The 57671-nt window shown below is 42.0% G+C and carries 58 protein-coding genes and 1 pseudogene (1 of these 59 running past the window's edge); 17 read left to right on the forward strand and 42 right to left on the reverse strand.

From position 1 onward, the window contains the following. Positions 1 to 116: 116 nt before the first annotated feature. Together AC04MM_RS12970 and AC04MM_RS12975 are read right to left on the reverse strand one after the other, a co-directional pair. Positions 117 to 1058 carry a hypothetical protein gene (locus tag AC04MM_RS12970; protein ID WP_475380797.1) on the reverse strand — a complete coding sequence of 314 codons (942 nt, stop codon included), beginning with the start codon at positions 1056 to 1058 and terminating at the stop codon, positions 117 to 119. Next, complete coding sequence (locus AC04MM_RS12975) at positions 1039 to 1803, reverse strand: glycosyltransferase family 2 protein (RefSeq protein ID WP_475380798.1); 765 nt, start codon at positions 1801 to 1803, stop codon at positions 1039 to 1041. Before AC04MM_RS12975 ends, AC04MM_RS12970 begins: the two co-directional genes overlap by 20 nt. Before the next feature lie 82 nt (positions 1804 to 1885). On the opposite strand from AC04MM_RS12975, the gene AC04MM_RS12980 reads away from it, so the two are divergent. The 5 genes and pseudogenes from AC04MM_RS12980 to tsaA all read left to right on the forward strand — a co-directional run bounded on the left by AC04MM_RS12980 (position 1886) and on the right by tsaA (position 7305). After that, positions 1886 to 2524, forward strand: a complete 639-nt coding sequence (locus AC04MM_RS12980) for a hypothetical protein (protein WP_475380799.1) — start codon at positions 1886 to 1888, stop codon at positions 2522 to 2524. Between the two features lie 28 nt (positions 2525 to 2552). Beyond that, a complete protein-coding gene (gene mreB / locus AC04MM_RS12985; RefSeq protein WP_475380800.1) occupies positions 2553 to 3593 on the forward strand; it encodes a rod shape-determining protein MreB in 1041 nt (346 codons plus the stop codon). A gap of 28 nt (positions 3594 to 3621) precedes the next feature. Then, a pseudogene (gene metG, locus AC04MM_RS12990) lies at positions 3622 to 5676 on the forward strand (methionine--tRNA ligase); the annotation flags it as partial. A 48-nt stretch (positions 5677 to 5724) separates the two neighbouring features. Beyond that, positions 5725 to 6522: a TrmH family RNA methyltransferase gene (locus AC04MM_RS12995; RefSeq protein ID WP_475380801.1), complete on the forward strand. Its 798-nt coding sequence runs from the start codon at positions 5725 to 5727 to the stop codon at positions 6520 to 6522. Further along, positions 6523 to 7305 (forward strand): tRNA (N6-threonylcarbamoyladenosine(37)-N6)-methyltransferase TrmO, encoded by a 783-nt coding sequence (tsaA, locus tag AC04MM_RS13000; RefSeq protein WP_475380802.1) that lies wholly within the window; start codon positions 6523 to 6525, stop codon positions 7303 to 7305. On the opposite strand, the gene AC04MM_RS13005 is transcribed toward tsaA, so the two are convergent. Both AC04MM_RS13005 and AC04MM_RS13010 read right to left on the reverse strand, forming a co-directional pair. Further along, the gene (locus AC04MM_RS13005; protein ID WP_475380803.1) at positions 7302 to 7823 is read right to left on the reverse strand and encodes a lipocalin family protein; all 522 of its coding nucleotides are present in this window, start codon (positions 7821 to 7823) and stop codon (positions 7302 to 7304) included. The genes tsaA and AC04MM_RS13005 overlap by 4 nt on opposite strands. Then, positions 7816 to 9063: a protoporphyrinogen/coproporphyrinogen oxidase gene (locus AC04MM_RS13010; protein WP_475380804.1), complete on the reverse strand. Its 1248-nt coding sequence runs from the start codon at positions 9061 to 9063 to the stop codon at positions 7816 to 7818. Before AC04MM_RS13010 ends, AC04MM_RS13005 begins: the two co-directional genes overlap by 8 nt. Before the next feature lie 28 nt (positions 9064 to 9091). Between AC04MM_RS13010 and AC04MM_RS13015 the strand changes: the two genes are divergently transcribed. Then, positions 9092 to 9631, forward strand: a complete 540-nt coding sequence (locus AC04MM_RS13015) for a glutathione peroxidase (protein WP_475380805.1) — start codon at positions 9092 to 9094, stop codon at positions 9629 to 9631. Between the two features lie 3 nt (positions 9632 to 9634). Here the strand turns inward: AC04MM_RS13015 and AC04MM_RS13020 are convergent, their stop codons facing one another. The 4 genes from AC04MM_RS13020 to AC04MM_RS13035 form a co-directional block, all read right to left on the reverse strand. Beyond that, entirely contained in the window at positions 9635 to 10246 is a 612-nt protein-coding gene (locus AC04MM_RS13020) for a pyridoxamine 5'-phosphate oxidase family protein (protein WP_475380806.1), read from the reverse strand. An 85-nt stretch (positions 10247 to 10331) separates the two neighbouring features. Next, positions 10332 to 11816, reverse strand: a complete 1485-nt coding sequence (locus AC04MM_RS13025; protein ID WP_475380807.1) for a cryptochrome/deoxyribodipyrimidine photo-lyase family protein — start codon at positions 11814 to 11816, stop codon at positions 10332 to 10334. Between the two features lie 103 nt (positions 11817 to 11919). Further along, positions 11920 to 13116, reverse strand: coding sequence for an MFS transporter (locus tag AC04MM_RS13030; RefSeq protein WP_475380808.1), 1197 nt, complete (start codon positions 13114 to 13116; stop codon positions 11920 to 11922). A gap of 77 nt (positions 13117 to 13193) precedes the next feature. Further along, positions 13194 to 13673, reverse strand: a complete 480-nt coding sequence (locus tag AC04MM_RS13035) for a Dps family protein (protein WP_475380809.1) — start codon at positions 13671 to 13673, stop codon at positions 13194 to 13196. A gap of 59 nt (positions 13674 to 13732) precedes the next feature. Here AC04MM_RS13035 and AC04MM_RS13040 point away from each other — a divergent pair, with 59 nt between their 5' ends. After that, the gene (locus AC04MM_RS13040) at positions 13733 to 14026 is read left to right on the forward strand and encodes a peptidylprolyl isomerase (protein WP_475380810.1); all 294 of its coding nucleotides are present in this window, start codon (positions 13733 to 13735) and stop codon (positions 14024 to 14026) included. 56 nt (positions 14027 to 14082) lie between these two features. Here the strand turns inward: AC04MM_RS13040 and AC04MM_RS13045 are convergent, their stop codons facing one another. The 4 genes from AC04MM_RS13045 to AC04MM_RS13060 are packed head-to-tail and all read right to left on the reverse strand — an operon-like array spanning position 14083 to position 17587. Continuing rightward, entirely contained in the window at positions 14083 to 16146 is a 2064-nt protein-coding gene (locus AC04MM_RS13045; protein WP_475380811.1) for a sodium-translocating pyrophosphatase, read from the reverse strand. A gap of 53 nt (positions 16147 to 16199) precedes the next feature. Beyond that, positions 16200 to 16586 carry a hypothetical protein gene (locus tag AC04MM_RS13050; protein WP_475380812.1) on the reverse strand — a complete coding sequence of 129 codons (387 nt, stop codon included), beginning with the start codon at positions 16584 to 16586 and terminating at the stop codon, positions 16200 to 16202. Positions 16587 to 16605: 19 nt separating this feature from the next. Further along, on the reverse strand, positions 16606 to 16893 hold the full coding sequence (locus AC04MM_RS13055; RefSeq protein ID WP_475380813.1) for a heavy-metal-associated domain-containing protein: 288 nt from the start codon (positions 16891 to 16893) through the stop codon (positions 16606 to 16608). Positions 16894 to 16945: 52 nt separating this feature from the next. Continuing rightward, positions 16946 to 17587 (reverse strand): hypothetical protein, encoded by a 642-nt coding sequence (locus tag AC04MM_RS13060; RefSeq protein ID WP_475380814.1) that lies wholly within the window; start codon positions 17585 to 17587, stop codon positions 16946 to 16948. 49 nt (positions 17588 to 17636) lie between these two features. Between AC04MM_RS13060 and AC04MM_RS13065 the strand changes: the two genes are divergently transcribed. Both AC04MM_RS13065 and AC04MM_RS13070 read left to right on the forward strand, forming a co-directional pair. After that, complete coding sequence (locus tag AC04MM_RS13065; protein ID WP_475380815.1) at positions 17637 to 18155, forward strand: sigma-70 family RNA polymerase sigma factor; 519 nt, start codon at positions 17637 to 17639, stop codon at positions 18153 to 18155. Position 18156: 1 nt separating this feature from the next. Next, the gene (locus tag AC04MM_RS13070; protein ID WP_475380816.1) at positions 18157 to 18633 is read left to right on the forward strand and encodes a hypothetical protein; all 477 of its coding nucleotides are present in this window, start codon (positions 18157 to 18159) and stop codon (positions 18631 to 18633) included. Here the strand turns inward: AC04MM_RS13070 and AC04MM_RS13075 are convergent. Next, a complete protein-coding gene (locus AC04MM_RS13075) occupies positions 18593 to 19873 on the reverse strand; it encodes a hypothetical protein (protein WP_475380817.1) in 1281 nt (426 codons plus the stop codon). The genes AC04MM_RS13070 and AC04MM_RS13075 overlap by 41 nt on opposite strands. 21 nt (positions 19874 to 19894) lie before the next feature. Here AC04MM_RS13075 and AC04MM_RS13080 point away from each other — a divergent pair, with 21 nt between their 5' ends. Continuing rightward, the gene (locus tag AC04MM_RS13080; protein WP_475380818.1) at positions 19895 to 20575 is read left to right on the forward strand and encodes a S1-like domain-containing RNA-binding protein; all 681 of its coding nucleotides are present in this window, start codon (positions 19895 to 19897) and stop codon (positions 20573 to 20575) included. Here AC04MM_RS13080 and AC04MM_RS13085 read toward each other — a convergent pair. The 17 genes from AC04MM_RS13085 to AC04MM_RS13165 form a co-directional block, all read right to left on the reverse strand. Beyond that, positions 20532 to 21875, reverse strand: coding sequence for an O-antigen polymerase (locus AC04MM_RS13085; RefSeq protein WP_475380819.1), 1344 nt, complete (start codon positions 21873 to 21875; stop codon positions 20532 to 20534). The genes AC04MM_RS13080 and AC04MM_RS13085 overlap by 44 nt on opposite strands. Positions 21876 to 21950: 75 nt before the next feature. Further along, positions 21951 to 23198 carry a hypothetical protein gene (locus AC04MM_RS13090; RefSeq protein WP_475380820.1) on the reverse strand — a complete coding sequence of 416 codons (1248 nt, stop codon included), beginning with the start codon at positions 23196 to 23198 and terminating at the stop codon, positions 21951 to 21953. A 137-nt stretch (positions 23199 to 23335) separates the two neighbouring features. Then, positions 23336 to 25456: an O-antigen ligase family protein gene (locus AC04MM_RS13095; protein ID WP_475380821.1), complete on the reverse strand. Its 2121-nt coding sequence runs from the start codon at positions 25454 to 25456 to the stop codon at positions 23336 to 23338. Positions 25457 to 25519: 63 nt separating this feature from the next. Further along, on the reverse strand, positions 25520 to 26566 hold the full coding sequence (locus tag AC04MM_RS13100) for a glycosyltransferase family 4 protein (protein WP_475380822.1): 1047 nt from the start codon (positions 26564 to 26566) through the stop codon (positions 25520 to 25522). A gap of 101 nt (positions 26567 to 26667) precedes the next feature. Next, on the reverse strand, positions 26668 to 27897 hold the full coding sequence (locus tag AC04MM_RS13105) for a glycosyltransferase family 4 protein (protein WP_475380823.1): 1230 nt from the start codon (positions 27895 to 27897) through the stop codon (positions 26668 to 26670). Between the two features lie 12 nt (positions 27898 to 27909). Continuing rightward, complete coding sequence (gene wecB / locus AC04MM_RS13110) at positions 27910 to 29040, reverse strand: non-hydrolyzing UDP-N-acetylglucosamine 2-epimerase (RefSeq protein WP_475380824.1); 1131 nt, start codon at positions 29038 to 29040, stop codon at positions 27910 to 27912. After that, positions 29040 to 30143 (reverse strand): UDP-2-acetamido-2,6-beta-L-arabino-hexul-4-ose reductase, encoded by a 1104-nt coding sequence (gene wbjC / locus AC04MM_RS13115; protein WP_475380825.1) that lies wholly within the window; start codon positions 30141 to 30143, stop codon positions 29040 to 29042. The genes wecB (AC04MM_RS13110) and wbjC overlap by 1 nt, the downstream gene beginning before the upstream one ends. A gap of 6 nt (positions 30144 to 30149) precedes the next feature. Continuing rightward, positions 30150 to 31187 carry a polysaccharide biosynthesis protein gene (locus AC04MM_RS13120; protein ID WP_475380826.1) on the reverse strand — a complete coding sequence of 346 codons (1038 nt, stop codon included), beginning with the start codon at positions 31185 to 31187 and terminating at the stop codon, positions 30150 to 30152. Positions 31188 to 31205: 18 nt separating this feature from the next. Next, complete coding sequence (locus AC04MM_RS13125; protein ID WP_475380827.1) at positions 31206 to 31988, reverse strand: AglZ/HisF2 family acetamidino modification protein; 783 nt, start codon at positions 31986 to 31988, stop codon at positions 31206 to 31208. Continuing rightward, on the reverse strand, positions 31989 to 32603 hold the full coding sequence (gene hisH / locus AC04MM_RS13130; RefSeq protein ID WP_475380828.1) for an imidazole glycerol phosphate synthase subunit HisH: 615 nt from the start codon (positions 32601 to 32603) through the stop codon (positions 31989 to 31991). Then, the gene (locus AC04MM_RS13135; RefSeq protein WP_475380829.1) at positions 32600 to 33742 is read right to left on the reverse strand and encodes an N-acetyl sugar amidotransferase; all 1143 of its coding nucleotides are present in this window, start codon (positions 33740 to 33742) and stop codon (positions 32600 to 32602) included. The genes hisH and AC04MM_RS13135 overlap by 4 nt, the downstream gene beginning before the upstream one ends. 49 nt (positions 33743 to 33791) lie before the next feature. Continuing rightward, entirely contained in the window at positions 33792 to 35276 is a 1485-nt protein-coding gene (locus AC04MM_RS13140; RefSeq protein WP_475380830.1) for a hypothetical protein, read from the reverse strand. A 5-nt stretch (positions 35277 to 35281) separates the two neighbouring features. Further along, positions 35282 to 35983, reverse strand: a complete 702-nt coding sequence (locus tag AC04MM_RS13145) for a nucleotidyltransferase family protein (protein WP_475380832.1) — start codon at positions 35981 to 35983, stop codon at positions 35282 to 35284. Then, a complete protein-coding gene (locus AC04MM_RS13150) occupies positions 35980 to 36861 on the reverse strand; it encodes an NAD-dependent epimerase/dehydratase family protein (protein ID WP_475380833.1) in 882 nt (293 codons plus the stop codon). Before AC04MM_RS13150 ends, AC04MM_RS13145 begins: the two co-directional genes overlap by 4 nt. Before the next feature lie 10 nt (positions 36862 to 36871). Further along, positions 36872 to 37975, reverse strand: a complete 1104-nt coding sequence (locus AC04MM_RS13155) for an FAD-dependent oxidoreductase (RefSeq protein ID WP_475380834.1) — start codon at positions 37973 to 37975, stop codon at positions 36872 to 36874. Between the two features lie 6 nt (positions 37976 to 37981). Further along, on the reverse strand, positions 37982 to 38971 hold the full coding sequence (locus tag AC04MM_RS13160) for a GHMP family kinase ATP-binding protein (RefSeq protein ID WP_475380835.1): 990 nt from the start codon (positions 38969 to 38971) through the stop codon (positions 37982 to 37984). Next, the gene (locus AC04MM_RS13165; RefSeq protein WP_475380836.1) at positions 38971 to 39810 is read right to left on the reverse strand and encodes a glycosyltransferase family 2 protein; all 840 of its coding nucleotides are present in this window, start codon (positions 39808 to 39810) and stop codon (positions 38971 to 38973) included. Before AC04MM_RS13165 ends, AC04MM_RS13160 begins: the two co-directional genes overlap by 1 nt. 53 nt (positions 39811 to 39863) lie before the next feature. Here AC04MM_RS13165 and AC04MM_RS13170 point away from each other — a divergent pair, with 53 nt between their 5' ends. From AC04MM_RS13170 to AC04MM_RS13180, 3 genes are read left to right on the forward strand one after another with little or no spacing between them, the layout of a single operon-like run. Then, positions 39864 to 40433 (forward strand): D-glycero-alpha-D-manno-heptose-1,7-bisphosphate 7-phosphatase, encoded by a 570-nt coding sequence (locus AC04MM_RS13170; protein WP_475380837.1) that lies wholly within the window; start codon positions 39864 to 39866, stop codon positions 40431 to 40433. Between the two features lie 8 nt (positions 40434 to 40441). After that, positions 40442 to 41161, forward strand: a complete 720-nt coding sequence (locus AC04MM_RS13175) for a transaldolase (RefSeq protein ID WP_475380951.1) — start codon at positions 40442 to 40444, stop codon at positions 41159 to 41161. Beyond that, positions 41158 to 41742, forward strand: coding sequence for a phosphoheptose isomerase family protein (locus AC04MM_RS13180; RefSeq protein ID WP_475380838.1), 585 nt, complete (start codon positions 41158 to 41160; stop codon positions 41740 to 41742). Before AC04MM_RS13175 ends, AC04MM_RS13180 begins: the two co-directional genes overlap by 4 nt. Before the next feature lie 43 nt (positions 41743 to 41785). On the opposite strand, the gene AC04MM_RS13185 is transcribed toward AC04MM_RS13180, so the two are convergent. Beyond that, the gene (locus AC04MM_RS13185; RefSeq protein WP_475380839.1) at positions 41786 to 43030 is read right to left on the reverse strand and encodes a hypothetical protein; all 1245 of its coding nucleotides are present in this window, start codon (positions 43028 to 43030) and stop codon (positions 41786 to 41788) included. A 99-nt stretch (positions 43031 to 43129) separates the two neighbouring features. Here AC04MM_RS13185 and AC04MM_RS13190 point away from each other — a divergent pair, with 99 nt between their 5' ends. Next, complete coding sequence (locus tag AC04MM_RS13190) at positions 43130 to 44353, forward strand: oligosaccharide flippase family protein (RefSeq protein WP_475380840.1); 1224 nt, start codon at positions 43130 to 43132, stop codon at positions 44351 to 44353. Here the strand turns inward: AC04MM_RS13190 and AC04MM_RS13195 are convergent. From AC04MM_RS13195 to AC04MM_RS13235, 9 genes are read right to left on the reverse strand one after another with little or no spacing between them, the layout of a single operon-like run. Then, entirely contained in the window at positions 44339 to 45148 is an 810-nt protein-coding gene (locus AC04MM_RS13195) for an SDR family oxidoreductase (RefSeq protein ID WP_475380841.1), read from the reverse strand. The genes AC04MM_RS13190 and AC04MM_RS13195 overlap by 15 nt on opposite strands. Beyond that, positions 45135 to 45845, reverse strand: a complete 711-nt coding sequence (locus tag AC04MM_RS13200; RefSeq protein ID WP_475380842.1) for an acylneuraminate cytidylyltransferase family protein — start codon at positions 45843 to 45845, stop codon at positions 45135 to 45137. The genes AC04MM_RS13195 and AC04MM_RS13200 overlap by 14 nt, the downstream gene beginning before the upstream one ends. Next, positions 45842 to 46762 (reverse strand): Gfo/Idh/MocA family protein, encoded by a 921-nt coding sequence (locus tag AC04MM_RS13205; RefSeq protein WP_475380843.1) that lies wholly within the window; start codon positions 46760 to 46762, stop codon positions 45842 to 45844. The genes AC04MM_RS13200 and AC04MM_RS13205 overlap by 4 nt, the downstream gene beginning before the upstream one ends. After that, complete coding sequence (locus AC04MM_RS13210) at positions 46762 to 47814, reverse strand: nucleotidyltransferase family protein (protein WP_475380844.1); 1053 nt, start codon at positions 47812 to 47814, stop codon at positions 46762 to 46764. Before AC04MM_RS13210 ends, AC04MM_RS13205 begins: the two co-directional genes overlap by 1 nt. Further along, positions 47798 to 48964, reverse strand: coding sequence for a UDP-N-acetylglucosamine 2-epimerase (neuC, locus tag AC04MM_RS13215; RefSeq protein WP_475380845.1), 1167 nt, complete (start codon positions 48962 to 48964; stop codon positions 47798 to 47800). Before neuC ends, AC04MM_RS13210 begins: the two co-directional genes overlap by 17 nt. Then, complete coding sequence (gene neuB, locus AC04MM_RS13220) at positions 48961 to 49962, reverse strand: N-acetylneuraminate synthase (protein ID WP_475380846.1); 1002 nt, start codon at positions 49960 to 49962, stop codon at positions 48961 to 48963. Before neuB ends, neuC begins: the two co-directional genes overlap by 4 nt. Next, positions 49955 to 50536 carry a NeuD/PglB/VioB family sugar acetyltransferase gene (locus AC04MM_RS13225; RefSeq protein WP_475380847.1) on the reverse strand — a complete coding sequence of 194 codons (582 nt, stop codon included), beginning with the start codon at positions 50534 to 50536 and terminating at the stop codon, positions 49955 to 49957. Before AC04MM_RS13225 ends, neuB begins: the two co-directional genes overlap by 8 nt. Continuing rightward, a complete protein-coding gene (locus AC04MM_RS13230) occupies positions 50533 to 51684 on the reverse strand; it encodes a LegC family aminotransferase (protein ID WP_475380848.1) in 1152 nt (383 codons plus the stop codon). The genes AC04MM_RS13225 and AC04MM_RS13230 overlap by 4 nt, the downstream gene beginning before the upstream one ends. Next, positions 51677 to 52666, reverse strand: coding sequence for an NAD-dependent 4,6-dehydratase LegB (locus AC04MM_RS13235; protein ID WP_475380849.1), 990 nt, complete (start codon positions 52664 to 52666; stop codon positions 51677 to 51679). The genes AC04MM_RS13230 and AC04MM_RS13235 overlap by 8 nt, the downstream gene beginning before the upstream one ends. A 107-nt stretch (positions 52667 to 52773) precedes the next feature. Between AC04MM_RS13235 and AC04MM_RS13240 the strand changes: the two genes are divergently transcribed. Next, positions 52774 to 53988, forward strand: coding sequence for a glucose-6-phosphate isomerase (locus AC04MM_RS13240; RefSeq protein ID WP_475380850.1), 1215 nt, complete (start codon positions 52774 to 52776; stop codon positions 53986 to 53988). Between the two features lie 2 nt (positions 53989 to 53990). Here the strand turns inward: AC04MM_RS13240 and AC04MM_RS13245 are convergent, their stop codons facing one another. Beyond that, positions 53991 to 54602 (reverse strand): D-sedoheptulose-7-phosphate isomerase, encoded by a 612-nt coding sequence (locus tag AC04MM_RS13245; RefSeq protein ID WP_475380851.1) that lies wholly within the window; start codon positions 54600 to 54602, stop codon positions 53991 to 53993. Between the two features lie 2 nt (positions 54603 to 54604). Beyond that, positions 54605 to 55501, reverse strand: coding sequence for a UTP--glucose-1-phosphate uridylyltransferase (locus tag AC04MM_RS13250; protein WP_475380852.1), 897 nt, complete (start codon positions 55499 to 55501; stop codon positions 54605 to 54607). A 50-nt stretch (positions 55502 to 55551) separates the two neighbouring features. Here AC04MM_RS13250 and AC04MM_RS13255 point away from each other — a divergent pair, with 50 nt between their 5' ends. Together AC04MM_RS13255 and wecB (AC04MM_RS13260) are read left to right on the forward strand one after the other, a co-directional pair. Further along, complete coding sequence (locus AC04MM_RS13255) at positions 55552 to 56787, forward strand: O-antigen ligase family protein (RefSeq protein WP_475380853.1); 1236 nt, start codon at positions 55552 to 55554, stop codon at positions 56785 to 56787. A gap of 71 nt (positions 56788 to 56858) precedes the next feature. After that, positions 56859 to 57671 carry the 5' portion of a non-hydrolyzing UDP-N-acetylglucosamine 2-epimerase gene (wecB, locus tag AC04MM_RS13260; protein WP_475380854.1) on the forward strand. Its footprint extends 312 nt past the window's final position, so only the first 813 of its 1125 coding nucleotides appear in the window; its start codon is at positions 56859 to 56861; its stop codon lies off the right edge, out of view.

Here is a 57671-nt window from a genome sequence, read left to right on the forward strand (position 1 = left end):
AAATTTAAAAATTATTTTTTTTAAGTAAAAAATAAATCGTGGTGTTTTCGGGCAAACGGGTAAAAGGGGGTGCAGCGCCCCCCGCCACAAACCCCCCCCCGCCCACCTATCCAACTCTAGTAGTCACATTTGCCTACTTTTGCCTTTGTCTCACATTGATAATACTGGTTTTTCGGCAACTGCCGGCGGTCTTGCCAGTGCCCCTGACCATCACAACGGTAGCGGATGCAGGCTTTATCTTCCCACTTCCACAAACATTCGTTGAATTGACCGTTTGGCTCATGGCAGAGCGATTTATCGTACTCGATTTGGCGTCTTTTCTCTTCGGCTTTGCGGAGTTGTTCAGATTTTTTTAGGCGCGCAATTTCGGCCGCTTCAAGGTCATTCATTTCCTTAAGAATTTGTTTGAAATCGCAGGTAAACGCTTCTTTCCATTCCCCTTTAGGTACTTTTCGCCCCTCTAACAACAGATCAAATTCAAGCTCGCCGTTTTTCAAAACGCCCTGAAACGAAGCGCCTTCCTGATATTTAAGTTTTTTTACGGTCTCATGGTCAAAAAGAGCAGCTGCAATCCCCTGGCTCCCGGCGCAAAAGCGCGCCTGAGCGATTGCCGGGTTTAATTCGACAAAAAACTCACGCTGATTGTTTTTTTCTGAGTTCTTCCAGATAAAAAAATCCGACTGGTAAATCACCGTCAGGTCTTCTTCAAGATTTGACCCGTTTTTGAAATAAAAACGGCCATAGTCAAGACTTACCGATTTAACTTTAAAGTCTTTTTTGGTGATGTAAAAACCTTCGACTTTGGCACTTGATTCAGGAAACACGATAAAATAGAAATCTTTTCCTAACTGGATTTTTATCTGCTCTTTGGCTGCGGTTTTGACCGAAAAACTCTGCTCGATGATTTTTCCCTTGGCAGGTTTCACTTCAACATTGCCATCGGTCAGCTTAATCAGCGGACGGCCAACAAAACTATTAAGGGTCGGGATACCGGCCATCAAACTCGGCGCACAGAAAAAAACTAAGGCGATTAAGAAGTTATTTTTTTTGCAAATCATAAATCTCCTTAAGTTTTAACCATTTTAACAGCGCAGAGTAAGCCGCATTTCTTGCAATGGCATACCCTGCCCAACCATCTAAAAAACCAAGTTTTACTAAGTAACACTCGATAAACTTTACGTAAGGTTTGGTAAAGAAGTGAAAGTAACTAAAACGTTTTCCGTTTTTATACATTGCTTGTGCCTGTAGCGTAGAATATCTGTTGTTTGTCTGCACTTGGTGCTCGATATTTTTAAAAACGTAATGATGTAAATCATTTTCAAGCTCAGCGATATGCTCAAGATTTCCTTTTACCGGCACGACCCGCTCATGAATCTCAGCGTTGTTCCATTGATGTGTACTGCGGTTAAATAAACGAATTTGGTAATCCGGGTACCAGCCGCCATGTTTAATCCATCGTCCGAGATAAAAAGAAACCCGCGGGATTTTGTAGATGTAATCAGCATCTAAAGTTGCAAATTTTGCCTGAATTTCCTGGCGTAAATGATCCGATACTTCTTCGTCGGCATCCAGAGATAGAATCCAGTCATGCGATGCGCGTTTGGTGGCTTCGTTTTTGGTCGGCCCGAATCCCAGCCACGGGCCTTGATGAACTTTAGCGCCCAATTTCTGCGCAATGTTAATGGTGTTGTCGGTCGATCCAGAGTCATAGACAACAATTTCATCAACCCAATTGAGCGACTTTAAGCAGCGCTCAATATTTTCTTGTTCATTTTTGCAGATGATCACAGCTGAAATAGGCACGAGTTCATGTCAGCGTTTTTTTACCACAAAGTCAAAGTGTAACGCTTGCCAACCTAAAGTCTGGGTGGTTACCATACTATCTATGACAAAAAACAAATTTTTCAAGTGGATCCAGATCATTTCTATTTTTGCTTCGGCTTTCATGCTTTCGCGTTACAGCCATGCGTTTTTAACCTTAAACGAAACCGCCGAAATTCTACCGGAGAACTACTACCGCTTAGGCGTGGCTCCGCAGTTAATTGTTGATGACGGCGGCGGTTTTAACCTGGGCGTTTTTGCCGATGCCCATATCGACGATGATTTAGACGGTCGTATCACTATGGGCGGCGGTGAAACTGATTTCTGGGCACAAGCTTCTGTTAAATGGGTTCCGTTTCCAGATGTTGAAAAACAACCGGCCATGGGTGGACGTGCGGCGATTATCTTCGCCCGTGACGAAGACCATAACTACACCGGTTTACAGATCACCCCTATTTTTTCTAAAAAAGCTGACACCCGTTACGGCAACATGATTCCGTATGTAGGCCTTCCGATCACGATGTTCACCGGTAAACACAGAAACTACACAGCTTCGCAGTTTACGGTGGGTGCCGAATGGTTTCCTGTTGAAGATAAACACGTCGGTGCCGAATTTAATTTAAACTTAGACAACTCACTTTCAAGCGTATCTGTTTACTTCAGCTTCCCGTTTGAAGGATCAACTGGCTACAAAAAGTATTAAACCTTAAGGTTTTTAGGTATTAAAATATATGTTTGAATGGTTATTTGGTTCCACCACAGCAGGCGCAGACATCTATGTAGATTTAGGAACAGCAAATACGCTGATCTCTATCCAGAACAAGGGCATGGTTTTAAATGAACCAAGCCAGGTTATGGTTTCAAGCATTGATCCAAAGAAAAGAAAAATTTTAGGTATCGGCCTTGAGGGATTAGAAATTCTAAAGAAAAATCCAGGCCACATCGTGGTGATTAAACCGGTTAAAGACGGCGTGATCGCGGATTTCGATGCGGCCCGTGTGATGTTACGTCACTTTTTAATGAAAGCAATCAAAGCTTCAAATAAACAACGCCCGAAAGTCGTCGTATCACTTCCTTACGGCGTTACCGAGGTAGAAAAAAAGGCCATCGTAGAAGCCTGCCGTTCAGCGGGTGCTTCAAAAACTTTATTAATTGACGAACCAATGGCCGCAGCGATCGGCGCCGGCATTAACGTGCGCGAAGCCAAAGGCCACATGGTGATCGATATCGGTGGTGGCTCTACAGAAATTGCGGTTATTGCTCTTGCCGATATCGTCTACTGCGAACCCCTACGCCTTGGCGGTCACAAATTCGATGAAGATATCATCCGTTATTTAAAAGATACCAAAAAACTGGTTGTTTCAGACCAACAGGCCGAACACTTAAAAGTAAATCTTGGCACAGCGTTACCGAAAAAAAATATTCAGAAACTTGAAATTCAAGGTCACGATTTAGACTCGGGCTTTTTACGAACCGAAACAATCACTTCAGAAGATATCGGTAACGCACTGTCTGATTCGATTCAACTTATCATTCACGGCATTTTAAATGCCCTAGAGAAAACCCCGCCGGAGTTAGTCTCTGATGTGATTGAGACCGGCATTATGTTAGCCGGCGGCGGCGCTTTAATTAAAGAATTAGCCAATAAGATCGAAGCCGAAGTGCGCATTCCGGTGCGCGTGGCGGAAAATCCCCTAACCGCTATTGCGGTTGGCGGCGAGATGGTTCTTTCTGATCCAGATTTATTAGAAAAAATTCAATTACAAGTTTAGTTATCTTGTTGAAAACAAGTTTTTTACAAAAGGTTTTATGTTACACACCGAAAATACAAAACGAAAAATCATCATGACCTGCGCTCTACCCTATGCCAACGGTCCGATCCACTTAGGCCATATGTTAGAGCACATTGAGGCTGATATTTATGCCCGCTTTCAGAAGATGAGCGGTCACGAATGTATTTTCTTATGTGCCGATGATACCCATGGCACGCCGATCATGATCAAAGCGCGTGAACTGGGAATCAAACCTGAAGACTATGTAGCGCAAAGCTTTAAAGACCACACCAAAGACTTTGCCGATTTTGCCATTGGTTTTGATCACTATGGCTCAACTCACTCAGAAGAAAATAAAAAACTGTCCGAGGTTTTCTTTGAACGCTTAAAGGCCAAAGGCCACATCCATAAAAAGCCGATTGAGCAGCTTTATTGCAACCACGATAAAATGTTCTTACCGGATCGCTTTGTTAAAGGCACGTGTCCTAAGTGTAAGGCCCCTGGCCAATACGGTGATTCGTGCGATGTTTGTGCCTCTACTTACAGCCCGAGTGAGTTAATCAATCCGGGTTGTTCGATCTGCGGTACACCGCCGGTAAAAAAAGAATCAGATCATATTTTCTTCAAACTTAATAATTTCAAAGAAGAACTTAAAAAATGGCTTCCACACCATACAGCCCCTGAAGTTTCTAAAAAAATGATGGAGTGGTTTAACGAAGATTTGCGCGACTGGGATATTTCACGCGACGAACCATACTTCGGGTTTCAGATTCCGGGTGAGCCCGGAAAATACTTCTACGTCTGGGTTGATGCTCCGATGGGATATGTTTCAGCGGCTCAGCAGTATTTAAGCAAACAAGGCCGCAGCCTTGATGAATTCTGGGGTAAAGACTCACAGGCTGAATGTTACCATTTTATCGGTAAAGATATCGTCTACTTTCACACTTTGTTCTGGCCTGCGCTTTTACAGGGCGCTGATTTCAGAACACCGACTGCGGTCAACGTGCACGGTCACGTCATGGTCAACGGTGAAAAAATGTCTAAATCTAAAGGTACATTCATCAACGCCAGAACTTATTTAAAACACCTAGATCCGCAGTTTTTACGCTATTATTACGCAACCAAAATCAACGGTTCAGTCGATGATATGGATTTAAATTTAGAAGACTTCCAGTCACGCGTAAACTCTGATTTGGTCGGAAAAATAGTAAATCTTGGGTCTCGTGGTGCGCAGATGCTGAATAAAAAATTCGGCTCGGCACTCTACGACCTTGATCCATCAACAGATATCATTAAAGAACTACAATCTAAACAGGCGCAGATCGCAAAACACTACGACGAGCGAGATTTCGCCAAAGCCACTACGCTGATCCGCGAACTGGCTGATTCAGTAAATAAATACTTCGACGAAAAAGCACCTTGGAAATCTACCGATGAAGCTGAAGTAAAACGTGTGCTAACCACAACATTAAACGCGTTCAGAATTTTGGCGATCTATTTAAAGCCGGTATTACCGATGCTTGCCACTAAAGTATGCGAACTTTTAAAAGAGCCTGAATACCAGTGGTCAGATATTACTAAAATTTTAACTGACAGACCGATCAATCAGTATGTGCATCTCGTACAGCGCGTAGATGCGGATAAAGTTAAAGCCATGATCGCAGAAGAAAAGGCAAACTTTGAAGCTATCCAAGCGGCCAAACCCAAAAAAGCCGCAGTAGCTGGAGCGGCTTTACCCCCTGCTGCACCGACCGGTGTGATCAGCATTGAAGACTTTAACAAGGTCGATTTGCGCGTGGCCACGGTTTTAGAAGCTGAAGCTATTGCTGAAGCCGATAAACTATTACGTCTCAAAGTTGAAGTAGAACCGGGTAATACCCGTCAGATTATTTCAGGTATTAGGCTTGCGTACGATCCGGCAAAATTAGTCGGCCGCCAGGTTTTAATCGTGGCAAACCTTGCTCCAAGAAAAATGAAATTCGGTATGTCTGAGGGCATGGTTCTTTGTGCCGGTGAAGGCGGAGCCGATTTATTTGTATTATCTCCGGATGCCGGCGCAAAAACAGGACAACCCGTAAAATAGGTGCCAGGCCTTTTTCGCTACAGTTAAAATAGTTATAAGGAACTTTTTGTGAGTGATGATGTAAAAAATAACGACAAGAAAAAAGTCGAAGAAATTCATAGATTATTTGTCGGCATCGAACAGGATTCTACAGATGGCAAGTATGACCAGATGTTTTTACAGGAACTGATCACGCAGATCGGTGCTCTTGCAAACTCAACAGACCCTATTTTACAAAAACTTTCTAAATATAAAGATTCGCTAACACCGACCATGACGATCCGCCATTTGACAACAATAGCGGTGCCGTTTGAACGTTACCTTAAAAAGGGAATGGCCGATGACGAATTTTTGGTAACCAATACCGATCGTGATCATCTGGTCACACCCCGGGTGCCGCTACATTTTATTGTTGATAACATGCGCTCGGCATTTAATGTCGGTTCAATCTTCAGAACTGCAGATACTTTAGGTGCGCAAAAAATCTGGCTTACCGGCTACACACCTACCCCGCACCAGCCACAAGTCGAACGTGCCGCTCTGGGCGCCGCGTTTGTGGTGGCGTGGGAGCAAAAAAACTTTACCGAATGTGTAAACCAGCTGATCAAAGAAAATTATCAGATCATCGCCCTTGAAACTTCTCCTCAGGCGCTGGATATCTCGGTTGATTTTAACTTCGAAAAGCCGACAGCATTTTTGATCGGTAACGAACGTTTTGGTTTAGATAAAGACCAGTTAGAAATCGCAACCGAAATTCGTAAAATCCCGACATTCGGTATTAAAAATTCGCTCAATGCCGGTGTGGCAGCGGCGATTGCCGGCTACGAATGGCGTAAACAGTTTAACGAACAACAGATCAAGGTGTAAATGTCGGCATTGGCTCCGCTAACTTTTAATCCAATTGGAGTCGTAAAATCAGATCAGGTCGAACCTTATCAGGCTTCACGCCAGCCGGACGGATTATCAGCAGACGCCGTCATTAAACTAAACCCGGGACAGAATTTCGAACAGGCCCTGACCGATTTAGCAGGTTGTTCGCATCTATGGATCATCTACGCCTTTCATAAAAACGAAAACTGGAAACCCCTCGTACAAACGCCACGCTCGAACCGAAAAATCGGCGTGTTCGCCACCCGCGCCCCGTATCGCCCAAACCCGATTGGTATGTCGCTCGTAAAACTTGAAAAAATTGAAGGCTTAAGTATCCATATCGGACCGAACGATATTTTAGACGGCACCCCGGTGTTAGACATTAAACCTTACCATCCCGAGTCAGATATCGCCTCAGATGCGCATATCGAATGGCTTGAATCAAGCTTAGCTGATAAAAAAAACATCACCTTTTCTCCGCTTGCCGAAGAACAACTGGATTTTTTAGAAAACCAGAATTCAGACTTAGCGCAGCTTAAATCCTTTATCTACCGTCAGCTTGAATACGATCCGACCAACGATAAAAAAAAGCGCGTTGAATTTAACCAGTCCTACTGGACCTTAGCTTACCGCACTTGGAGAATTGATTTTGTCGTACAAGACGACACCGTCGCGATCTTAGGAATTCGCACTGGTTATAGTGATGAAGACCTAAAAGAAAGCGATGATCAATACCACGACAAAGCGGTTCACCGTTTATTTATTAAAGCTTTTAGTTAGTGCTTGTGCTTTACAAAAACTAAATTATCCATGTTGTAATTTTTGTTTTTCATTTCTTGAATAATCTTTGCTAGCTGTGCTTCGGTAATATTGTAATCTCGGGCCATGATCCAGACATAATTTTGATCCGGGACTCCAATAACCGTCCAGCTATAGTCATCAGCTAAACCCACGATCAGATAGTTGAATTTCAATGGCCATAACGGCGAAACTTTCCAATGAGCATTGGTGGTTTGGTTGTACACCCACCCAGTCTGCGGCAGATTTTTCTCGGGGCCATTGAATCCGCCCTTATTATACTTAAAACCGATTTTAATTTTATCGTTTTCTTTATCGTACTCGTAAGTTTCTATGGCGTTATATACATCTTTTTCTAATGGGGTAAATCGACCCGCCATAACGTACCAAGGCCCCATAAACTTTTGTAAATTCACGTTGGTAATTTTGGTTTCATATTTCGGAACACTGCTGCAAGAAGTAAAAAGCATAAGCCCCCACATAAAAATAATTTTAAACATTTTTAATTCCTTTTAAAATATACTCAGCTGCTAAACGCCCTGATTTAATAGCCCCATTAATCGACGGCGATGCAAAACGATCACCACAGTAAACCACATCATTTTCGACCTCGTATCCCACAGCACTTTCTTTAATTTTCGGCAGAGCTCGTCGTACTTTAATACGTTCAACTAAAGATAAATCTAGATGTCGCTGCGCTATTTTTTCTACCTCTTTTAAAACAACCGCAGCGTCCACATCTAAATCCCCCACTACACTAACACTCAATAATTTTTTACCAAGAGCATAAGATGGGTTCACATTACTTAAGATACACATGTGATCAATAAGGTAACCTAAGTGCTTTGGAATAAGAACCAGCCATTTATCCCAGTCCAATTCTTTAAGTGCCACACCCGTAAAGTAGTAGGTCGTGACCGAGTAATAGTCGCAACTATCAGCGGCTTTTTGAGAATGATCGTAAGCCACAATCACATGCTTAGCCTTTAAAATTTCGCCAGATTTCAATGTCACTGAAGTTTGATCATAAGAGGTCACAGCAACTTCTGTTTGGATGCACTCAGCGGGAAGTCTTTTTGCCATTTGCAGAGGAAGATCTTGCATCCCCTCCTGCGGAAGAGAAACTCGACCTGTGCTGAAGTAAGAAACTAAAAACTTCAAAAAAGAAGAGTCAGCTTTCAGTTCAGGATCTAAAAAAACACCCGTCAAAAAAGGTAACCAAAACATTTGAATGAACTCTTGACTAAACCCAAAATCACGCAAAAACTGATGGGTCGATACGCCTGATCTCAGCATGTCATCACTTTCACATCGCGCACTGAAAATCAGTTTAAGAGTTAACATTTTATCTTTTAGAGAAATCAAGTCTTCAAACAGACCGTTGGCCGCATAGTTGGGATGAACCAGGGGGTTTGCAAGACATCGTAGCTTTTGACCATCATAGATCAAGGCCCCCGAGTTAAACTTGTGTAACTTAAGCTTTTGTAAATCAACAACACCTGGCAATTCTGGGTAGGAATCCAGCAAGACCTGAAAACCTTCATCGAGAATGAAGCCGTCTTTGTGTGTTCGTGTTTTGATACGCCCGCCAACCGACTTTCCGGCCTCGAGCAGTAAAAAACTTGCGTTATTTTTTTGAAGTGTCAAAGCACAAGATAGTCCCGCTGCACCGCCACCTAGAATAATACAGTCTAAATCCCTCATGCTTTTTAGTTTAACACCCTTTAAACTACTTTTCAAAGCAAAGAATATGATTTAGGGTGTTTATATGAAAACACTGCTGAAAACTCTAAGCTATACCTGCTTGTTGGCCTTTTTTTGCTTAAACCAGGCCCAAGCGTCATCGTTTTACGATTTGAGCGCGCTTGATACGAGTGGAAATAAGATTTCACTTTCGGCATACAAAAATAAAGTTTTGATGGTCGTCAACGTCGCCAGCCGTTGCGGATATACATCTCAATATGCTGATCTTCAAAAGCTCTTTGAAAAGTACAAAAATAAAGGCTTTGTCATTCTGGGTTTTCCCTCAAATGAGTTTGGGCAGCAAGAGCCAGGGACAAACCAAGAAATCCAGAAATTTTGTAAACTTAATTATGGAGTGACGTTTCCAGTTATGGCCAAAATAAAAGTTAACGGCCCGGAAGCCTCTGAGATCTTCAAGTGGCTAACCAACCAAAAATCTTTCAACGGGCCTGTGACCTGGAATTTCAACAAGTTTTTAATTGATAAAAAAGGTCTTTTGGTAAAAAGATTCGAATCCTCAGTCACACCGAAAGAAACGGAAAAAGATATTGTAAGTCTATTATAAGACTTACGGCGCTACCCACTGCGACTGGATAAGACAGCCTTCATTGATTGTAAACTTGCAACGAATATGACCTTGGGCGCGAAGGCGAAGATATTCTATTTGTTTGGCTTTAACACTAATGACTTCAAAATTTTCTAACTCTTCGGGCACATCCTCAATTGATGGTGCTTTAAGTAACCACTGATCCTGAATGTTACTGTGGTATTCTGAAATATCAGCTGATGGAGGATAAGGGCCCATGTAACAGCGTAAACCTGATAGCGATAAATTCTTTTTGTGATTTAAATACAGCTCTGAATTTCTCTTTGAGATCTCTGCTATTCCTTTAACACGCACCTGATGCTTCTGCGTCGAATCATAAAAATGTAAACAGACATTCTGATTTTCTTTGATCTGTACAAACTTTGGCGATCGCGCGTCTGTGTGAAAAACAAAACTAAAACTTTCTGGTCTAAATTCTTTAAACACCACACTTCGTACTTCAGGCTCATAGCTTAGCGCTGTTTTTTTAACAGTTGCTAGCTGTGTGATATGAAAAGGATGTTTACTCTGAACAACCCCTTGATGAAGTTGATTGATTAATTCTTTGAAAACATCATCTAAATGTAAGTCCAAAATCTGCACCTTAAGTAGTTTAAGGCTAGTTAAACTACTTTTCAACAGCTTTTTCCACAGATATTCTGAAATTTTTCACTAAGAATTACCTTTTTTGCGAAGGAAAATGTCGTTGTTTACGGCTACCGTGTTTTTGTAAAACAGCTTCAGATTGTTGTTTAACTTCAGATTTGTTTTTCCATTCGAAAATTTTTTTCTTTGCTTCTTGATAACTGATTACAGGGTCCACAATAGGGCTTGGGTAGCTTTTATCTAATATAAATCCGTTTGCGATTTGTAAGAATGGCGGCATTTTATGAGGCTCAAACAGATCACTCAAGTCAACCTGTGAAAGCTCAGGAACATACTTACGAATAAATTCACCACGAGGATCTTGGTCTTGCGCTTGCTTTACAGGGGAATAAATGCGAATTGAATTTATTCCAGTGACACCAGATTGCATCTGAGCCTGGCTGTAGTGAATGCCTGGCTCAAAATCAATAAATTGCCGGGCGAGATACTCTGCCGTTGGCTTCCAATGTATCCAGAGCTGATAAGAGGCAAAACTCATAAGCATGGCCCGCATTCGAAAATTTATCCATCCATGTTGTAATAAAGCCCGCATACAAGCATCAATCATAGGAAAGCCTGTTTCTCCTTTACACCAGGCCTCAAACTTTGCTTTGTCAAAGGCCTTTTCACGCAGCCCATCAAATTGAGTGTTAAAATTTTTAAATTCAATTTCCGGCTCTGATTCAAGTTTTTGAATAAAGTGACAGTGCCACCAAAGTCTGCTTTCGAATTGCTGAAGTGAGACTTGCCAGCGCCGAGAGCTCTTTTCTCGACTCAGACTTTTCTGCCTTAGTTTGAGTTGCTGATTGATCTCACTCAACGATAAAGTTCCCCATGTTATGTGTGGACTTAAACGGCTACACCCATCATAAGCTTTTACTGGTGAAGAAAGTGAATACGCGTAATCTTGAGCTCGCTCGGATAAAAAAGTATTTAACAAAGAAACAGCATAAGTCCTACCACCTTTTTGAGCTAACGGCTTACCGGTGTACCCTTGCAATAAATCTAAAGGAAGTTCACCTAAATTCCATGGGCAAGAAATGGCTGACTGCCCCCGTACTTGAATCAATGGTCGCTCGATGATTTCAATTCTTCTTTTATTCCAACTATCTCTGTTTTTAAGCTTACGGATGACTGCAAACTGCTTAACTTGAATCCATGGTATATTGTTAGCCCGTGCCCAATGTTCCACGGCAATATCACGTTTAAAAGACCACTCAAGTCCGGTTTCCTGATGCGAAAACACTCCCGAAATTTTGCAAGTCTTGTTTAATTCATTTAAAACATTGATGACACTTCCGTGACGAATCAATAATGGAATTCCTTTTTTTGCAAGAGACTGCCTAAGCTCAGCTAAGCACTCAAAAGCAAACCTTAGATGACAAAGATCAAATTCAGCCGAGCTCAACCATTCTGTTTCCACAACAAAAAGCCCGACGGTACGACCTTTTGTTAAGGCTTCTGCTAAAGCGCCATGGTCTTCTGAACGCAGATCCTTTTTGAACCAAACAATATTCATATACTGTATTTTAGCCGATAAAAAACCCAGTTGAAAGTAGTTTAACACCGATTAAACTACTATTCAGACACCTTTGCACATTAATTTACCAAAAGTTACAGATTTAAGACACTAAACGCGGCTTTCTTAGACCTAACACGGCGATAAAGCGCACAATGCCGGCCACCACAAAAAGGATATCAAAATTACGCCCCAATAAATGGCTAAAGACCAAAGCCCCAAGCACGGTGCCAATCACCTGGGTGGTCACGCCAATATAGTTATAAAGACTGATCAGCTCAATTTTCTTCTCGCCCTGAATGCGTGAGAAAAAATACAGCGACAGCCCCATCTCCCAACTGGCCCAGCCCATCCCCGAAATCAGCTGTAGCAACATCATTGCCTGCACCGACTCACACACCGGCCACAGCATCGGCAGAGGGCCTGCCACCAACCCGCCAAACACGAGCATTTGATGTGGATCAAATTGTTTTTTTGCATGTTTTAAGTAATAAGTACTGACAACTTTTCCGAGAAAAAGTGATCCGGTAATCCACATAAAATTTAAGTAACCAACATTGCGGATAGATAATAAGTACGCCGTTACAAACGGTGCTGAAATAAAAATAGAGGCGTTAAATGCCGCGTATCTTTTAAAGAACTTGGTGTTTTGTGAAAATAGACTTTTAAAATGGTGAATATCCAAAAATAGCGGACGGTTAAGCGGCGGATGTTTTCTGAAAAGCTGAACAATTAAAATTTTCAAGGCAAAACAGCAGACAAATAACCAAAAGAAAAGATAATTTTCTGAGACATCAAGAACGTTCATATGCAAAAGCGATCCGCCACCGAAAAGCCCTGCGATAATACCGATTTGCGAAAGTCTGGTGCGCAATGAAAAATACATCTGCCCCTGATCTTGCGGGATAATATCTGAAATCCAGCGATTCCAGGCCGGCTGTATGCTGAAATGGCCGAGCCAATAAATCGAAAAGAAAAACATTAAATAATAAAATGAAAAATCCGTTTTAATCAGCGACAAACAAGCAAGACCCAATAAGGCCAGCGACTGCATGATAAGTGCACGCGTCACAAAATACGAAAGGCCTACGCTTTTAAGTTTTGTCTGCAGTGCAAACTGCAACAAGGCCGCAAAGATCAGCGGAAGACTGACGAGCAATCCCGATTGCAGCGGCGAATTCCCCTGCTGCAATGAAAAGGCGGCAAAATACGTTTCGGCAAACCCTACAACAAGACTGGTTAATAGGGCTTCTACATAACTAAACCAGAGCTTTCCGGTGATCTGTTTGACGTCATCCACGTGTAAGCATCCTGCTTGGCGGGAGAAATAACTTTCTTTGTAAAATTCCCTTTTTACAAAGAAAAGCTAAGGAGTGATTACTTAGCTAATAATGATCTTAACATCCAAGAAGTCTTTTCGTGAATCTCTAAACGATCGGTCAGGACCCCGGCAGTTACGTCATCATGCGCCTCACTGCAAACCGGCAAAAGCTTACGGGCAGTCTGGATCACGACCTCGTGACCCTTGATCAACTCGGCGATCATTTTATCAGCTTTTGGCACTTTTTCTGATTCTTCAATTGATGTTAAAGCAGCAAATTGTTTATACGAGCCGGGTGCGTACTCGCCCAGAGCTCTAATTCGCTCAGCGATGGTGTCTAGCGCATTCCAAAGCTCAGTGTACTGGTCCATAAACATGGTGTGTAAGGTGTTAAACATCGGTCCTTCGACATTCCAGTGAAAGTTGTGAGTTTTGATATACAACATATAGCTATCGGCTAATAAGGCCGAAAGACCATCTGTGATCTGCTTGCGCTCTTTATTAGAGATTCCGATATCGATTTGTTTTTTAGCCATTCAAGCCTCCTAAAATAAAAAAACTTTTAGATGCCCCTATTATGCAGTATCATAAACAAATGTCAGCTTTAGATCGAAAACCTCAATCGCTTAATGCACGCCATATATTACTGCCCGACCGCATCAAGGCCATGGATGTTTTAAGGCATTTAAAAGACGGTAAAGACTTTCAGGATCTGGCCCGTAAATACAGCCAGTGCCCGTCGGCACCACAGGGCGGAGATCTGGGTAATTTAATGGGCAAAAAAAATGTTGATTCCGATTTTATGGAAGCCTTAGAGCTGCTTAAACCCGGCCAAGTCTCAGGCGTTGTGCGCACCCGCTTTGGCTATCACCTGATTCAGCGCTACTAATAAAAAAGGGAAGTATCACTACTTCCCTTTTTATCATTTGATATTGAAACCGCTGATTACTTAAGCGCAATCAACTGTGCGATTAATAACGACACAACCGACATAACTTTAATTAAAATGGCGATACCAGGACCAGATGTATCTTTGAACGGATCACCGACAGTGTCACCGATAACCGCCGCTTTGTGAGCGTCAGAACCTTTTTTGTGACCTGGAAGGCCGCCTTTTTCGATGAACTTCTTAGCGTTATCCCAAGCGCCACCGGCGTTGGCCATGAATAATGACATCGAAGCACCTACGGCTAAACCACCGGCAAGTAAACCAGCTAAAGCCTGAGGGCCTAAGATAAAACCAACCAATACCGGAGCAACTACTGCGATCATACCAGGTAAGATCATTTCAAATAGCGCTGCACTTGTTGCGATATCAACGATTTTTGCCGGTTGTGGTTCAGCTTTACCTTCGCGAAGACCTGGAATTTCTTTGAACTGACGAGCGATCTCAACAACGATTTTACCTGCTGCGCGACCTACTGCTGTCATAGTTGTAGAACCAACTAAGAAAGGTAAGATTGAGCCTAATAAGATACCGATTAATACGCCAGATGACGTTAAGTCTAATTGCATTTTAGCAAGACCAGCGCCTTCACGAACGTGATTTACTTCCATATTGAAAGCCGAGAAAAGCGCCACAACTGTTAAGATTGCAGAACCGATAGCGAAACCTTTACCGATAGCTGCTGTTGTGTTTCCTACTGCGTCTAATTCGTCAGTGATTTCACGCACGTTTGATGGAAGACCAGACATTTCAGAGATACCACCAGCGTTATCAGCGATCGGACCGTAAGCATCAACCGTCATTACAACTGCAGTACCTGCGAGCATACCAACCGCAGAAAGTGCGATACCGTATAAACCTAAACATTGATCAGCAACATAGGCCGCGATCACAACGACTAATGTAGGGATGGCAACTGATTCCATACCCACAGCTAAACCACGGATAACACCAGTGCCCGCACCGGTTTGCGCCGCTTCAGCAACTAAACGAATTGGTTTCATCGCTGTGTAGTACTCAGTAACTAAACCGATAAGTGCACCACCGAACGCACCTGCAGCCAATGCCCAAGTTACGTTTTGTGTTACGCCGATCATCGGCATAACGATAAATGAAACAACTGTTAAGATAACCGGAGGTAACATTAACGAAGCACGAAGTACGGTAGCTGGCTTAGAGTTTTTCAGAGCACGCGCTAAGAAAATGACTAAGATAGAGATAACCATACCGATAGCTGATAATACTAACGGAAGACCTACAGCCATAGCACGAGCTGTTTCAGGCGTTGCTGCTGTATCAACCATGATTTTAGGTAAATCTACTGCTGCAATTGTTAACGCGATCGCCATTGCTGAAACGATAGCCGCAACCATCGATTCATAGATGTCTGCACCCATACCGGCAACGTCACCAACGTTATCACCAACGTTATCTGCGATAACACCAGGGTTACGTGGATCGTCTTCAGGAATATTTTCAACAACTTTACCAGCGATATCTGCACCTACGTCAGCCGCTTTAGTATAGATACCACCACCGATACGCGCAAATAAGGCGATTGATGAAGCACCTACGGCGAATGAGTGAAGGATTGTTCCAAGGTGAGCGTCGTTTTGGTATTGTTGATACACAAGACCTAAACCGATTAAACCCAACGCTGCAACTGATAAACCCATTACCGCGCCACCGTCTAAGGCGACAAGTAGTGCGTTACCTTTAGTTGATGAGGCCGCTGCTTGCGTTGTACGAACGTTGGCGTAAGTTGCGGCTTTCATACCGACGAAACCCGCAAGTAGTGATAATACCGCACCGATGATAAACCATACAGCTGCGATTGTGCCTAAAGCGTACCATAAAAGTCCGCCGACAACTACGCAGTACACAGCCAAAACTTTGTACTCGCGCACTAAGAATGCCATTGCACCTTCGCGAACGTAACCCGCGATTCTGTTCATTGTTTCATTTCCTGATGGTTGCGCCTTTACACGAAAGTAAAGAATTGCCGCAATCACTAGACCGACAACGCCGGCAATAACTGGCGACATCAAGTAAGTTGAATTCATGTGGTTTATCTCCTTGTTTTTATAACAGAGATAAAATTAGTAATTTCAGTAATTTAAGTCAATAATTGTGCGATAAATGCAAAGAAAAAGCCCACAGATAAAGCTACCCAGCTTAAAATAAGAACATTTCTGCTGTATTTACGACCACGTATGCACGCATCTCTCAATTTCGGGTCGATCGGACAAGGGGCATTGCGGTTTTTATAGGTTAAAACACTGCTGATAGTTAATAAAATAAAAGCAAAACTAAAAACGTAGATTTTATTTTCTCCAACCCAGACGATTTGGGGAATGGCGTTGGTCAGAGTAATCATCGAAGCACCCATTCCTAAGCTCACTAACAGAGCCGGAAGCGCACAACAAAGTAAAGTGCTTACCGAAGTAAATAATCCTAAATAGCCGGTAATACTTTCTTTAAGACTACGCTGATAGTTTTGCATAAATTAATCCTCATTAAAACTAGTGATGGCTCTCAGAAATCGTGCCTTCGTAACCGGCCTCTTTAATAGTTTCCAAGATTTTTGAATCTTCTAGTGATTTGTCTTTTTTAAGAGTTAAGTGAACGAATTTACCCTCAAGGCTTACTTTTACATCCTGCACTTCCGGTAATTTTTTAAAGGCCTTTGTTAAACCCTGGGCACAGAACGCGCAGACCATACCTTTAACCGGTATATGAATCTCTCCCGTCAACGGCTTAGCTAAAGCTACCGATGCTAATAACATAGTGGCGATAAATAGTTTTTTCATATGTGTTTCCTTCCTATAAATGTCGTTCAGTTTCACTTCCGGTGAACTCTGTTCACAAATGAAACATTAAGTTAAGTTGATATGAGCCATTTAAGCTTGCGCCGATTTCCCATAAAATATTTTTAAAATAAGTGCGCATCAATGGGGTGGTCTCCCAGTGTTCGCCATTCATTTTGTCAAACTGGGCGATAAACCAGACATTGACATCGTTGTAATCGCCGCGAAACGGTGCAAGACCGACCCGGGCGCGTGATTGCCAGATGGGATCAAGATCGCCTTCACCTTCTGCCGCATCGGCATGAATGTATTTTTGAAAACCAGAAATATAATAATCACGGTCTTCCCAATCAGCGTGAATCTGCGCCACATTCGCATTGGTTAGTTTGTCACTTACACGACGCTGACCAATACCTGCACTTAGATAGATATTTGCCTGCGAATCCTCTTCATTTGCACGCCATAAGCGATAGTTCACTTTGGCAAAGTAGAACTCAGTCTTCATGTCATTAAACCTTAAATAATCAAAAGCCACCGCCGTTTTGGGGTGAAAGGTGTAACCTAAACCTAAATGCTGTTTGTGCGCGCTCTGCTCTGACTCAAAAACAGTTCCGCCTTTAAAAATCACCGGATGAGCCGATGCCACTGTTGCTGCAAATAGCGTAGCCAGAAGTACTTTTATTTTATGGTTTAACATTTGACGACCTCATGCCTTTCACTATCTACTAGGACTAGGATTCTAATTTGTGACAAATTATTTAATCGACCTTAAAAAGGCCCAAACCGCCAAAGAGCAGTCCCGCTTGTTAGAGTTGTTTTATAACGAAACAGCTCACCTGGTCTTTTCCTACTGCCGCAAAAAAGGGATCAGCCCGCAGGACGGCGAAGACATCACTCAGATCGTTTATACGCAAATCTACAAAAACAGAGAGAAATATAACCCCGACTATTCTCCCTTAGCGTGGCTATTTGTCATTACCAAATCCGAAGCCAAAGATTACCGAAAAAAATCAGCTACTTATACTGATTATCTGAAGGATTATGGATTATTTGTGAATTTGTCACAAAACCAAAGCCACGATCCTAGTAACAAACAGGAAGGTCTTGAGCTTGATTTTTCAAGCTTGAACGACAAAGAAAAACAGGCTTTAGAAGAACGCTATTTTAACGAGAAGGATTTTACCGAAATAGCAAAAAGTCTGGGTGTAACGGATACCAATGTGCGCAAGATCATTTCGCGTGCCATTCATAAACTCAAAGGATGATATGGAAAATTTTGATCAGTCTCGAAAAAATAAAATTCTCCAGAGCTTAAAGCAGAATCTTTTCCCGGTTGTAAATCCATTTAGTTTTTTACCACGTCTATTGGTTATCCACGTTTTGGCCACCGCATTTGTAATGGCATTTTGCCCGCAGTTCGGTTTAGGCTTATTTGCTCAAGGTCACTACGGCCTGACGGCCCTGTTTATGCAGGTCTCACATGAGTTTTGCCAGTTGGCCTGCGGCGCTTTTCTAACCTTAGTGAGCTTTTCAGCAATCTGGTTTCCGCTGAAAGTGACGGAAAAAGAATGGCTTTTTTCGCATAAATTTGTGTTCGCGGGCATTTTACTATCGATCACGTCGGGATTTTTCTGGATGCAGGCTCCGGATATTCATTTAACTGAGTTTGCTTTATGGATTGCCGGCTGTTTGGTGGCTTTGGCTACTTCTGCTCAATTAAAGTCAGCTCATAGTGCTGCATAAAATCACGGTGATAGTCATTTTTAAAAGAATGAGAACGACTACCAAGGCCGGCAAAAAGATTCCACACGACAAATAAAACAGCCACCGCGACTAAAACTTTATGCCGAAACCCCGTCCAGGCCTTAGTGAAATACACTTCCGGTTTTAAACTTATGTAAAAAAGTATCGCCGGCAAACACAGAATAAAATGCCAGTGATTAAATTCAACCGGCGAAAGGGCTGCTGCCCCGATGACACCTAAAAATAACGATACCAGATAGTGATCGATAAAAGGACGCACGGAAAATTCTTTTTTATAATGCCTAAACTGCAAAATAAAAAAGCGAGTCGAAAGATACAAAGACAAAGCTCCTAAGATCCATTTTAGGTTATGAAATAACAAATCCAGGCCGGCTTTCAACCACTCCACGGTTATCCAATCAAATCTGATCTCAGAGAAAATGTGACGGCCAAAATACACCGAACCCATTCGAAAAAAATAAATAACCGCCTTTAGCACCGGATAGACTAACAATAAATTTTTACCTAAGAAGGTATCTGATGCCGGTTTTAAAACAGTGTTATCCTGCGCCAGTGTCTGCAGCAGCCACGGAATCAATGATAAGCCAACAACAAATACGCCGGTTGCAATACCTGCGTAATTGACCTTATTTTTTTTCGTAAAGAATAAATATAAAAAACTGATTCCAAGGATCAGAACCGAAAAGTGGACCTGAAAACAAAAGCCCATACCAACTGCTAACCAGAAACTGGCCCAGAATGACTTTGGTTTTTCATGCAGTTCTAAAACACTTAAGAAATGAATCGCCGCAAATAAAAATAAATACCCGGGGTTATAAAGCTCTGACTGTTCTACCCGCCACGGATTTAACCAGAAAAAAATCACCAGTAACAACGGATTAAAATTAGCATCTAACTTATAACCGATCCGCCGCAGGATAAAATACGCTAAAATATGGCATAATAGAATGACCGCACAGGCCGCATAGGGCGAAAACCAAATAAGCATAGGCACTGCAGTGACAAAAGTTAAAAAGCTTCCGGGTAATGCCCCCATTTTCGTTGCAGCATTACCGTGATGGACCCACTCGCCGGTGGTTTTAATCTGCATCACCTTATCCATGAGCTGAGTGTTATCGGTGTGGATCATCAGCGTTTTAAACATCAATAGACTTAACACAATCCCGATTAAGAAAAGTGTCAGTTCCAGCTTATTGTGAAAAATTGATGTTTTGACCATGTTAGAACTGAATTTAGCATAATGTCTTTTACTTTCAAAGGCCCAAGCTGTATCACCACAGGTATGACTCACAAACCAGGCACTTTTGTAAATCTCTTTGTTACGCAAATGAACCCGCATGAAATCATCCTGGAAGATGCCCAAAAGACCGAATATTTTATGCCGGCAAGCGAACAATCTCATAAACTTTCAATCGGCGCCGAGGTGATGGCTATTTTATACACTGATGGCTCCGACCTGTGGGCTTCGATGCGCTTAGAACGCCATGCCAACCATGATATTTCCGGCTACAAAGTCAACGACGAGGTGGATTTGTTTGTGATTAAAGAAACACCGCTCGGCTATAAATGCATAATTGACGGCGCTAAGATCGGCATGCTTTACAAAAACGAGGTTTTTACCAGACTTCAAACCGGCCAGCAGCTTACGGGCTATATCGCCAAAATCCGCGACGATCATAAAATCGATTTATTAATGCGCGCCCCTGGTCACCACAACACTCAGGATATCAGTGAAAAAATTATCGCCGAACTAAAAAAAGCCGGCGGTTTTTTGGAGCTGACTGACAAAACCAGTCCCGAAAAAATCTATGAACTCTTCGGTGTAAGTAAAAAGAAATTTAAAATTGCCTTAGGCGGTCTTTATAAGAAGCGCCAGATCAGTGTTTCTGAGGCTGGGATAAAACTTCTGTCTGAAAGGTAAAAGTTTTCAGTTGATAAAAAAGAAGCAAGATAAACGGATACATATAAAAATCAGTGTGATTGATCAAACTTCCGCGCAAATGTGAAAACATCAGCACCGTCATCAAAAACGCCGCGGCCCAGTGGCCCAGTGAATCCATTTTTACGGCGCGGCCATATATATATCCGCAGACAAACAGATACAGCGCCACCAACGGCAAGCCGCCAAAAAACATAAAATTAAGATACAGATCCGTTTCGACGGGCCATTGTTCGGTTGCCCTGATCGACCAGGCTTGCGGGTAATATTTATCCGTCAGAAAATGATTCATATCGTAGTACATATTCGCCTGGGCAAGGCCAAATGGTGTCTGAAATTTTACAAATGGTAGAAAGAATGTCTTTAGCACATCTGGCTTAAAATCCCTTACAGAAATCGCCAGATTTTCAAGAACCGAAAAATAATTCAGCGAAGATTTAATTACCGACATCGGTTCATACTTCGGCTGCCGCACAACCAGGTTCGTAAGAAAAATTCCTACGAACACTGCATACATTGCAATTGCCTTAATGTTGAATAACGGTAATCGCTTTACCCACGGCAACAAAACCAGCAACAACAATAACGACGTCTGCAGCTTACTGCCATGCACCGGCGAGGTGATAAACACCCAGAAAAAAAACAGCGCAATTTTTTTTAAATTCTTTTCGGCATAGGCCGTATATCCTACTAACAGCGCCAATGTGATTGAGAAAAAGTGGCTTAAGATTACATACACCCCAGAACCTGCGCGGTTTAAAAACGCATCGCCCGGACTACTTAACCAGCGCTCAATCCCGCCAGTGCAATAGACAATAGCCATAACCATTAAAGTTGAAAGGAAATATAGGATGATAATCAGCGATTTTAACGATACTGGATATTTAAAAAAAGATAACTTTTCTGCAGCCACCGAAGAAAATAATTTTTGCCGTTTAGCAATACTCTCCCCGGCGCGGATACTTAAGATACCAAAAGAAAACACCGTAAATGCAAAAGCCAGCGATAACGAATATTCTTTTAATTCAAGCACTCCGTGGTAGCGGCCAGCAAATGCCGGAGCGATCACATATGATAAGCCGTAGTAAGCATAAAACATACTGAGCGGCGTGATACAGTTCTTCGGCGGGACTACGATAAAAAACAGGGTATAGAAAATCGCAAAGACCAGATAAGTCGGTCCATTAATTAAATGGGCGATCCACACAGAGGCTAAACCTAAAAAAAATAGAGGCAGAACAAGCGGCGTTAATACCACTTCTATATTACGCCAATTTAACACAATTCCCCCTCAAACAGCCTAACGTTGTACACGATGAGCTAGAAGTTGAGAATATGTTAAAAAAACAACAAGAGCTTAATTGTTATGCAGTGCTACGGTGACAGGCTGATTGTTATAGGTGCGAGCAAAAACCAGACGATAAACCAAATACCCTAAGACGATACAGGCCACTTGCACTAACAGACGTGAATTAAAAATTCCCCCGCGGGCAATTAAGCTAAACGCACATCCAGCAAATACCAGAGTAAAGCCTAATAGGTTTGGTGTCGCATTTCGAAGTTTGATGCCGATAAAAAATAAAATCTGCATAACCAATACGACTAACCAATCTAAGTAGAACGCTTTATCTCCAAAATGCATCATCATGTTAGCTTTTAGCGGAAATGCAATATTAGTCCCGCGCGCAGCTACGTTTGGATATACTTCAATCGTTTCAGCAGTCGAAGTGGGTTTACCTGGAAACAACGTCCGCGGAATAAAAGTAACCAGCGCATCTTCAACAGCATAGGCACGCGGAACGACTTCACCGGTTTCTAACTTTCTCAACACATCATCCATGATGAAAGCCGCATTGTAATTTAAATCATAAAAATCGTCGGTCGGCTTTTTAGCACTCCCAGCAACGCCGGATTTAACATCTTTTTTTACTACCGACTTTTGAACAGGCGCACGAAGTTCGGTGACAATGCCGTACGAGAGCACGATGGTAAAAATCGAAGCGATCGCCGTAGTGATAAAATATCGTACTGTTACTTTTTGGCAAAGTAACAACACCAACAGCGCGATCACAAACAGCATCGGCAGACTACGTCCGCCATTCATCGAAACGATAAAAGTGTTCAGCAGGCAAAAAGCCGTATTAATCTTATTAACACCGCAGAAATACATATCCATCAGTATGATGTATATTCCCGTATAACAGAGCAGAATCATCCATGCAGAACCATTAGTGCTGAAGTAATAATAATCGTTGAACTCTTTAATGATGGTGGCCGGTGAAAGAGTTCCTAAGATGCCATAGATATTAAAGGCCATGAGTACTACGGTAAAAAGGGTAAACAAGGAAAGCTGCCCCAGCGTCAGCTTATTTTTTTTAGGAATAAACTTTACGGTCTGATCAAAATTTGGAATCAGGTAAACTGCGACCGCAAGAACCAACCCGAGCAACAGCGCATCGATGGCATAACCACCCTGCTCATAAATACTTGCCAGATTTGGATATTGTTCGATGAATTTAAAAACAAAAATAATTTGATAGGCAAGATAACAGCCAAGGGGACCTACAAATAACAATGAAGCTAGCTTTGCTTTACCCCAATTCATTATGTCAATTTCCCCCACCAAATAAACAAAAAAAAAGACGAACAAGTTAGATTTTAGTTCGTCTTTTCTTTGTTTAAAAAAAATAACAAATTTAGCGCCAGATACCAAGAAATAATAATGTTAAGATCCTGTTAAAATCATTGTAACATCGCTTCGAGCTCATTCGCTGTACGTGGATCATTATTATCGCGCGCAATCTTGATCATAGCGGGCATATTAACCTTAAACTCTGACTTTTTAATATCAAGGGCACGCACTGAATCCACTAAGGTGCGAATATCCTGGTAACGTTTATCCTGATAATAGATGCTTAACATTTCAGCATATGCTGGAATAATGTCACGGCGTCGGGCAATCGACGCGTTTAATGACTCGAGCGCCAGATCATTTCTGCCTTTACGGCGGTACACCTGAGCTACGCTGATATGGTTGTAAGGATTGTTCGGGTACACCTCAACGGCCTTTTTAAAGGCCTGAAGACTTCCCTCTAACATCTGTGGCACCATTTGCGAAAGCGACATGAAAAGCGTTCCGCGCGCTCGCCATAAATCTGATTTACGGTCATCCATCTGCACACAGGTATCCGATGATCTGATCACCTCATCAAACAACTGACGTTTTTTCTGATCAGCCTGAGCCCCTTGATCACGCAGTGATCTGGCCAGTTGGTTATAATAAATATCGGCACGGAAACACCAGTACTCAGCATTACCCGGGTTTTGTGAGATCGCTTTTTCTAACAGTTCATTCGCTTTATCCACGTTACCTTGCGAAACCAGAGCGCGGCGAGCATCGTTGTAATTCATATCCGCGATCCAAACACCGAACACCTTATGCATAATAAAACCAAGTACGATAACAACCGCACCGGCCATCGCATAACGCGTGTTCTTTTTAGTTTTGTTTTCGATATCGATCACACGACTTAATCCCGCAAAATTAAAATTCATCGCCGGAAAAAGATAGAAGAACATCAGTGTCGGGATAAAGCTAAATGCCGTCATATGGGTAAGCAACAGAAAGCCAAATCCACCGAGCAGACCCACCGAATATAAATAATCCGGCGTCCACTCTTTATCTTTTAATGTTTTGAAAGTCGGTACAAACATCAAAAGAATCAGCATTAAATAAGCAGCAAAACCCACCGCCCCGGTAGTCACTAAATAATGGATAAATTCATTATGCGCTTTATGCCATATCAAATTCCAGCTTTCGCCGTAGTTCTGCTCAATCGTTTGCACATGATTAAACTCTTCACCGAAATTTTCCGGCCCTACTCCTAAGATCGGATTTTTCTTCCACATCTCAAACGCGGTATTCCAAACGATAAAACGCGTACCGTAGCCGTTTTTGATCGCCTTAATTTCAAGTTTTTCTCTTAAAGCATTATTGCCATCTACATAATAAACACTGGTACAAATCACGATTAACAGATACGCAACGCCGACTTTTTTCCAGTTCAAAAATGGCAGTCTTCTTCTGAAAATAAGAATAAAAGCAAGATAGATCAACATCACCACGAAATAACCAAAAATAGGTAAACGTGATCCCGAGTATAAGATACCCATGTTTAAGAAAATAAAAGCGACAATCCAGAAGATGTAGCGCTTTGTTGTCTTCGAATTAATTAAAAACGCAAAACACAGAGGTAAACAGCAACCTAAAACAGTCCCGTAACCAACCGATTGTCCCATTGTTGATAAGGCCCGTAAGTGCATTTCATTATAAACCCACCAGTTAATCGGATCACCGCCAAAGTGCTGGATCACACCGTAAATGGACATTAAAAACGCTGTAAATACAAACGCGCGGGCAAGTTTTACGAAACTCTCGTGATCGGTAAAAACCTGTACTGACAAAAACGAAAACACCACAAATGTTGTAACCGTCATGACCGAGCCTGCCGGTAAATTCAACACACCCCACAGCGCACTGTAGTAGTGGCCGGCAAAGGCAAAGGATAAATAGTAACAGAAGGTATAGATCAGAAGTCCGACAATCCACAGATTCCAGCGCAGCTGAATGCGGTCAGCAAAAACATTCTTGATCAGGTAATACCCCAACATCAAGCAGACACTTAAGGTTGAAAAGTAGGCCTTAATCATTTCAAACGGCGACTGATCATTCCACTTACAGAACAGAAGCGGCATGATGATCACAAAGGCGCTGATAATGAATTGTAAAAAAGAATCACGATGAGCGATTTCACCTCCTGGAAGCGAAACCGTTTTTTTCTTGCTGGGCTTATTTTTTGACATAACAAAAGCTTAGACTTAGTTTTGTATAAAATCACGCAAACTAAGTCGATGGTCTAGGTCTTCTTACGCGGCAGATTCTATCTTTTTGTCGCGGTAGATATGCAGCAATACCGAAGGTGCAAAGATCAGGGAGATCAGCGCAAAAAGCATTGTAGATGATTTAATGTCTTTAAAATAAAAGGCTAAGGTCACGATCGCCAGATTCCACAAAGCTAAAGTGATGGCTACCTGCGAATGGGAAAAGCCCAAATCTGCCAAAATATGATGAATATGGGTTCGATCCGGATGAAACGGCGACTTCTTACGGGCGATACGGTAAATAAACACCTTACACATATCAAATACCGGAATTCCCATAACCGCCATCGCCACACTTGGCGAGGCATGAATCCAGTAGGCCTCAACCACACTTTTAGCTTTATTTAATTCGATAAAATGAATGGCCAAAACTGCCACGACAAAACCAACGAGCATGGCCCCGGTGTCCCCCATAAAGATTTTCGCCGGCTGCCAATTGTAGACCAGAAATCCGCAAAGACTTCCAACCAAGGCAAAAGATAAAAACACCATCGACCAGTGATTGGTCAGATAAAACCAAACCCCGAAAGAACTTGCAGCAACCACGCCCTGAAGCCCGGCTAAACCATCAAGACCATCGATTAAATTATAACAATTGATCACGGCAATGATCGCCGCGATAGAGAAAATCACCGAAAACCAGTACGGAATTTCCTGGATACCGAACAGTCCATAAAAACTGTTAACTTTGATATTTCCCAAGACCACGATTAAAAAGGCTGCCAAAAACTGCGCTAACAATTTTTTGATCGGCGTGAGAATCAAAATATCATCTTTGATGCCGGCAAAGAAAATGATGATAAGAGCCGGCACAAGGTACTTCACATCGATTAAATCATAAAAATCTTTAAATAAAGAATAGGCTACGATAAGACCGGCAAAGATGGCCAAACCACCAAGTGTTGGCGTACGGCGCTTATGGGTTTTGCGGTGATCCGGTTCATCAAATAAATGCTTTAAGTGGGCGACAATAATGATCTTTGGGATAAATATCAGCGTGATCAGAAACGCGATAAGAAATGCCCCAATCACAGAATAAAAATTTAGACTCAACTCAAACACATCATCACCAAATTGTTTAACCTAAAAATCTTATTGCAAATAAGTCGTGATCACAACTTTTTAATATTAGCTTATTTTTTGCTCACGTTGGTCTGAAGAATATCCAACAAACGGCGCACCTGCGAAAGCATCTCAAAGTTCTTTTCAAAGTAGGCAAGCCCATTACGCCCCATTTGTTCCAGATCTTGCGAAGGCATAGCATAAGCTTTTTTAATATTTTCAGCCAAAACCCGGGCATTCTCTGCAGGTCCGGTAAAACCGCAACACGCTTCCTCGACAACCCGCATAGCTTCGCCATCTATTGCAGCTACGATCGGACGCCCGGCCGCCATGTAAGACTGCGTTTTCCATGGCAATGTGTACTTCATAATTTCGTCAGCTTTTAAGGTTAATAACATTAACTTCGCCTTCGAATAAATCGCCGGCATATATTTAATATCAAATCGGCCGACACACTCGACATTGTCCAGGCCAAACTGCTTTTTCTGATCTAAAATCCAATCAAGTCGCGAACCGGAACCCACAAAAACGATCTTAATTTTCGGATTCTCCGTTAACAGCTTAGCTGCTTCCAATACCGTATCTACGCCCTGAGCTTTGCCGATATTGCCGGCAAAAACCACGCAAAAATTCTGCGTAAGCAGCCGATTTAAATCCTCAGGCAGCACGAGCTGATAATCTGCAGCCGATGGTCTGCGGAAAGAGTTGGGATAGTACTGAAGCTTGGCTTTGGCATAAATTTTACGAACCGGCTCAAAAAACGACTGCGAAGAAACAAGCACTAAATCCGTTAACCGGTAAATCACATTAACCATCACTTCGACCAGCGCAAGGATAAAGTTATTTTTTACGTAGCCGGTAACGACCAGGCTCTGCGGCCATAAATCCTGCACCCACACAGCCAAAAACGCACGTTTAAAAAACTTAATAACAATCGCCGGAATGGCCTGCGTAATCGGTGATACAGCAAACACCAAAATGGCATCTATTTTTTTTCCACGCAAAAGCCAAGGTCCTAGAAGCGTGGCCATAAAAGCAAAAGAAAGGTAATTTAAAATTAAATTTACGGCACCGGCTTTCCGGCGCGGAAGCAGCGGTACCCGGATAACTTCGATACGGCTTCCGTGAATCTCTCTGTGCACACCGGAGATTTTGTACCCTGGATAAATATCACCGTCCGGATAGTTGGGCTTACCGGTTAAAACCGTAACCGTATGCCCTAACTTTTCCATTTCAATAACTAAGTCGTTAATAATGAAAGTTTCAGGTTTAAAAAACTGCGATACAATCAGTATGTTCATAGACTTGAAAAACTACTTCTTATGCCAGACCACACGATTTACATAATCGGTGTAGCTGACAATAATACGTAAAACTTTGTCAGAAACATTAGGCATTGAATAATCTTCAACCTGACGCAATTGTCTTTGCTCACCGCGGCTTTGCGTTTCAAGGATATCTAACCCCTGCATCACTCTGTCCTTATTAAGACCGACAAACATGACTGAAGCCTCTTCAAACCCCTCCGGACGCTCATGGGCTTCGCGGATATTTAGCGCCGGAAAATTTAAGATCGACGACTCTTCGGTGATCGTACCGCTATCAGACAACACGGCTTTGGCATTGATCTGTAAATGATTGTAATCAGAAAAACCCAGTGGTTTTAGAAACTGAATCAGCGGATTAAACGATTTTTTTGATTCATTGATGCGTTTTTGTGTTCTTGGGTGCGTGGATACGATCACGGGCATTTTGTATTTTTCAGCCAGTGCATTTAAAGTATCTGCCAGATTATTAAAATTAACTTCAGAATCGATATTTTCTTCTCGGTGTGCACTGACCACAAAATACTGATGTTTTTGCAGTTTTAGCTTGGCTAATACATCCGACTTTTTAATCTTATCCATGTAATGGGTTAAAACCTCAAACATCGGGCTACCGGTTTTAATCACACGGTCCGGAGCAATTCCCTCGCGCAATAAATACTCACGGGCAATCGAACTGTAGGTTAAATTAATATCCGAGGTATGATCTACGATCTTGCGGTTGATCTCTTCTGGTACACGTTGGTCAAAACAACGATTACCCGCCTCCATATGAAAAACAGGGATCTTTTTTCTCTTTGCTGCGAGCACACTGATACAGCTGTTGGTATCACCTAACACCAGCACCGCCTCAGGCTTAACCGTCTCTAACACCTTATCGGCTTCGCGGATAATATTGCCGATGGTCTCTGTCGCTGTGCCGCCGGCAGCGTTTAAAAAGTAATCTGGTTTTCTGATCTCTAAATCGCTGAAAAAGATCTCATTAAGTTCGTAGTCGTAGTTTTGGCCGGTATGAACCAAGGTGTGCTCTGTATGCTTATCTAACTGAGCCAGCACTCGAGACAAACGGATAATTTCCGGGCGAGTTCCTAAGATTGTCATCACTTTCATTTTGCTCATTACTGCACTCTCCATCCGATGGTGTCGGGCTTTTCACGGTCAAAAATCTCGTTGGCCCATAACATCACGATAAGTTCATTATCACCGACATTGGTAATATCATGCGACCAGCCTGGTATTGTTTCAACTACTTTAGACTCTTCAGCCGTTACCGTAACCTCAAAAAATTCTTCGGTAACGACATGGCGAAAGCAGTAACGGGCCTTACCCTGAAGCACTAAAAACTTTTCGGTTTTAGTGTGGTGATAATGCCCACCGCGGGTAATGCCGACACCGGCAGTAAAAAACGAAAACTGACCCGAATCCTTGGTTTTTAAAAACTCAACAAATACTCCCCTAGGGTCTGCATGACGAACCAGGGAGTAACTGAACTGCTCTGGTTTTAAATAACTTAAGTATGTCGCATGCAAACAGCGGTAAATACCCTCACCCACCGGGCAGGTAACTAAAGTTTCTCGGCTTTTATGAATATGAGTTAACTGCTGCGCTAATTCACCCACCGTCGTCTGATACACAGGACTGATTTCACAGTATGCCCCAGACGTTTTGATCTCAGAAAAGTGACTGAAAAAACCGGTGATCACATCATCGATATAAACTAAACGCATCACCACCGAAGCATCATGAATTTCAATCGGTTTATCGTTCACTAGATTATAGCAAAAAGTCGCCACCGCCGAGTTATAGTTTGGCTTACACCATTTGCCGAAAACATTCGGTAAACGGTAAATATAAATATTGTGCTTATCTTTAATCTTTAACAGAGCCTGTTCTGCGGCGCTTTTACTTTTTCCGTAATCATTGTCTTTTTCTGCCTGAATCGAAGAAGATAGAATCACTTTAGTCGGCTGTGATTTTTGACTCAGAATTCGCGCTAATTCTTCAGTTAACGCCTGGTTACCTTCGGTAAATTCTTTCGGGTCTTTTGGACGGTTGATACCGGCCAGGTGAAAGATCACCTCAGCCTGGTCAACCAAACCTTCAAGGTCTTGTAAACTGTGCTTACGGTTAAACTCTAAAATCTGCACATCTTTGCGTTCACGCAAACGCACCAGCAAATTTTTTCCGACAAAACCTTCAGAGCCAGTAACTAAAACCTTCATGAACAACTACTCCACCGGGTTAACGTAGCGGCCTTCGGTTAAGGCTTTGATAAAATCTAGTTTAAGCAATAGTTTTTTACAGCCTTCAAGATCAAGGCGTTCGGTGTTGTGCGAATTGTAGTCCTCTGATTTAGAAATCTTAGCTTCGCCCTGATCAATGAATTTACCGTAATTTAAATCACGTAAATCCGGCGGAATACGGAAATAATTACCTAAATCATCGGCCATCGCCATTTCTTCGCGGCTAAGTAAAGTTTCGTAGAGTTTTTCGCCGTGGCGGGTTCCGATAATATTAATCGGATGCTCTGGTTTTTTAAGTAACTCACGGATAGCCTGTGCCAACACGTCAACCGTTGAAGCCGGAGATTTCTGCACGAAAATATCGCCGTTTTTAGAATGCTCAAAAGCATACAACACTAAATCAACCGCATCTTCTAGTGACATCATAAAACGAGTCATTGACGGATCGGTAATCGTGATCGGCTTACCTTCTCTGATTTGTTCAACAAAAAGCGGGATGACCGATCCGCGCGAAGCCATGACGTTACCGTAACGGGTACAGGCAATTGTGGTTTTTCCATCGGTAATTTCGCGCGATTTTGCGACGACGACTTTTTCCATCATCGCTTTAGAGATACCCATAGCATTAATCGGATAAACCGCTTTATCCGTACTGAGACAGATGATTTTCTTTACTCCGGCCTGAACCGCAGTTTCCAGCACGTTTTCAGTGCCTAAAACATTGGTTTTAACCGCTTCCATCGGATGAAACTCACACGATGGCACTTGTTTTAACGCTGCCGCGTGAAAAATATAATCTACACCGTGACAGGCTTTTGCAATACTGCGCTGGTCGCGCACATCACCGATGTAAAATTTAATCTTATCAGACTTATATTTTTTTCTTAAATCGTCCTGTTTTTTCTCATCACGACTGAAGATTCTGATTTCTTTAATATCTGTCTTACTAAAACGCGATAATACCGCGTTACCGAAAGATCCCGTTCCACCTGTAATCAACAGAGTTTTACCTGCAAATGACACTTTAAACTTCCCTTCTACTTAGCCCTTGTACGCACTTAAAGATAAATGCGTATCTTTTTGTTCCGGCGTCGGATAGTTGATTAACACGGCCTTATATGGCCCTTTAAAAACAAAAAAACTTCCGGCAGCCACACCGACTAAGCCACATTTGGCGATCACTTCGCGCATGTGTTCAATCGACCCGGCTCCACCTAAAAAGGTGATCGGTGTTTTAACTTTCTTACGTAACTGTTCAGCAAGAGATAGATCAAAACCCTTCATCTGACCATCGCGATCAATCGAATTAATCACAATCTCGCCGGCACCTTTTTCTTCCATTAACGCAACCGCATCTTGCAGCTCCATCGCAACTTTACGTTTACCGTTATGGGTATAGATGTCGTAGTTTTTACTCAAAAAACGGGGCTTTACGTCAAAAACGACCACGACACTTTGCCGGCCGATTTGCTCTGCGATTTCGCTTACTAATTCCGGGCGTGCAAAAGCTGCGGCGCTGACCGCCACTTTTTCTACACCTAAAGAGATGATTTTTTTAGCTTGTGCTGCGTTCGTGATACCACCGCCGTAACATAGCGGCATACGGCACTCAGCGGCCAACAGAGCAATCTGTTTGTAATTCGGTTCAACACCTTTTGCCGTGGCATCAATGTCTACGACAATCAGCTCATCTGCTAATTTCTCATTAAAAATTTTAACGGCATTGATCGGATCACCGACATATTTCGGATCTTTAAAATTCACTGTTTTTACCAGTCCGCCGTCTTGAATCAATAAACATGGGATAATTCTGGGTCTTAACATCTAAAGCTCCGCAAAATTCTTTAAGAGTTGCAAACCAAAGTGATGGCTTTTTTCCGGGTGAAACTGGGCTCCGTAAATATGACCGCTCGACACCGCACAGGCAAACTTAAGCCCGTAATCAACACGGGCTGCGATGTTAGCATCATGTTTACATTCAAAATAATACGAGTGCAGAAAGTAAAAACGCGGTGAAGGTTCAAAGCCTTTAAACAACGGATTTCCTTCCTGAGGAATAATATCATTCCAGCCCATGTGCGGCAGTGGTAAATTGTAAGGTTCAATCTCCGGCTTTAAATATTTAACTTTTCCCGGAATCCAGCCCAGACCCGCACAATTTCCCTCATCGCTCATATCTGCCAGCATTTGCATACCGACACAGATACCCAGAACCGGAATTTTTTTATTCATAACCATGTCAGTCACGGTCTCGCGCATACCAGAGGCGGTAAATTTCTCCATCGCCTGATCGAATGCACCAACTCCGGGTAGAATTAAATGATCCGCCTGCCCCAGCTCATCGGCAGTTTTTGCTACCGATACCGGAATATGTAAGCGTCGATACAGATTTACTATGGCCTGAACATTGCCGATGCCATAGTCGATAATAGTTGTCATTTCATCAGCCTTTTTTCGATGCCCAGGGTGCTTAGTGTTTTGGCCCCGAGCCCAATTAACCAGTGTTTGTTATTATAATCTAAACAGGTTTTATTCGGCCCCTCAAAAATTTGCTGCAACTCAGCTACAGTTAAATCAAGTTTATGGGCAACAAATTCAAACTCAGTTTTAAGAAATTCTTCGCTCAATTCAGGTTTAGAAATACGCGCCAGAGCTTCTTGACGGCTCAGTTGACCAGTCATGATCAAGCTTGAAAAATGAGCACGACGCTTTTCATAGCCAAACTTGCGCGGCATCCAGTAATCTTCATAAAAACGCGTGAATCTTGACTCATGGTGTTTATGCTGAAACTTCTTCCAGCCAAAGCGTTTTTCCAACTCAGCTTCGGCTTCGTGCTTAATATAAGGCACAAGGTTCAGTGGACGCACAACCTGCATCCCCAGAGCATAGCGGTAAAAAATCTTATAGGTCAGAATATCAACAATCGGAAAAGTCTTAAGCGGACGCTGGCCAAATCGTGAGTGAATATCCATGATCAGTGTTTTATCAATGCCCGGATACGCTCCCCATTGTTCTGGCTCACGACAACATTCTGTCGAGAAATTTCCGCCGGTCACAACGTATTTAATCTTGTTCTTACGGGCAAATTTATACAGCGAAGAAAAAAATGCCGTATCTTGCGGAATATCCTGATCAGGAACCTGCGACTTTAAGAAAGCCACTTGCAGATCTTTCATCTCTTCCCAGTTAATAACTTCGGTGTAAAGATCTAAGCCCAATCCATCGACCAGCTTTTCGATGTTGCCTACGGCTTGATCAGTGTTCCAGCCGGCGTCGACATGGAACAGCAATGGGCGCAACCCCATTTTTTCTTTGGCGATGTAAGCGACGTAAGAACTATCCAAACCACCGCTTAAGCCGATAATACAATCAAAATCGCGGCCGCGGCCGTCTTTTTTGATCTTCTCAGCGATACGTTCTAACTCTAGTTCTCCCTCTCGGCCTGTGTTCCAGCCGGGCTTGATAACAGATTCAAAATTATTGCAATAATCACAGTGTCCTCTAGAGTCAAAGATGATATTTGAGTCACTGGTGTCCATTATACAATTTGAGCAGATTTTGTAGTCACTATTTCGCATATCAAAACATTAAATTTCGCTATGAAAAAACACAAGTTAAAAGAGTGTTCTATTTACAGCGTTCTTGGGTAACTGCAGCCCCAAACTTCAAATCAGACTGTATGCCGTCGCGTTGTAAATACAGATATGCAATTTTATCAAACATTGAAAGGTCTTGTAAATTACTAGCTAGGCTTACCTCGTAGACACACTCTGGGCCCTTTTCTAGAAGAATATATTTAGCGCGATACTCTACTGGCTGTTCAAAGCCCCTCATTCCGGGAATCACTTCTAATTTTTTTTCACCAAAAGCATGATATAAATAATAATTTAATTCGTAATTAGTCAGCTCATGATAGAAATTGTTTACATTTTTAATAGCTATTGAGCCGCCCTTGAACTTATCTTTATTTTCATAAAAAATCTTAGTTACTAAGTTCTGGTAAATCAAATCATCGGCTCTTCGTTTGAAACCATACATGACATAAACTATGTTCAATAAAATAGCTGCAGCTACGATAAGCTTCAGTGTAGCTTTCCAGAGAAAAGACAAGGAGGCTTTCTTGATAAAGTGCATTAAAAATACAACCGCAATTGCTATAACGATTGAACTGTTGATCGTAAAACGATAGTCCCATGCGCCAATATGCTCAAAATGCCGAATCTGAAAAAACTTACCTACAAGAACGTAAGGAAACTGAGTGAACATAGCTAAAGCTAAAAATAAAATCAGATATATAAATGAACTTCTAACTTTAAACAATAAAACAAGCGCTGCTAGAAAAAGTGCGGGGTAAGCCACCATAAAAAAATCTAGGTAAAAGCCATAAGCCTTAATATTCAAAGCATTAGCTAGTTTAAGTTCATTATAGCCAGCATAAAGACCATAAGGCTTAAAGCTCGCTTTAAAAACTAGGTAATAACAAGCTAACAGAAACAGAACCAACGCATCTTTTTTTAATTCTCGTCGCTGCCCAAAAACATAGGCTAGCACAATCAAAGCAAAAAGAAGGCAAGGGTTTGAATTATGCTGAAACGAAATCGCAAGAAACAACAACGCTAAAGGAATTTTTTTGTTTTCTAAATACAAACGAGTACCAATCACGCACAAATAAAGAAACACAACCAACTGGATGAAAGCTGTTGAAAAATACAGTGTCAAAAATGGCGTTAAAATAAAGAAAAGAACTCCCCACAATGCCGAATTCTCATCAAACTTATAGACTGACTTCGATAAGCGATAAATTTCATAACCAGTTAAAGCCCAAACACCAACTGTAATAAAATTAGTCGCGATCTTAAAATTTAAATTTAAAAAAAGACAGAATTCATATAAAGCTTCATAAAGCCAACGAGTAAGTGGCCAGCCACTTTCATCAAACCAAGTCGAAAAAATATGCTTATCTTTGCTTTCCCACGCATAACTGACAATACTACCATCCCAAAAATCTCGTTCAGAGATTAAGATTGGAAAATAGAAAATTAAAAACACAAAAGCGATCAATAGCAATAATAAGTTTTTTGTCGTGATAAATTGACGAGAGGCTACTGACATATAAATTACAACCTTTTTGCGTTAGCTAACATTTCAGGGGTATCAACAGCGATCAACTTTCCGTTAGCTTCGATGGCATGTAACTTAAAACCATCCACTAGAAGCTGAGGAATAATTTGCTGACCAAAATCTGAAAAACCAGAGGGAATTTTCGCCAAAATTTGTGGCTGAACAAAGTAGACAGCCGCATTAACCCAACCTCCGTTTAAGGTGTCTGGTGACTTTTCAGCAAAGCGAGTGATTTTATGGTTTTCATCAAAATAAGCTAAGCCAGACTGTCTAACATCACCTTCTTTAAAATAAACTACGATCGACATATCAGCGCCGCTTTTTTCGTGTACAGAAATCTGTTCCCTAAAATCATAGTTCGTCCAATTATCGCCATAGATCACGATAAAAGGTTCGCCTTTTAAATTGGCTTCAAAGTTTTTAACTGCCCCTGACGTACCTAGAAGTTCAGCTTCAAATTTATAGTGAATACGAACCCCAAACTGAGAACCATCACCCAAGACTGCCTGAATTTTTTCACCTAAATGATAAAGATTAATATAAATATCTTCGATACCCGCTTTTACACAATTTTTAATTGAGTGGACAATAATCGGTTGACCCAAAACCTGGGTCAACGGTTTCGGAGTTACAAGAGATTCCGCACCTAACCGAGAACCTTTACCTGCGGCTAAGATAACTGCTTTTCTGATAGTCATCGTTCAATCTTCCCTTTAATATTTTCAATCAATGTACTAACTCTTTGCTTAACATTGATTTTAGGCTGCCAGCCAAACTCTTGCTGAGCTAATTTATTACTTGAAATAAAACCTGTATCGCCTTGACCTTTAAAGTCAATTTTAGTTTGCATAGAAATCAGCTGCGTAAATTCTAAAACAGAAATGGCATTCATTAATCCACCACCAGCATTAACTTGATAACCCCATTTATTAGCTTCAGCCATTTTTAGAATTAAACGACCTAAGTCATCAGCGTGCAATGGATCACGCACCTGTTTACCGTTGCCACTTAAAATAAGACTTTCGCCTGCTAAAATTTTTTGAATGATTAGACTCATCCAATTACCACGGCGGTGTAAGAAGTCAGTGTAGCCCGACGATAACCGAATTGCATTTGCCTTAGGGTATTCTGATAACACGAATTCACCCATGAGCTTTGTCTTCGCGTAAAGAGTCACAGGATTTAAAGGCTGATCATCATGAATCTGACGATTTGGCATTAAGCGCACACCATCATCTTTAAGATCGCATTCCGCATAAACGCTGCCATAGATATCTTTAGTCGAAATATGAACTAAGGAAATATTGGAGCCTTTAAGCTCGGTCACTAAATGGCGAACACCTAAAAAATTGACTCTTTCATCAGGGCCATCGATTTGATAGGTTGAAACACTACGGCTCATAACTGCAGCCGCATTAACGACTAAATCGATTTTATTTTCAGTTAAATCGGATTTTTTAAGTTCTAAAAGATCTTGTTGTCTTGACCATCCAGTCACGTGGTGCCCACAGTCTTCAAAATACTTTCGAAGACCAACACCAACATATCCTTCGCTGCCCGTGAGTAAAATTCTCAAAAATGACTCCTTAGTTTTTTTCTAACCGCTGGGCCAAGTTTTCAGCTGTTGAAACTGAAGTGATAATTTTAGCTGAGAAAATGGACCAACAATTAGACCCATGAGATACAATTTCAGAAATACGACCATCATCGCCAGCTCTTCTAGCGTCAACAACTCGATCGATAAAAAATGATCTTTGATATTCAGCCTTTTTCAAAATTGGAACAACGTCAGATGAAGCTTCAAGAGTCTTTTTCCAATTTGATTGAACTGATAACGCACGGCATAATAAAGGTTTTGTGTCGTAAGATATTTCACGCACTAATTGAGATTCTACTACATGAGCAAAAAGAACTAGGCCCGTGTTACCATAAGGTAAAAATGAAGGGTAATCACCATCCATAATCGTAACACCAGTGGCACGTTCAATCGGTAATTTTAGCAGACACAACTCTTGTAAGTTAAACTGAAATTCTCTTTTTCCAAATCCTAACCATTCACAAAACTGATTGTAACGCGCGTAAGCCGCATTCACCACATGATCAAAACCTTCAGTTTGTTGTGCAATACCAGGGCTTGCGTAACTTATAGAAGCATAGCCATTTTTAAGACTTACATGTGTAACTTCATGATTCTTCAAAACTGTAATGTTTTCGTTTTCTAAACCTTTAAGACAAAGAGCTTGCAAACGCTCTAGATTATAAATCGGTTCGCCCACTTTAAGACCCAAAACTATGTGCTCTGGGTTAACCAGAGAGGCATCTGGCTTTTCTTCTTTAAAAGGCAAACCCATTTCTGTGCAAAACTTTACATAATCTTCAGCATTTACACGTGAATTACGACCGACACAGTAATAGTTATCAAAATCAGTGATTAAAGCATCTCCGTAAACACCGTGAAAACTTTCACGACTATCCATACACTGTTTTGCCGTAGGAATACTGCGAGGATAGTGAAAACCGTAATGATGGCGATTGTGATTGTATAAGCTTGCTCCACAAAAAAGCTCAGTGTTTTTTTCGAAGAGTGTTACTAAAAAACCTTTCTTCGCCAAAATATGCGCGGCGGTCGCACCAAATATGCCGCCGCCGATAATTGCCACTTTTGTTTTTGAAGAAGGCTGAATTTTCATAATTATCTAGCTTGAATAAACGACTGAACAACCCATCGTATCAAAGCGCCAGTCCATCTCGATCAAGTTTAAAGCATTCATTTGTTGTCTGAATGCTAATTGTTTTTCTGGCTGAACATAGAATAACCAGTAGCCACCGCCACCAGCACCCATCAGTTTTCCACCTAAAGCACCAGCCGCTAAAGCTTTTTCGTATGTTACGTCCATATCAGAAGAGCTCATTTTTTCAGAAATTTCTTTTTTAGCTAGCCAGTGGTCATGCATTAAATAACCCAGCTGATCGACATTATCAGCTAACAAAGCATCGCGCGTTGAAAAACCGATTTCTTGAATCTTCTTCATTGCTTTTAGCTTTTTATCTTCACCCACTTTGATACCCGAACTTTGCTCGCTTAAAATTTCATTAGCATCACGGCGAACACCGCTAAAATAAATCAAAAGATTGTTCTCTAAACATCTGTATGTCAGATCACTTAAAGGCAGCCGCTCTACAGTCACTTGCCCTTCACGATTCAACGTCATACCGATAATGCCGCCGTAAGCAGCGATATATTGATCTTGCTTACCAGATGAACGTTTAAGCTCTTTCATTTCGATATCGCAAGCCGCTTCAGCAACGTCTTTACGATTTAATTCAATTTGATAAAGAGAATTTAATAAAGTTAATGAGCCCACTAAAAACGAACCAGACGAACCTAGGCCCGTACTGCCTGGAACTTCAGAGATCGAGTGAATTTCAATACCTTGTTTTAAGTTATAACGAGCTAAACAGCGCTCTAATAATTCATGCTGAACTTGCTCAGGCTTATCGCAAATTTCAACTTTTGAATAACCTAACCAAATTTTACGATCAAACGGACGTTCGGCGCCTGTCAAATAGATGTATTTGTTGATCGCGGCACTAATCAAAAAACCACCATGATGATTATACCATGCGGGAAGGTCTGTGCCTCCTCCGCCCAACGTAAGACGAACCGGTGCTCGTACAATTTTCATTAATTCTCCAATCGCACAGACGTGCGTGACTTAAAAAAAGGTGATATAATAAAAAGTAAAAATCCACCACGAACTGGGTTTACTTTAAATATTTTTTCTTTGTTTTCACGGTAAGTTTGAACCCATAAAGAAAGTAGCGCTGAAGTTGATTCAAGCACTTTCATCAAAGTTTTACCTTTAGGAACAAGTCTTGAATCTGGATCGTGCTTATACTCAACCGGAATTTCTAACATCGAATAGCCCAAACCATAAGCTTTAATCACAAACTCAGAACTTTTCAAACCATCATCAGCTAAACGCAGTTGCGGCAGAATATGCGATAACATTTCGCCACGATAGACTTTAAATCCAATCTGTGGGTCATTGCATTCACAGCGAAACAAAACTTTGAACATCCTCGAGTAAAACGAAGAAATAAAGCGACGAAGACCAGATTTACCTTCAACTTGGCTATCACCAGATAAACGCGAACCAATAATAAAATCATATTTAGAAATAACTGGCGCGATTTTATCTAAAACTTGTGGATGAACAGGCAGATCTGCTTCAATAGTCACACGCAAATCAGTTTCAGCTTTTGTTAAACCACTAATTATAGCGTTCATGTATCCAACATGCTTTTCTTTGATCAAGGTGATGTTCGAATTTTTAGCTGCATAATCTTGAACGACTTCGCGCGTGCTATCTTTACTACCATCATCAACAACAATGATTCGAGCATCAAAACTAGAGTTTTCACGCCAAGATAAAATCGCATCCAAAGTTGGAGGTAAGCGATCTTGCTCATTGTACGCAGGGATAACAATTGTGAGCGGTATTCGAGTATTAGTATTATTCATTGACTGAGCAATCGTAGTCGCTATAAATTGCCAGAGTCAACTAGGATTTATATATGCCTTCTGTTTCACTAATTATACTTGATCGCGATGGTGTTCTTAACCGCATGGTTGTTAACCCTGAGCATGGAACCATTGATAGTCCTCTTCATCCAGATCAAGTGAAAGTCGAAAGTGGTATCGCTCAAGCTTTACGCGATTTAAAAAAAATGGGTTTCAAACTTGCTATAGCCACAAACCAACCTGCGGCTGCAAAAGGCAAAACAACAAGACAAAATCTTGAAGCCGTTCACGAGAAAATTCTTGAACTTACAGAGGATGTTGGCGCGTTGCGTCGCAACTCTTACATCTGCTGGCATAAACAAGAAGATAATTGCAACTGCCGTAAGCCTAAAGTAGGCTTACTGTTACAAGCATTAAAAGACGCGGATGCAGATCCTGCGCTGTCATGGATGGTTGGCGATGGCGTGACCGATATGCAAGCGGGAAAAGCCGCTGGAGTAAAAACCGCTTTCATCGGCCCTCGCAAGACAGATGTTTGTCAAATTTTTCACGAAAACAACGTAGAACCAGATATGTGGTGTTCAGACTTGGTCGATTTTGCCAGTCGAATCACCACCCAATAAGGAGCAAAATGACACAACCAAAAACATTTAAAACAAAGATTTTTTTTGATGGTGCCGATCTTGAGCAAATGAAAGCCTCTCTAAAAAATCCATTAGTTAAGGGTGTAACAACAAACCCTACATTAATGAAAAAAGCTGGCGTGCAAGATTACAAAGCATTCGCAAAAATGATGTTAGATGCTGTGGGTGATTTTCCAATTTCATTCGAAGTTTTCTCTGACGAACTTTCTGAAATGCAAAAACAAGGCGAAACTATCGCTAGCTGGGGGAAAAATATCTACGTTAAAATCCCTGTGACAAACACTAAAGGCGAATCAACGGTTCCAGTTATTAAAGCTCTGACTCAAAAAGGCATTAAGCTTAACGTAACAGCCATCCTAACGCTTAAACAAGTTGCAGAAGTTTGCGAAGCCCTAAAAGGCGGCGCACCTTCAATCGTTTCTGTTTTCGCAGGAAGAATTGCAGACACTGGTTTAAGCCCAATGCCAATTATGAAAGAATCATTAGCGATGTGCCGTGCAGCTGGCCCACAAGTTGAATTACTATGGGCAAGCCCAAGACAAATTTTAAATCTTGTCGAAGCTGATCAAGCTGGATGCGATATTATCACTATGACTCCTGATTTAATTAATAAAGTTCCTGTTTTAGGCAAAGATTTACAAGAGCTAAGCCTAGACACTGTTAAAATGTTTTATAATGATGCTAAATCAGCGGGTTTAAGTTTATGAGTTTTACACAAACATTTTTTTCTCAAGTTAACGACTGTATCTCTAAAATTTCAGTTGAAGAAACAGAAAAGTTAGCTGTTGAACTAGGCAAAGCTCGCGATGGTGGAGGAAGACTTTTCATCCTTGGCCTAGGCGGATCTGCAGGACATGCGACTCACGCTGTGAACGATTTTCGTAAACTTTGCGATTATGAATCTTACACACCGACAGATAACGTGTCAGAACTAACAGCACGTATTAATGATGATGGTTGGGATAGCTCTTTATCTAGCTGGTTAAGAGGTTCCCGCATTAACTCTAAAGATGCTGTTTTGGTTTTTTCAGTTGGTGGCGGAAATAAAGAACGTAACGTTTCTGTTTCTTTAATCAATGCTATTGATACAGCTCGCGAAGTAGGTGCAGGCGTTTTTGGTATCGTTGGACGCGATGGTGGCTATACAGCAAAAGTGGCTAAGGCGGCTGTTGTTATTCCTACGGTCAACGAAACAATGGTAACACCGATTACTGAGGGCCTTTGTGCCGTCGTATGGCATGCCCTTGTTTCACACCCTGCTCTTAAAAAGAATCCCACTAAGTGGTAATTAATTTAGCTCTGATGGTAGCTATCAGAGCTAAATATTTCTTCTATAAATTCAATTTAAATTTAGCATTATTAACAATTTCAGCACTTTTATTAGGCGATAAATTGATTGCGTGAACCACGGCTTGCTTACCGACGTTTTCATATTCATTCACCAAAGTTGATGGGTATGAAACCAACAAATCAACATCTGGAAAAAATCCAGGCTCAAGAATAACCTTCCAATCTTCTTTAAAGACTTGCTCACTGGCTTTAGCCAAAGGATGGGGCTTGTAATACACCTGAATAGCCGAATTCTGTTTCAAATTGCGCAAAACTTGAATCTGAAGCTCTTCGCATAAAGGATGTCCCACAAATAATACAGAAGGCTTCCCATGGCTTTCAATCGAAGCCAAATCAATCGTTGGCTTAAAATATTGTACTTTTTTTAGTTTTTCAGCCGCAGTCGGCGAAAGAATATGGCTTTTGAAATAGCTTTCTGATTTTTTATCATACACAAAAAGCTGATCGACAGATTGCAATCTGTTTGTAATTTGATAGCTAAATTCAGAATTTGATTCTTGAGTTAAACTTCCTAAAGCGCCATGCTGAACGATCGTTAATCCGTTTGTTCTAACGTTGGCCTGTTTGTTTTCGCTAACGATCATATCTGTCAGCAATGCCCAGCGATCATAGTGCTCGGCAATAATAAAATGACCACCGTTTAAGTTTTTTAAAGCCCGGTAGACAACAAACCAACGATAGGCCGTGTAAGCCTGCAGACTCCACGGACGTAAGGCTGGATTCGCCAGTATTCGTAAAACCGCAGCTACCGAATGAAAATAGCAAATGAACAGATCCTTTAAGCTGACAAGCGATAGCACGCTGACTTTAGGAACCAGATAATCTTTGCGTTCATTAATCGAAACCCAAGGCAGTGTAAGCCATAGTTCGGGCTCGTACCCCAGAACTTTTGCATTGATAATATCAAAGGCCCGGGTCGACAAAGCGACGGCGTAAGACTTTTTCCCAGCTGCCGGTGTCTTCTGACTGGCAAAAGCCAATGCCTGCTTTGCTAGACGCAAAAATTCAAAAAGAAAAAAAGCATACGCGCCTCCAAGAACCCATAGCCAACGAATTAGCGGAGCGACAAAAAGAAATAAACGGTTGGTGTGCAACTGACGAAACCATTTGCTAGGCCTTGGCAGATAAGAGTACTGCTTTGCTGAAACGTTGAGTAAGGCATAAGCCACTTCATCGATCTGAATTTCATTTTCAACAGCCTGCAGGTATTTTTTTACTTCACTCATTGGATATTAAAACATAACCCCAAAAACGGTGTTCGCGCAAAATAATTCGGGCCAAGTTTACCCTTGCCTGCATTAGCCCAAGCCGCTATCGTCAAAGTAATGTTACAACTAGCAAACGTTTTTCTTCGTGGGCTTACCTTGGGAAGTAAGTTTCTCCTTATCTTCTATCTTGCGAAGTACTTAGAACCCAGCCAGCTCGGACAATATGGCCTATTAGCCGGCGCTATCGGCTATGCACTTTATTTATTAGGGTTAGAATTCTACACTTACACGACCCGTGAATTTGTCAAAAGCCCGAAAACCGAATGGGGAAAATTTCTTAAAACTCAGGCTATCCTGACCTTTTTTATCTACGTTGTATGCCTGCCGCCGCTGGCGCTGATCTTTTTTTATGAAATTTTACCGATCGAATACATTTTCTGGTTTTACGCTCTGTTGGTTTTTGAACACCTAACCCAGGAATTTAATCGGATCTTTGTCGCTATCTCGCGGCCCTTTTTAGCCAGTATTATTCTGTTTATCCGCTCTGCTATCTGGATCTTTGCCTTAATTCCATTGATGATTTTTAACGAACCATCACGGCAGTTAAGCACCGTGTTTATGCTGTGGTTAATCGGCGCAGTCACAGCTTTAATACTTTCGCTGCTTACGGTGTTTAAATCAGGTCTTGGCGGCTGGGAGCAGAAGGCTGACTGGCAATGGATTAAAAAAGGTTTAAAAATCAGCCTGCCATTTTTAGTTTCGTCACTGGCTATCCGCGGATTATTCACGCTGGACCGCTTTTTTATCGAAAGCTACATGGGTTTAGATGTTGTTGCGGCCTACGTGCTATTTATCAGTATCGGTAACGCGATGGTGTCTTTTCTGGATTCCGGGATTTTTGTTTTTGCCTATCCGCGTCTGATCGACACGTTTGCAAAAAACAATTTAGTTTCATTCGCAGAACAGCTCAGAAAACTCTTCCGAAAAGTTTTAGTCATTATCACTGTGTTCAGCTTATCCAGCTATCTTATCTTAAGCCCGGTTCTAAAACTCTTAGGGCGCGACCAGTATGCTGAGCAGAGCTGGATATTTCCGTGGATTATGACCGCGCTTTCGGTTTTCTGTCTGGGGCAAGTGCCTCAGTATGCACTGTATGCGCAAAACCGTGACCGAACTATTATTGCCGGTCACGTATTAAGTTTTATCATATTTCTGATGGTCACTTTTATCATCGGCTTAGGCAATAAAAACTATGCCGTTATCAGCGGCTTAAATATCTCGTTAATTTTTGGTGCGCTCTGGAATTTGTATTTTCTTAAACAAAAACTACCAAACCGTTAAACCACCATCGACAACTATATTTTGTCCAGTGACATACGATGCACTATCGGAGGCCAAAAACACCAATGCCCCGACCATTTCCGAAGCCTGCGCCATTCTGTTTAGTGGTACTCGCGCAGAATATTTATTTTTAAAGACATCATTCTGCCCGCTCTCGACACCACCTGGAGTCAGCGTGTTTACACGGATTCCGAGATGCCCCCAGTATGCGGCCAGGTAATTTGTTAAGCCGATGACCGCGGCTTTCGAGGCTGAATACACCGCTGGCGAACTGATCTGGCGATCTAAATATCTTGAGCCTTCGTAGATTCTCTGGTCCGGACCGACAATCCCATAAATCGATGCTGTTTGAATAATACTACCTTTGATCTTTTTATCGATCATATGCTTACCGACATGCTTAGACATTAAAAACATGGCATCGATATTAACATTCATTATATCTTTCCAGGTTTCTAATTTGAAATTTTCATAGGGCTGAAAAAAATCATCTAGCGAACGGCCCTTCGATGCTGCGTTATTATGGAGAACATGAATCTCGCCAAAGTCCGCGTAAATTTTTGCCAGGACGGCAATAACGGCATTTTCATCGGTGATATCGCAGGCGTATCCTTTGATCTTTGTTTTATATTTTTCTGCTAGCTTCTTTGCCAGCTCATCTAAGCCTGTTTGCTGTAGATCAATCATCGCCAGATTTGCGCCGGCAGCAACTAATCCTTCACAAAAAACCTGACCAAGAATACCGGTAGCCCCGGTGATTAAAATGTTTTTCCCGTTCAAATTAGTTTGATTCATTTTTTCTTTTCTCCATCAGGTATGAAACAATCTCAAAATCGAACTGGCTGTCGATATCAATAGATCGCTCTTCTGGCATTTCATAAATAATCGTACTTGGCTGGATAACTTTTGTCGAATTCAGCAGATTCTCACGCGACCAAATATAGATCGATGCATTCATATCAAAACAGACCGGTGCATCCTGGCGGCGTAAAATCGGTTTAGCAGGTTTTCCCGCCAATTCTACAAAGCCCTGCTCGGTCTGCTGGACAAGGTTGAAGTAAGGTGACCTACGGGCCCGCATCCCGGTAATGAGGTTACTTGCATCCTTTCGATCTTCAAACATTTTTACGCTGTTAACCAGATCTTCAACCGAACGCAGGGGCGAAGTGCAATCCAGGTCCACTGCAGTATCGAAAGTCAAACCTGACAGCTTTTCAGATTCAATAAAACAATGCTGGATAACCGGAAGTTTTGCTGCCGTGTCGGTGGCTAATTCATCTGGTCTTTTAATCGCAAAATTAACGCCATACTCTTTGGCCACTCTTAAGATATCATCCGAATCCGAACTTACGCTGATCACATCAAAAAGTTTTGATTTTTGTGCCTGTAAAATCGTATGGGCAATCAGCGGTAGACCCGCTACAAGTTTGATGTTTTTATTTTCGACACCTTTTGAACCACCGCGGGCGCAGATACTGCAAATTCTTTTCATAACGTTTTCCAGACTTTATCTTTATTGGCGGCAACAGCTGCCTGCATACATTTCATCAGCTCCAGCGCTTCAGTGTAACTCGTTAATTGTGAACCCTGCTGGTTTAAGATATCTTCAGACATGCGTAAGTATGTGTCTTTACCGTCAGAAGCAATACTGACTTCGTCAGAGTTTTTATAAACTTTTTGTGCAATTAGATCGACTTTGTAGGTGGTCTCGTCGGTATTTACGATGATAAACCTCTGGGTAATCCGGTCCAGGTAATTCAATTGAACTGTTGCCATCTGGCAGTTCTCATATTTTACCAGCAATCCACAGGTATCCATTGAACTTATTTCGAGATGACTGAAATGCCCGTTAACACTGAACACGCCTAGCGCCCTACCAAATAACCACTGGCAGTAGTCAAGCTCATGACTGAGATCAAGCAATACCCCGCCACCTTTTTCTTCGAAGGCCGAGTAGCTATATCGATAATCAACATTTTTACGCCAGGTCGGCAGATACTGCCCGACATAGACATGGGCACTGATAATTTTTTGCTTTGAGAGTTCTTTCTTTAAATATTGTAGCAGCGAATGAAAGCGAAGATTATATGAGACACGGATATTCAACCCCGTAAATTTTGCATCTTCTTTAACTGTTAAATCAAAGATCGGTTTTTCAACAACAACCAGCCCGGAAAACTGCATATCTGCCAAAACTGATAAATCAGCCAGATGCCGGCTGGTCTCAGTGCAGATAAAAACCACATCCGGAGAAAAATCAGCAACCCCTTCCGCCAGAGTGGCAAATGTTTTTTCTTCACCTTCAATTTGCCGGCGCGAAACAATCGCCACCGGGCATTTTAGTTTTCTGAAGTTAGCGGCATGTCTTTGTCCGATAGATCCAAAACCTACAATCAGTACCTTCTTCATTAAAAGACCTTCTTAAAATCTAATTGCGCTTGGTTAAAGTCATCACGCTGACCAACATCCATCCAATATTCATGAATCGGAAATACCCCGGCAATACCTTTTTTCTGGTCGATCATCTTATTAAACAGACTAGGCATATCAAAATATGTTTGCGCAGGAATTAACTGCAGCAATTTACAGTCTAGAATGTAAACACCGGCATTAATAAAAAAAGACTGAATCGGCTTTTCTACGATGGAAGTAATCACCTGATCATTCACATTGACCACACCAAACGGCACCTGAAAATCGTACTTTCTCACACACATAGAAGCCTGGTAATTGTTCTTATTATGATGATTAAGCAGTTGAGTAAAATCAACTTTGGTTAGCACATCACCGTTCATCACAAGCAACGGCAATTCATTCTTAGGCGAAAAAAGACTTAATGCACCGGCTGTGCCTAAGCGCTCTTTTTCACGAATATAATTAATCGTTACACCGAAATCTGCACCGTCTTTAAAATAGTTTTCAATGATCTCAGCCTTGTAGTTAACCGAAATAACAAAATCATGAAAACCATGTTCTTTTAGATTATTTAAAACGACTTCTAAAATCGGCTTATCACCGACTTTTAGCATCGGCTTAGGACAATCGGCTGTTAACTCACCTAGACGCTGCCCAAGACCACCGGCCATTAAAACAACGGTATTTGCTTTTTGCTTACGACTTTCAAAATCACTGGAAAGAACAATATCAACCACTATGCCACTGGCATCGAGCAGAGGAATCTGTGTGATCTTTTTGTCTTTCATCATTTTTTCGACCTGATCCAGCGAGGTTCCCTGCAAAAATGATTTCGGCGCTTTGTTCATGATCAACTGAACCTGGTCGTTTATCGAAATATTATTAATCAACCCGCGGCGGATATCACCGTCGGTCACCGTTCCGAGAAGTTTTCCGTCCTGATTAACCACGAGTGCAATTTTACTGGCGTCATTTTCAATGATCTTCATGGCATTTAGAATCGGATCAGCGGCATTTACAAATAAAGATTTAACGTTCTTGATCATAGAATTTTTTTCTCACTGTAATGTTAGAAATCTGCGCGTCGACTAAATGTTTGATCGCCACCGCCGTGTCACCTTTTCCGTACGGGGATTCACAAACCGTCTTAGCCTGTTTAAAAGCGATGGCTTTGTTCAATGCTGCCGCGATAGCTTCCGGAACCAGCGGCACATCAATCACTGAATTTCCGCGCAAGCGTCCTTTCTGACGATCGCCGACATTTACGGTCGGCACCTGCAGCGCCGGCGCTTCGATAAGCCCGCTTGAAGAGTTACCGGCAACACCTGTCACCAGACTCATCAAACTTAAGTAACGAAGATGTCCGAGGCTGTCATATCCTACGGCGTGCTTTGGGTTAGCCTTAATAAAATTATGCAGCTCTTTAAAAATAACGTCGTTACCGGGATCTGCATTCGGCATCGTAAATACAAACAAGCTATCCGGCTGGGTTTTTATGAATTCAGCTACACCTTGCAGAAAGGCTTTAACCTGCTCCACTGCGGACAAATCCGAAATAGTCTCCGGATGAAAGGTTGTCAAAAATGTGTATTTTTTAAATTGAAAATTAAGATTGTTTTCCAGCTCGTCCTGTGACCACTTTTTAAGATGAATAATGTTATCTACCCCTAAAGCGCCGACATTAAACACAAGCTTTGGCTCTTCGCCTAATTGCAAGACCCGGTTTTTATGAACCTCAGCCGAAGTAAAATGCATAGCCGCTATTTTAGTAATGCAGTGTCTGAAAGAATCATCGATAGCACCTTCTGTAATCTCACCACCATGTAAATGCGCAAGCGGCGCTCGCATCAGCTGGCATGCAAAAGCAAAGCTTAAAGCCTCAAACCGGTCACCGAGCACAAAACACAGATCGGGCTTATAGGCGTTTAAGACTTTTGCGTACTGTTGCACAGCAAGTCCTGCAGACTGGGCAACATCTAAATCCGCATCGGCATTTAAGCCGATATCTTCTTTAAATTTGATCGGATAACCATCGGCTTCAATTTCTTTATAAGTCTCACCGTATTTTTTTGATAAATGTGTTCCGGTGGCCAAGATCTCGGTCTGATAATGGCTATCTGACCTAAACTGGGCAATCAAACGCGACAGAATACCGTAATCAGCGCGTGTGCTAGTAAAAAACAGCACTTTCTTCATATTAAATCACCTTCAGCATAATCTTTAGCTGCGGTTTGACCTATAACTTCATGCCATTTCATCGGTGAAATACCGGTGCCAGGACGCGCTGTTGTAATATTGGCTTCGGTTAACACTTCGCCTTTTTTAATGCTTTTTGCCGCCACGATAGATTTACGTGCCACCGCGCGGTTTTTAAGTTCGCTCTCGGTTGGCTTTTTTTCAGAGCGGCCCAAGGCGAGCTCAATATTTCTGACGGCCTGAACCATTTGTTTTAATTCCTGCGGTTCAAGTGAGGCCTTATGGTCGGGCCCCGGCATGTCGCGGTCTAAGGTAAAATGCTTTTCGATCACGCGTGCACCAAGGGCCGCAGCCGCAATCGGAATCTCGATTCCCAAAGTGTGATCAGAATACCCGTAAGCGGTATGTAACGCTTTACCCATTTCAGCCATCGAACGAAGATGCACATCTGAGGGCTTGGTCGGATAGTCGGTGTTACAGTGAAGCACCGTTAGCTTTTCTCTTGCTAAACCTGCTTTAACTAGCGCATCGGTCGCGGCTTTTACTTCAGAAAGCTCAGCCATACCTGTTGACACGATGGTGGGCTGATTTAAACGCCCGATTTTTTCCAGGTAAGGAAGATTGGTTATCTCCCCGCTCGGGATTTTCCACAAACCCAGCTTTAACGAAATTAAAAAATCTAAACTTTCAAAATCAAAGGCCGTAGATAAAAAACCGATGCCGAGCTTTTTACACTCGTTCATCAAAACAAAATGATCATCATAAGAAAGCTCAAGTTTTTGTAACATCGCTAATTGCGAAGTATCAGATGAGTTCAAATTTTTATTCTGATAGTCAGCTGTCTTTGCTTCTTTAGTTGCCAGTTTGGCTGCTTTAAAGGTCTGAAATTTGACGATATCGGCATTAGCTTCATGAGCTTTATGAACCAGTTCAAGAGCGATTTTAAGATCGCCGTTATGGTTTACGCCCGCTTCAGCAATAATTAAAACCTTATCCACGAAAAAAACTCCCTGCCGGTATAACTTTGCCGGCATCGATCGTGATCCCCTGTAAAGTCACAGCCTGACTTCCTAAAAAAACCGAATCCTGTACCGTTACGTTGCCGTTTACTATCGCGCCGGTTGAAATATGACAAAAATCCAAAACTTTGGCGTCGTGCTCGATTAAGGCTTTGCTGTTAACAATGCAGTGTGCGCCGACGACGGCTCCGGCATTTACCAGTGCATCATGCATAACAATTGTCCCGGCACCGATCTTCGCGTGTCGAGAAACATAAGCGCGGGAAGAAACCACAGTGGCAAACTGAGCTTTTAAGGCCACAAGGTTTTTGTAAATCTTCTTCCGGATATCAGCAGATTTAATTTGGCCTACGGTAATTAAGAATTCTGAATCCGAAGAAACATACTTTGCAACTTCCTCATCACCACCCAAAACCGGATAACCTAATACAGTCTGACCTTTTTTCTCCGGCACATCAAAGATACCGGCGATTTTGTAAACGCCAGTGCTCTCGATCACATCAATACACGAAACACAGTGGCCGCCACCACCTACCAGGTAGATTTGTTTCATGCTTTCTCCTTACGATATCCGCTCGGAATATTGACGAGACGGTCTTGAATAAAGCGGGCCTGACTTAGATCAGTCGTTTGTGCGTTTTTAAAGGCCGGCAAATGATTCATCAGCTCCCAGATTGGTCTGGTCATTACACCGTTACTGTTTGTAAACTTAAGTAACTCGTCACGCTGCTCACGGTTTTTTAGCATGATTGCATTAAGCCAATAATTAGATTTTGAATCTTTAGGTTCTTCAATAAACTTAAACTCAGTATTTTTGAAAAACGTTTTGTAGGCCTCTGCCGTTTTACGTTTGTTATCTAAGATTTCGGTCAGATATTCCATTTGTGCAACACCAAGGGCTGCATTGATATTTGGTAAACGATAATTATAGCCGACCTGATCATGCACAAAATCCCACTGGTGCGGATTTTTCGCCGTCGTCGTTAAATGCTTGGCTTTTTTAGCCAAGGCTTCATCGGCCAGTAAAATCATGCCGCCACCACCGGTGGTTACCGTCTTGTTACCGTTGTAACTTAAAATAGAAATATCACCATAGGCACCGGTGTGTTTGCCTTTATAAAAACTTCCGAGCGACTCTGCCGAATCTTCGATAAGTGAAATATTAAACTTCTTACAGATACGCTTGATATTTTCGAGATCAACCGGATGACCGAAGACGTGCATCGGCACACAGGCCTTTATTCTGCGTCCGGTATTTTTATTATAACAATAACCATCATTACGAACTTCAGCATTCTTGGTCAAAAATTCTTCAAGCTTAACCGGGCACATGCCTAAACGCTCAAGCTCACTGTCGACAAAAATAGGATGCGCTTTACAGTAAGCAATCGCATTTGCCGTTGCAACGAACGTTAAAGCCTGGGTCAGGATTTCATCGTCTTGCTGGACATCGCATAAAATTAAAGCCATGTGCAGAGCCGCTGTCCCATTTACACAGGCTACAGCATACGGAATTCCGGTGTATTCAGCGGTCACTTTTTCAAAACGACCGACAAACTCACCGACCGAAGAGACAAACGTCGAATCGATACATTGTTCAGTGTATTTTTTCTCGTTACCCTTAAATACAGGTTCATGCAGACCGATAAAGTCTTTTCCTGGATAAAGTGTTTTTACAAACTGAACAATATCGTTAAACATTATATAAACCAGCCTTATATTTTTTCAGATTTTCTTTATTGGTAAACCAAGACACCGTTTCAGTTAAGCCCGCCTCGATACTGTACTTCGGCGAATAATCCGTCGTGCTCTTAATCAGTTTATTATCACAGACTAATCTGAACACCTCTGAATTTTTTGGACGTATTCTTTGTTCGTCGACTTTTAGCTTGGCATTGGTTTTCATGATTTTCTGGATCAACTCAAAAGTTTCACCGATTGAAATTTCGGTATTGCTACCGATGTTAATCGACTGCCCTGTGGTTTTATCACTGCCAGCAAGTGCAATTAACCCGTCGCAGGTGTCTTTGACAAAATTAAAATCACGTGTCGGCGTCACATCACCTAAATTAATTTCGGTAAAGCCGTTTGCCAGCTGTGAAATGATTGTCGGTATCACGGCACGGGCTGATTGTCTTGGGCCGTAAGTGTTAAACGGGCGCGCGATACACACTGGCATCTCAAAGGCATTATAGTAACTCATCGCCATCGCATCCGAACCGATTTTTGAAGCACTATACGGCGATTGCGGCTGCATTGGATGTTTTTCATCAATCGGCACGTACTGGGCGGTGCCATACACTTCACTTGTTGAAGTCTGAATAAATTTTTGTACGTTATTTTTTAATCCGGCCTGGCACATGTTCAAAGTGCCGGTGACATTTGTTTCAACATAACTTTGTGGCGCAACATACGAATACGGAATTGCTATAAGTGCGGCTAGATTAAAAACCACATCAACGTTTTCGCTGATTTTGTGACAAAGAAAAGGGTCACGGATATCACCTAAAACAATTTCCATATCTTTGGCGTACTCCGAATGGTCTAACCAACCCCACGAGCCCTGCGAATTGTAAATCGCCAATGCACGGACATTATATCCTTTTTGTACAAGTGTTTCTGCCAAGTGCGAACCGATAAACCCATCAGCTCCTGTTACAAGCACGCGTGAGTTTTTTTTCATATATTTCTCCTAGTCACAAAGTCATCAAAATGCTACCCCTTTAGTTTACCTATCAGACACATAAATTCAAGGTTGACTTGTCATCGTGCGCTGCTAGCTTATACAACATGCTAAACAGTCAATTTAACAACGCGAACCCTCGCAAATCACTGGTCGAGGCTCTAGAGATTACTCTTCATTCAGACAAAACTTCTGATTTTTCGCGCGTGACAGACTATTGCCACTTGTTCAAAAGCTCCAACGAACTGGCCGATAAAATCATGGCAAAATACAAACAGTATGTCGTGATCGGCGTTGGCGGAAGCTCAGCAGGTCCACGCTGTATTTCCGAATACAGCAAAACTGAATCAGTGTTGTTTATCGACAACGTCGATTCAGTAGAGTTAGAATATCTTTTAGGCAAAATCGCACTAAAACTGACTGAAACAGCCTTCATTTTCATCTCTAAAAGCGGAACAACCGTTGAAGTCCTGTGGAATTACGCAACCCTTGATAACCACTTCAGACAGAAAAATCACAACATCATCGAACACTCGTTTTTCATCACCGAGCCAGTTAACAACCCTTTAACAGCACTGGCTAAAAAACATAACCGCCCGACACTAGACATCCCTGTTTCAGTGGGTGGGCGTTATTCTGTATTAACACCGGTAGGCCTGCTGATTGCCAGATTCTGCGGCTTAAATATCGATGACATCCGCCTGGGAGCCCAGACCGCATTAGCTGACAAGAATAAAGTCATCTCTATTTGTGAGCAGTTTACCCAGTCTTTCGAGAAAAAAGAGAATATTACACTGTTCTGGTTCTATAATTCCAATTTTCGCTGGTTTGGCTCTTGGCTGCAACAACTATGGGCTGAGTCATTAGGCAAACAAACACAACGTAACGGGAAGCCCGCTCCGCCGCTAAGCACACCGATGATCGCCATCGGCTCTTGCGACCAGCACTCGATCCTGCAACAGGTGGCGCACGGCCCAAAGGATAAATATGTTTGCATTTTCGGTTTCAAATCTGCCGAACTATGCAAGCACACGGTTAACAACATCATTTTTGACGAAATACAATTTATGCAAGGACGCAACTACGGTGACCTAATCGCCTGCCAGTCAAAAGCGACCTACGAAGCCTTAAAGCAAAACGGCGTATCCTGCGATTTTTTCAATATCGACGATATACACAAATCAAAGGCTCTGGGGTATTTGTTTATGTTCTTTCAGATTGTCGTGGCCACCTTAGGCGAACACGAAAATATCAACGCTTTCGATCAACCAGGCGTTGCCTTAGGAAAAGAAATTACTCTGAAAATGCTAAAATCAAACTAGAATTAGCGGTAACGAATCGTTCCCGCTTCAACTAACATCACCTCAAGCGCATAGCATAGAGTGTGATAGAAAATCGCGTGGCCTTCTTGAATGCGGGCCGTGTTTGGACCGTTCATAATCACATTTAAATCGGCCATACTTTCTTTAAGGGCAACACCGCCGTCTTTACCGGTAAGGCAGATTGATTTTGCACCGATTTTTTTACAGATCGGAAAACAGTTAATAATATTTTTTGAGTTTCCTGATGTGGTAATTCCCAGGAATACATCACCTGGTTTAGCTAAAGCTTCAACCTGGCGGCTAAAGATATCGTCATAACTAAAATCATTACCGGCTGCTGTAATGATTGAGGTATCGACCGTTAATGCGACTGCGCGCAAAGGATCGCGGTTTTTATTTAATTTTACAACCAACTCTGCTACTAAATGCTGGGCATCCGCCGCCGAACCACCGTTTCCGGCAACGTATAAGGTACCACCGGCTTTTAAACTCTCAGCAATCATTTTTGCGGTTGCCTCAAAGGCTTGCAGTAATTTTTGATTCTCTAAAATGGACTGGATGTTTTGTAGGGCTTCGTTAGCTTCTTTTTTTAATAATTCTTGCAGTGCTACCATGACTACATTTTACCTTTGATGAATTTCAAAAGTCCATCTCTAAGTTCTGGTCTCTCTAAACCTAATTCTATATTAGCCATTAAATAACCCAGCTTATCGCCAACATCAAATCGGCGCGAATCAAAGCTATAAGCCATTAAATCCGACGTTTTACTAAGTAAATTCATCGCATCAGACAACTGCCATTCGCCGTTATAACCAGGCTGAATGTCATTTAGGTGCTTCATGATCTCGGCCTGAAATACGTAGCGGCCTGGCAATGCCCAGCGCGAAGGAGCCACATCGGCTTTAGGCTTTTCGATTACACCCTGCACTTTCAGGCCGGCGGCCAGATCCTGCGCGGAAGAATTTTTAAACTGCTCACCTAAATCAACAATGCCGTATTTATGAGTATCCTTGGCATCTACCGGAAGCACCCACACACCGCTGTTTTGTCGTTGTTCACAGTTCTTAATTAGGTGATGGGTGACATTGTGTTTTTGCTCATTGGCAATGGTGATTTCGTCGCCCAACAAGATAGCAAAAGGTTCATTGCCGATAATGCTTTCTGCACACTTTACTGCATGCCCTAACCCGAGAGCGGCCTTCTGACGAATGGAAATAATATTGGTGTTGTTTCTGATGTTTTCAATCTGCTTTAAAACATCACCCTTACCGTCTTTAATCAGCTTATCTTCAAGCTCATAACTGACATCAAAAAAATCTTCAATCGCAGTTTTTCCGCGTCCTTGAATAATAATAATATCTTGGATACCTGCCTGTACGGCTTCTTCGATGACGTATAAAATGGCCGGCCGATCAACAATAGGCAGCATTTCTTTGGGAACAGTTTTTGTTGCCGGAAAAAAACGAGTGCCTAATCCAGCCGCAGGAATAATTGCTTTTCTTACTTTAGCCATGAACATTAAATTGCCTTGAGTTTCAATTTTGAGCAAGCAATACTACCGGTATGTTAAGTTACTTTTTGGCCGGCGTGACAATTGGACCGGTTGTGTCACAGACATTGCTAGACTTGATGATGCTTTTGATCTTCGTCTGTTTCGCTAAAGAAGCTGTTGCTCAAAAATTTAAAAACTTTTTACCTCTGCGTAAACCTTATTTATTTGAATACGGCTTTAGCTTTTACGTGATCGCCATAGTTGCAGGTCTGTTAATTTTGGGCGTTACAGACTCTGAAGCGTGGCGCCGACTTTACCGTTTCTATTGGATTATTAATTTCTATCTTCTTATCTGGGCCTTTACCCGCTACGAAATCAATCTGACCAAACTTGTTAAGTTTTTCTCATGGGGATTTATTCTCCCTAATATCTATGCGATTGTATGTACGTTGTACGGTTATGACTTCTTACGCAAAGAGGCGATCATCGGTTTTCGTTTGACCGGTTTATTAGATAGCGCGACCTATCATGCTCACGCCAACGGCCTTATTTTTATTTTCTTTCTGGTGTTACTGTTTTTTAAGTTCAAGAACTTATCCCGCTTCTATCAAAGCCTTTCACTCTTGGCCGCAGCGCTGATGGGGCTAGGCATTTTCATGACCTTTACTCGCGGCATCTGGCTAAGCCTGACCGTTACCGCAGCCCTGTTTTTATTATTTCACAGCCGCAAACTGTTTCTTGTCGCCCTGACAACCGGGCTTTTAATTCTGGCAGCCGCCTACACCACCTCCCAGAATTTCCGTTCACGGGTCGAACATTCCATGCAAACTAAAACTGCCGACGAACAGCGCTGGAATATCTTAAAAATCCACTGGCTGATGATCGAAAAATCTCCGCTGTTAGGGATCGGCTATGCCAATAATCTTTCTCACACCCCACCAGAAACGTGGAAGCAATACGGTTTCGATTACATTCCGCATGAGCATATTGATTCTCATGCCCACAACCAACTCCTGAATGTCTTTGCCACAACCGGCCTGTTAGGACTGATTCCATTTGCTCTGTTTTATTTCTGGTTTTTGGTAATGAATGTTAAACTTACGCTAAAATTTAAACGCCAGAATCTTCACAGTTTTTATGTTCTATCAGTAGCTTGTTTAGCGGCGCAGCTTGAATTTTTTATCGCTAATTTGACTGATGTTGGCTTTGAATATACCAAAATCCGCTCACTGATACTTTTGGTTTGGGCCCTGGTCTTCTGCCTATGGCAAAACCGGATAAAAATATCCCAGGCCACCCCTGAATAGGGTGTGTGTAGTTATCTCCACACATAATTAATAATTTGTAAGATCTCTGAATTCCCAGTAATCGTGTAGCCATGAAAACCCTGCTTTTTGTATTCGGAACCCGCCCGGAAGCTATCAAAGTTGCTCCTCTTATTTTAAAACTCAAAAAAAGTCCCAACCACCGCGTACTCGTTTGTTCGACCGGTCAGCACCGCGAAATGCTAAAACCGCTGTTAAGTTTTTTCAATATTACCCCGGATTTTGATTTAGACCTGATGCAGCCCGGACAAACGCTGACAGCTCTTTCAAGCCGGCTAATGACAGGACTACAGCAAATCATCGACCGTCAGCACGCTAGCCACCCGATCGATCAAATTCTCGTTCAGGGCGATACGACCAGTAGTTATATCGGCGGCTTGGTGGCATTTTATAACAAAATAAAAATCATTCACCTTGAAGCCGGTCTCAGATCGCATGATATCTACTCACCGTTTCCGGAAGAGTTTAACCGCAAAGCTCTCTCGCTGATAGCCAACACTCATCTGGCACCGACTGAAGAAGCCAAGAACAATTTAATCCGCGAGAATGTGGCTTCAGAGAAAATCTTTGTCACCGGCAACACCGGTATTGATACATTGTTCGAAGTCAAAAACCAGATTCAGAATTCAATTGAACTAACTCAAGCCTTTAATGATAGGTTTAAATATTTAACCCCGGATAAAAAGCTGATCATAGTCACCTTACACCGCCGTGAATCTTTCGTGAAAAACCTAAAAACAGTTATGACCGGAATTCTCGAGCTTGCCAAAAGAGATGACATTCAGTTTATCATCCCTTTACATCTGAATCCGACTGTTAGACAAACAGCAAGCGAGATCTTTTCGGACTGTCCTGCAAATGTTCAT

Source organism: Bdellovibrio sp. SBM16 (genome assembly GCF_056175625.1).

Excerpts from the sequence above, each read along its gene's own strand:
- AC04MM_RS13140 (WP_475380830.1), bottom strand. The coding sequence starts at position 35,276 with ATGTCAGTAGCCTCTCGTCAATTTATCACGACAAAAAACTTATTATTG.
- AC04MM_RS13200 (WP_475380842.1), bottom strand. The coding sequence starts at position 45,845 with ATGAAAAGAATTTGCAGTATCTGCGCCCGCGGTGGTTCAAAAGGTGTC.
- AC04MM_RS13235 (WP_475380849.1), bottom strand. The coding sequence starts at position 52,666 with ATGAAAAAAAACTCACGCGTGCTTGTAACAGGAGCTGATGGGTTTATC.
- AC04MM_RS13075 (WP_475380817.1), bottom strand. The coding sequence starts at position 19,873 with ATGGTCAAAACATCAATTTTTCACAATAAGCTGGAACTGACACTTTTC.
- AC04MM_RS13080 (WP_475380818.1), top strand. The coding sequence starts at position 19,895 with ATGTCTTTTACTTTCAAAGGCCCAAGCTGTATCACCACAGGTATGACT.
- AC04MM_RS13050 (WP_475380812.1), bottom strand. The coding sequence starts at position 16,586 with ATGCAAAACTATCAGCGTAGTCTTAAAGAAAGTATTACCGGCTATTTA.
- AC04MM_RS13255 (WP_475380853.1), top strand. The coding sequence starts at position 55,552 with ATGTTAAGTTACTTTTTGGCCGGCGTGACAATTGGACCGGTTGTGTCA.
- AC04MM_RS13070 (WP_475380816.1), top strand. The coding sequence starts at position 18,157 with ATGGAAAATTTTGATCAGTCTCGAAAAAATAAAATTCTCCAGAGCTTA.
- AC04MM_RS13205 (WP_475380843.1), bottom strand. The coding sequence starts at position 46,762 with ATGAAGAAGGTACTGATTGTAGGTTTTGGATCTATCGGACAAAGACAT.
- AC04MM_RS13210 (WP_475380844.1), bottom strand. The coding sequence starts at position 47,814 with ATGATCAAGAACGTTAAATCTTTATTTGTAAATGCCGCTGATCCGATT.
- AC04MM_RS13035 (WP_475380809.1), bottom strand. The coding sequence starts at position 13,673 with ATGGCTAAAAAACAAATCGATATCGGAATCTCTAATAAAGAGCGCAAG.
- AC04MM_RS13165 (WP_475380836.1), bottom strand. The coding sequence starts at position 39,810 with ATGAATAATACTAATACTCGAATACCGCTCACAATTGTTATCCCTGCG.
- AC04MM_RS13145 (WP_475380832.1), bottom strand. The coding sequence starts at position 35,983 with ATGACTATCAGAAAAGCAGTTATCTTAGCCGCAGGTAAAGGTTCTCGG.
- AC04MM_RS13135 (WP_475380829.1), bottom strand. The coding sequence starts at position 33,742 with ATGCGAAATAGTGACTACAAAATCTGCTCAAATTGTATAATGGACACC.
- wecB (WP_475380824.1), bottom strand. The coding sequence starts at position 29,040 with ATGAGCAAAATGAAAGTGATGACAATCTTAGGAACTCGCCCGGAAATT.
- mreB (WP_475380800.1), top strand. The coding sequence starts at position 2,553 with ATGTTTGAATGGTTATTTGGTTCCACCACAGCAGGCGCAGACATCTAT.
- AC04MM_RS13045 (WP_475380811.1), bottom strand. The coding sequence starts at position 16,146 with ATGAATTCAACTTACTTGATGTCGCCAGTTATTGCCGGCGTTGTCGGT.
- AC04MM_RS13190 (WP_475380840.1), top strand. The coding sequence starts at position 43,130 with ATGTTACAACTAGCAAACGTTTTTCTTCGTGGGCTTACCTTGGGAAGT.
- AC04MM_RS13125 (WP_475380827.1), bottom strand. The coding sequence starts at position 31,988 with ATGTTAAGACCCAGAATTATCCCATGTTTATTGATTCAAGACGGCGGA.
- AC04MM_RS13105 (WP_475380823.1), bottom strand. The coding sequence starts at position 27,897 with ATGAACATACTGATTGTATCGCAGTTTTTTAAACCTGAAACTTTCATT.
- AC04MM_RS13240 (WP_475380850.1), top strand. The coding sequence starts at position 52,774 with ATGCTAAACAGTCAATTTAACAACGCGAACCCTCGCAAATCACTGGTC.
- wbjC (WP_475380825.1), bottom strand. The coding sequence starts at position 30,143 with ATGAAGGTTTTAGTTACTGGCTCTGAAGGTTTTGTCGGAAAAAATTTG.
- AC04MM_RS13245 (WP_475380851.1), bottom strand. The coding sequence starts at position 54,602 with ATGGTAGCACTGCAAGAATTATTAAAAAAAGAAGCTAACGAAGCCCTA.
- AC04MM_RS13095 (WP_475380821.1), bottom strand. The coding sequence starts at position 25,456 with ATGTCAAAAAATAAGCCCAGCAAGAAAAAAACGGTTTCGCTTCCAGGA.
- AC04MM_RS13015 (WP_475380805.1), top strand. The coding sequence starts at position 9,092 with ATGAAAACACTGCTGAAAACTCTAAGCTATACCTGCTTGTTGGCCTTT.
- AC04MM_RS13175 (WP_475380951.1), top strand. The coding sequence starts at position 40,442 with ATGACACAACCAAAAACATTTAAAACAAAGATTTTTTTTGATGGTGCC.
- AC04MM_RS13060 (WP_475380814.1), bottom strand. The coding sequence starts at position 17,587 with ATGTTAAACCATAAAATAAAAGTACTTCTGGCTACGCTATTTGCAGCA.
- AC04MM_RS13155 (WP_475380834.1), bottom strand. The coding sequence starts at position 37,975 with ATGAAAATTCAGCCTTCTTCAAAAACAAAAGTGGCAATTATCGGCGGC.
- AC04MM_RS13005 (WP_475380803.1), bottom strand. The coding sequence starts at position 7,823 with ATGTTTAAAATTATTTTTATGTGGGGGCTTATGCTTTTTACTTCTTGC.
- AC04MM_RS13225 (WP_475380847.1), bottom strand. The coding sequence starts at position 50,536 with ATGAAACAAATCTACCTGGTAGGTGGTGGCGGCCACTGTGTTTCGTGT.
- tsaA (WP_475380802.1), top strand. The coding sequence starts at position 6,523 with ATGTCGGCATTGGCTCCGCTAACTTTTAATCCAATTGGAGTCGTAAAA.
- AC04MM_RS12970 (WP_475380797.1), bottom strand. The coding sequence starts at position 1,058 with ATGATTTGCAAAAAAAATAACTTCTTAATCGCCTTAGTTTTTTTCTGT.
- AC04MM_RS13230 (WP_475380848.1), bottom strand. The coding sequence starts at position 51,684 with ATGTTTAACGATATTGTTCAGTTTGTAAAAACACTTTATCCAGGAAAA.
- hisH (WP_475380828.1), bottom strand. The coding sequence starts at position 32,603 with ATGACAACTATTATCGACTATGGCATCGGCAATGTTCAGGCCATAGTA.
- AC04MM_RS13055 (WP_475380813.1), bottom strand. The coding sequence starts at position 16,893 with ATGAAAAAACTATTTATCGCCACTATGTTATTAGCATCGGTAGCTTTA.
- AC04MM_RS12980 (WP_475380799.1), top strand. The coding sequence starts at position 1,886 with ATGACAAAAAACAAATTTTTCAAGTGGATCCAGATCATTTCTATTTTT.
- AC04MM_RS13040 (WP_475380810.1), top strand. The coding sequence starts at position 13,733 with ATGTCAGCTTTAGATCGAAAACCTCAATCGCTTAATGCACGCCATATA.
- AC04MM_RS13170 (WP_475380837.1), top strand. The coding sequence starts at position 39,864 with ATGCCTTCTGTTTCACTAATTATACTTGATCGCGATGGTGTTCTTAAC.
- AC04MM_RS13180 (WP_475380838.1), top strand. The coding sequence starts at position 41,158 with ATGAGTTTTACACAAACATTTTTTTCTCAAGTTAACGACTGTATCTCT.
- neuC (WP_475380845.1), bottom strand. The coding sequence starts at position 48,964 with ATGAAGAAAGTGCTGTTTTTTACTAGCACACGCGCTGATTACGGTATT.
- AC04MM_RS13195 (WP_475380841.1), bottom strand. The coding sequence starts at position 45,148 with ATGAATCAAACTAATTTGAACGGGAAAAACATTTTAATCACCGGGGCT.
- AC04MM_RS13025 (WP_475380807.1), bottom strand. The coding sequence starts at position 11,816 with ATGAATATTGTTTGGTTCAAAAAGGATCTGCGTTCAGAAGACCATGGC.
- AC04MM_RS13160 (WP_475380835.1), bottom strand. The coding sequence starts at position 38,971 with ATGAAAATTGTACGAGCACCGGTTCGTCTTACGTTGGGCGGAGGAGGC.
- AC04MM_RS13090 (WP_475380820.1), bottom strand. The coding sequence starts at position 23,198 with ATGAATTGGGGTAAAGCAAAGCTAGCTTCATTGTTATTTGTAGGTCCC.
- AC04MM_RS13185 (WP_475380839.1), bottom strand. The coding sequence starts at position 43,030 with ATGAGTGAAGTAAAAAAATACCTGCAGGCTGTTGAAAATGAAATTCAG.
- AC04MM_RS13250 (WP_475380852.1), bottom strand. The coding sequence starts at position 55,501 with ATGGCTAAAGTAAGAAAAGCAATTATTCCTGCGGCTGGATTAGGCACT.